This window comes from Mesorhizobium sp. M0659 (assembly GCF_040320605.1).
Classification (GTDB): domain Bacteria; phylum Pseudomonadota; class Alphaproteobacteria; order Rhizobiales; family Rhizobiaceae; genus Mesorhizobium.
This window is the reverse complement of the sequence record NZ_JAMYPY010000001.1, coordinates 1-56,048: the sequence shown is the minus strand read 5'-3', so window position 1 is coordinate 56,048 and position 56,048 is coordinate 1. Positions and strand designations below refer to the sequence as shown.

The 56,048-nt window shown below is 62.4% G+C and carries 57 protein-coding genes and 1 pseudogene; 42 read left to right on the top strand and 16 right to left on the bottom strand.

Annotated features, from left to right (window positions below; translation table 11 throughout):
* The first annotated feature begins 192 nt into the window (after nucleotides 1-192).
* Together cckA and NKI31_RS00285 are read left to right on the top strand one after the other, a co-directional pair.
* Complete coding sequence (gene cckA, locus NKI31_RS00290) at nucleotides 193-2,763, top strand: cell cycle histidine kinase CckA (protein WP_023670922.1); 2,571 nt, start codon at nucleotides 193-195, stop codon at nucleotides 2,761-2,763.
* Nucleotides 2,764-2,847: 84 nt separating this feature from the next.
* Entirely contained in the window at nucleotides 2,848-3,558 is a 711-nt protein-coding gene (locus NKI31_RS00285) for a purine-nucleoside phosphorylase (RefSeq protein ID WP_023712397.1), read from the top strand.
* A gap of 5 nt (nucleotides 3,559-3,563) precedes the next feature.
* On the opposite strand, the gene NKI31_RS00280 is transcribed toward NKI31_RS00285, so the two are convergent.
* Entirely contained in the window at nucleotides 3,564-3,866 is a 303-nt protein-coding gene (locus NKI31_RS00280; RefSeq protein ID WP_023670924.1) for a ribbon-helix-helix domain-containing protein, read from the bottom strand.
* A 220-nt stretch (nucleotides 3,867-4,086) separates the two neighbouring features.
* Between NKI31_RS00280 and NKI31_RS00275 the strand changes: the two genes are divergently transcribed.
* The 3 genes from NKI31_RS00275 to NKI31_RS00265 all read left to right on the top strand — a co-directional run bounded on the left by NKI31_RS00275 (nucleotide 4,087) and on the right by NKI31_RS00265 (nucleotide 6,710).
* Entirely contained in the window at nucleotides 4,087-4,482 is a 396-nt protein-coding gene (locus NKI31_RS00275; protein WP_352649974.1) for a VOC family protein, read from the top strand.
* Nucleotides 4,483-4,562: 80 nt separating this feature from the next.
* Nucleotides 4,563-5,087, top strand: a complete 525-nt coding sequence (locus NKI31_RS00270) for a twin-arginine translocation pathway signal (protein ID WP_023712396.1) — start codon at nucleotides 4,563-4,565, stop codon at nucleotides 5,085-5,087.
* 51 nt (nucleotides 5,088-5,138) lie between these two features.
* Nucleotides 5,139-6,710, top strand: a complete 1,572-nt coding sequence (locus NKI31_RS00265; RefSeq protein WP_352649972.1) for a GMC family oxidoreductase — start codon at nucleotides 5,139-5,141, stop codon at nucleotides 6,708-6,710.
* A 64-nt stretch (nucleotides 6,711-6,774) separates the two neighbouring features.
* Here NKI31_RS00265 and NKI31_RS00260 read toward each other — a convergent pair whose 3' ends face one another.
* Nucleotides 6,775-8,688: a PhoX family protein gene (locus NKI31_RS00260; protein ID WP_352649970.1), complete on the bottom strand. Its 1,914-nt coding sequence runs from the start codon at nucleotides 8,686-8,688 to the stop codon at nucleotides 6,775-6,777.
* A 117-nt stretch (nucleotides 8,689-8,805) separates the two neighbouring features.
* Nucleotides 8,806-9,201 (bottom strand): hypothetical protein, encoded by a 396-nt coding sequence (locus NKI31_RS00255; protein ID WP_023688644.1) that lies wholly within the window; start codon nucleotides 9,199-9,201, stop codon nucleotides 8,806-8,808.
* Nucleotides 9,202-9,512: 311 nt separating this feature from the next.
* Between NKI31_RS00255 and urtA the strand changes: the two genes are divergently transcribed.
* The 6 genes from urtA to NKI31_RS00225 all read left to right on the top strand — a co-directional run bounded on the left by urtA (nucleotide 9,513) and on the right by NKI31_RS00225 (nucleotide 16,004).
* Complete coding sequence (gene urtA, locus NKI31_RS00250) at nucleotides 9,513-10,823, top strand: urea ABC transporter substrate-binding protein (protein ID WP_023688643.1); 1,311 nt, start codon at nucleotides 9,513-9,515, stop codon at nucleotides 10,821-10,823.
* A gap of 112 nt (nucleotides 10,824-10,935) precedes the next feature.
* Nucleotides 10,936-12,552 carry an urea ABC transporter permease subunit UrtB gene (gene urtB, locus NKI31_RS00245; protein WP_352518880.1) on the top strand — a complete coding sequence of 539 codons (1,617 nt, stop codon included), beginning with the start codon at nucleotides 10,936-10,938 and terminating at the stop codon, nucleotides 12,550-12,552.
* Entirely contained in the window at nucleotides 12,549-13,781 is a 1,233-nt protein-coding gene (gene urtC, locus NKI31_RS00240; protein ID WP_023670933.1) for an urea ABC transporter permease subunit UrtC, read from the top strand. Before urtB ends, urtC begins: the two co-directional genes overlap by 4 nt.
* 4 nt (nucleotides 13,782-13,785) lie before the next feature.
* On the top strand, nucleotides 13,786-14,532 hold the full coding sequence (gene urtD / locus NKI31_RS00235) for an urea ABC transporter ATP-binding protein UrtD (protein ID WP_023696501.1): 747 nt from the start codon (nucleotides 13,786-13,788) through the stop codon (nucleotides 14,530-14,532).
* A 69-nt stretch (nucleotides 14,533-14,601) separates the two neighbouring features.
* Entirely contained in the window at nucleotides 14,602-15,297 is a 696-nt protein-coding gene (urtE, locus tag NKI31_RS00230) for an urea ABC transporter ATP-binding subunit UrtE (RefSeq protein ID WP_023700798.1), read from the top strand.
* A 530-nt stretch (nucleotides 15,298-15,827) separates the two neighbouring features.
* Complete coding sequence (locus NKI31_RS00225; protein WP_023670936.1) at nucleotides 15,828-16,004, top strand: hypothetical protein; 177 nt, start codon at nucleotides 15,828-15,830, stop codon at nucleotides 16,002-16,004.
* A 92-nt stretch (nucleotides 16,005-16,096) separates the two neighbouring features.
* On the opposite strand, the gene NKI31_RS00220 is transcribed toward NKI31_RS00225, so the two are convergent.
* The 8 genes from NKI31_RS00220 to NKI31_RS00185 all read right to left on the bottom strand — a co-directional run bounded on the left by NKI31_RS00220 (nucleotide 16,097) and on the right by NKI31_RS00185 (nucleotide 24,377).
* Nucleotides 16,097-17,242, bottom strand: coding sequence for a GGDEF domain-containing protein (locus tag NKI31_RS00220; RefSeq protein ID WP_023670937.1), 1,146 nt, complete (start codon nucleotides 17,240-17,242; stop codon nucleotides 16,097-16,099).
* A 315-nt stretch (nucleotides 17,243-17,557) separates the two neighbouring features.
* A complete protein-coding gene (locus NKI31_RS00215; RefSeq protein ID WP_023693383.1) occupies nucleotides 17,558-18,361 on the bottom strand; it encodes a DUF72 domain-containing protein in 804 nt (267 codons plus the stop codon).
* Between the two features lie 28 nt (nucleotides 18,362-18,389).
* Complete coding sequence (locus NKI31_RS00210) at nucleotides 18,390-18,854, bottom strand: GNAT family N-acetyltransferase (RefSeq protein WP_023688637.1); 465 nt, start codon at nucleotides 18,852-18,854, stop codon at nucleotides 18,390-18,392.
* A 34-nt stretch (nucleotides 18,855-18,888) separates the two neighbouring features.
* Entirely contained in the window at nucleotides 18,889-21,810 is a 2,922-nt protein-coding gene (gene uvrA, locus NKI31_RS00205; protein ID WP_023696504.1) for an excinuclease ABC subunit UvrA, read from the bottom strand.
* Between the two features lie 782 nt (nucleotides 21,811-22,592).
* Nucleotides 22,593-22,814, bottom strand: coding sequence for a hypothetical protein (locus NKI31_RS00200; RefSeq protein WP_155923853.1), 222 nt, complete (start codon nucleotides 22,812-22,814; stop codon nucleotides 22,593-22,595).
* A gap of 146 nt (nucleotides 22,815-22,960) precedes the next feature.
* Nucleotides 22,961-23,569, bottom strand: coding sequence for an ATP-dependent Clp protease proteolytic subunit (locus tag NKI31_RS00195; RefSeq protein WP_023684630.1), 609 nt, complete (start codon nucleotides 23,567-23,569; stop codon nucleotides 22,961-22,963).
* Between the two features lie 29 nt (nucleotides 23,570-23,598).
* Nucleotides 23,599-24,066, bottom strand: a complete 468-nt coding sequence (locus tag NKI31_RS00190; RefSeq protein ID WP_023819863.1) for an SRPBCC family protein — start codon at nucleotides 24,064-24,066, stop codon at nucleotides 23,599-23,601.
* The gene (locus NKI31_RS00185; protein WP_023670944.1) at nucleotides 24,063-24,377 is read right to left on the bottom strand and encodes an ArsR/SmtB family transcription factor; all 315 of its coding nucleotides are present in this window, start codon (nucleotides 24,375-24,377) and stop codon (nucleotides 24,063-24,065) included. The genes NKI31_RS00190 and NKI31_RS00185 overlap by 4 nt, the downstream gene beginning before the upstream one ends.
* 133 nt (nucleotides 24,378-24,510) lie before the next feature.
* On the opposite strand from NKI31_RS00185, the gene NKI31_RS00180 reads away from it, so the two are divergent.
* The 4 genes from NKI31_RS00180 to NKI31_RS00165 all read left to right on the top strand — a co-directional run bounded on the left by NKI31_RS00180 (nucleotide 24,511) and on the right by NKI31_RS00165 (nucleotide 26,541).
* A complete protein-coding gene (locus NKI31_RS00180) occupies nucleotides 24,511-24,912 on the top strand; it encodes a hypothetical protein (RefSeq protein ID WP_023730163.1) in 402 nt (133 codons plus the stop codon).
* Between the two features lie 210 nt (nucleotides 24,913-25,122).
* Nucleotides 25,123-25,656 (top strand): single-stranded DNA-binding protein, encoded by a 534-nt coding sequence (ssb, locus tag NKI31_RS00175; protein ID WP_023670946.1) that lies wholly within the window; start codon nucleotides 25,123-25,125, stop codon nucleotides 25,654-25,656.
* A gap of 37 nt (nucleotides 25,657-25,693) precedes the next feature.
* Nucleotides 25,694-26,092 carry a DUF2306 domain-containing protein gene (locus tag NKI31_RS00170; RefSeq protein WP_352649965.1) on the top strand — a complete coding sequence of 133 codons (399 nt, stop codon included), beginning with the start codon at nucleotides 25,694-25,696 and terminating at the stop codon, nucleotides 26,090-26,092.
* Between the two features lie 23 nt (nucleotides 26,093-26,115).
* The gene (locus tag NKI31_RS00165; protein WP_023829668.1) at nucleotides 26,116-26,541 is read left to right on the top strand and encodes an OsmC family protein; all 426 of its coding nucleotides are present in this window, start codon (nucleotides 26,116-26,118) and stop codon (nucleotides 26,539-26,541) included.
* A 9-nt stretch (nucleotides 26,542-26,550) separates the two neighbouring features.
* Here the strand turns inward: NKI31_RS00165 and NKI31_RS00160 are convergent, their stop codons facing one another.
* The 3 genes from NKI31_RS00160 to NKI31_RS00150 all read right to left on the bottom strand — a co-directional run bounded on the left by NKI31_RS00160 (nucleotide 26,551) and on the right by NKI31_RS00150 (nucleotide 28,235).
* Nucleotides 26,551-27,180 (bottom strand): MarC family protein, encoded by a 630-nt coding sequence (locus NKI31_RS00160; RefSeq protein ID WP_023670949.1) that lies wholly within the window; start codon nucleotides 27,178-27,180, stop codon nucleotides 26,551-26,553.
* Nucleotides 27,181-27,286: 106 nt separating this feature from the next.
* The gene (locus NKI31_RS00155; RefSeq protein ID WP_352649963.1) at nucleotides 27,287-27,664 is read right to left on the bottom strand and encodes a VOC family protein; all 378 of its coding nucleotides are present in this window, start codon (nucleotides 27,662-27,664) and stop codon (nucleotides 27,287-27,289) included.
* Nucleotides 27,665-27,698: 34 nt separating this feature from the next.
* A complete protein-coding gene (locus tag NKI31_RS00150) occupies nucleotides 27,699-28,235 on the bottom strand; it encodes a hypothetical protein (RefSeq protein ID WP_352649961.1) in 537 nt (178 codons plus the stop codon).
* An 87-nt stretch (nucleotides 28,236-28,322) separates the two neighbouring features.
* On the opposite strand from NKI31_RS00150, the gene NKI31_RS00145 reads away from it, so the two are divergent.
* Together NKI31_RS00145 and gyrA are read left to right on the top strand one after the other, a co-directional pair.
* The gene (locus NKI31_RS00145) at nucleotides 28,323-29,174 is read left to right on the top strand and encodes a helix-turn-helix transcriptional regulator (RefSeq protein ID WP_352649959.1); all 852 of its coding nucleotides are present in this window, start codon (nucleotides 28,323-28,325) and stop codon (nucleotides 29,172-29,174) included.
* Between the two features lie 223 nt (nucleotides 29,175-29,397).
* Nucleotides 29,398-32,187, top strand: a complete 2,790-nt coding sequence (gene gyrA / locus NKI31_RS00140) for a DNA gyrase subunit A (protein WP_023688627.1) — start codon at nucleotides 29,398-29,400, stop codon at nucleotides 32,185-32,187.
* Nucleotides 32,188-32,243: 56 nt separating this feature from the next.
* Here gyrA and NKI31_RS00135 read toward each other — a convergent pair whose 3' ends face one another.
* A complete protein-coding gene (locus NKI31_RS00135) occupies nucleotides 32,244-32,390 on the bottom strand; it encodes a hypothetical protein (RefSeq protein WP_023670953.1) in 147 nt (48 codons plus the stop codon).
* Nucleotides 32,391-32,584: 194 nt separating this feature from the next.
* Here NKI31_RS00135 and coaD point away from each other — a divergent pair, with 194 nt between their 5' ends.
* From coaD to tgt, 7 genes and pseudogenes are all read left to right on the top strand, one after another.
* Nucleotides 32,585-33,085: a pantetheine-phosphate adenylyltransferase gene (gene coaD / locus NKI31_RS00130; protein WP_023670954.1), complete on the top strand. Its 501-nt coding sequence runs from the start codon at nucleotides 32,585-32,587 to the stop codon at nucleotides 33,083-33,085.
* A gap of 168 nt (nucleotides 33,086-33,253) precedes the next feature.
* On the top strand, nucleotides 33,254-33,748 hold the full coding sequence (locus NKI31_RS00125; protein WP_352650346.1) for a peptidylprolyl isomerase: 495 nt from the start codon (nucleotides 33,254-33,256) through the stop codon (nucleotides 33,746-33,748).
* A gap of 43 nt (nucleotides 33,749-33,791) precedes the next feature.
* Complete coding sequence (locus tag NKI31_RS00120) at nucleotides 33,792-34,304, top strand: peptidylprolyl isomerase (protein WP_023730156.1); 513 nt, start codon at nucleotides 33,792-33,794, stop codon at nucleotides 34,302-34,304.
* Between the two features lie 12 nt (nucleotides 34,305-34,316).
* Entirely contained in the window at nucleotides 34,317-34,766 is a 450-nt protein-coding gene (locus NKI31_RS00115; protein ID WP_352649956.1) for a DMT family transporter, read from the top strand.
* A complete protein-coding gene (gene queA / locus NKI31_RS00110; protein ID WP_352649954.1) occupies nucleotides 34,766-35,854 on the top strand; it encodes a tRNA preQ1(34) S-adenosylmethionine ribosyltransferase-isomerase QueA in 1,089 nt (362 codons plus the stop codon). Before NKI31_RS00115 ends, queA begins: the two co-directional genes overlap by 1 nt.
* Nucleotides 35,844-36,112 (top strand): annotated as a pseudogene (locus NKI31_RS00105) (hypothetical protein). Before queA ends, NKI31_RS00105 begins: the two are co-directional and overlap by 11 nt.
* On the top strand, nucleotides 36,105-37,235 hold the full coding sequence (gene tgt, locus NKI31_RS00100) for a tRNA guanosine(34) transglycosylase Tgt (RefSeq protein ID WP_023826990.1): 1,131 nt from the start codon (nucleotides 36,105-36,107) through the stop codon (nucleotides 37,233-37,235). The pseudogene NKI31_RS00105 and the gene tgt overlap by 8 nt, the downstream one beginning before the upstream one ends.
* Before the next feature lie 7 nt (nucleotides 37,236-37,242).
* On the opposite strand, the gene NKI31_RS00095 is transcribed toward tgt, so the two are convergent.
* Complete coding sequence (locus NKI31_RS00095) at nucleotides 37,243-37,665, bottom strand: DUF4864 domain-containing protein (RefSeq protein WP_023730151.1); 423 nt, start codon at nucleotides 37,663-37,665, stop codon at nucleotides 37,243-37,245.
* A gap of 192 nt (nucleotides 37,666-37,857) precedes the next feature.
* On the opposite strand from NKI31_RS00095, the gene NKI31_RS00090 reads away from it, so the two are divergent.
* The 18 genes from NKI31_RS00090 (at nucleotide 37,858) to NKI31_RS00005 (ending at nucleotide 55,907) form a co-directional block, all read left to right on the top strand.
* Nucleotides 37,858-38,469: a DsbA family protein gene (locus tag NKI31_RS00090; RefSeq protein WP_023730150.1), complete on the top strand. Its 612-nt coding sequence runs from the start codon at nucleotides 37,858-37,860 to the stop codon at nucleotides 38,467-38,469.
* Between the two features lie 68 nt (nucleotides 38,470-38,537).
* The gene (locus NKI31_RS00085) at nucleotides 38,538-38,774 is read left to right on the top strand and encodes an Lrp/AsnC family transcriptional regulator (RefSeq protein WP_023670963.1); all 237 of its coding nucleotides are present in this window, start codon (nucleotides 38,538-38,540) and stop codon (nucleotides 38,772-38,774) included.
* Nucleotides 38,775-39,047: 273 nt separating this feature from the next.
* Nucleotides 39,048-40,460, top strand: coding sequence for a circularly permuted type 2 ATP-grasp protein (locus NKI31_RS00080; RefSeq protein ID WP_023670964.1), 1,413 nt, complete (start codon nucleotides 39,048-39,050; stop codon nucleotides 40,458-40,460).
* Nucleotides 40,461-40,591: 131 nt separating this feature from the next.
* Nucleotides 40,592-41,533 (top strand): alpha-E domain-containing protein, encoded by a 942-nt coding sequence (locus NKI31_RS00075; RefSeq protein WP_023670965.1) that lies wholly within the window; start codon nucleotides 40,592-40,594, stop codon nucleotides 41,531-41,533.
* Nucleotides 41,534-41,618: 85 nt separating this feature from the next.
* On the top strand, nucleotides 41,619-42,413 hold the full coding sequence (locus NKI31_RS00070; RefSeq protein ID WP_023670966.1) for a transglutaminase family protein: 795 nt from the start codon (nucleotides 41,619-41,621) through the stop codon (nucleotides 42,411-42,413).
* Between the two features lie 32 nt (nucleotides 42,414-42,445).
* A complete protein-coding gene (locus NKI31_RS00065) occupies nucleotides 42,446-43,177 on the top strand; it encodes a proteasome-type protease (RefSeq protein ID WP_023684646.1) in 732 nt (243 codons plus the stop codon).
* 88 nt (nucleotides 43,178-43,265) lie between these two features.
* A complete protein-coding gene (locus NKI31_RS00060) occupies nucleotides 43,266-44,681 on the top strand; it encodes a pyridoxal phosphate-dependent decarboxylase family protein (protein ID WP_352649945.1) in 1,416 nt (471 codons plus the stop codon).
* Nucleotides 44,682-44,695: 14 nt separating this feature from the next.
* Nucleotides 44,696-45,142 (top strand): hypothetical protein, encoded by a 447-nt coding sequence (locus NKI31_RS00055; protein ID WP_023693406.1) that lies wholly within the window; start codon nucleotides 44,696-44,698, stop codon nucleotides 45,140-45,142.
* A gap of 115 nt (nucleotides 45,143-45,257) precedes the next feature.
* Nucleotides 45,258-46,025: a DeoR/GlpR family DNA-binding transcription regulator gene (locus NKI31_RS00050; RefSeq protein WP_023734329.1), complete on the top strand. Its 768-nt coding sequence runs from the start codon at nucleotides 45,258-45,260 to the stop codon at nucleotides 46,023-46,025.
* A 117-nt stretch (nucleotides 46,026-46,142) separates the two neighbouring features.
* Nucleotides 46,143-47,663: a glycerol-3-phosphate dehydrogenase gene (gene glpD / locus NKI31_RS00045; protein WP_352649942.1), complete on the top strand. Its 1,521-nt coding sequence runs from the start codon at nucleotides 46,143-46,145 to the stop codon at nucleotides 47,661-47,663.
* A 38-nt stretch (nucleotides 47,664-47,701) separates the two neighbouring features.
* Entirely contained in the window at nucleotides 47,702-48,781 is a 1,080-nt protein-coding gene (locus NKI31_RS00040; RefSeq protein ID WP_023700778.1) for an ABC transporter ATP-binding protein, read from the top strand.
* Between the two features lie 10 nt (nucleotides 48,782-48,791).
* On the top strand, nucleotides 48,792-49,883 hold the full coding sequence (locus NKI31_RS00035; RefSeq protein ID WP_023700777.1) for an ABC transporter ATP-binding protein: 1,092 nt from the start codon (nucleotides 48,792-48,794) through the stop codon (nucleotides 49,881-49,883).
* Nucleotides 49,884-50,750 carry a carbohydrate ABC transporter permease gene (locus tag NKI31_RS00030; RefSeq protein ID WP_023670975.1) on the top strand — a complete coding sequence of 289 codons (867 nt, stop codon included), beginning with the start codon at nucleotides 49,884-49,886 and terminating at the stop codon, nucleotides 50,748-50,750. It begins immediately after the preceding gene.
* A 1-nt stretch (nucleotide 50,751) separates the two neighbouring features.
* Entirely contained in the window at nucleotides 50,752-51,666 is a 915-nt protein-coding gene (locus NKI31_RS00025) for a carbohydrate ABC transporter permease (RefSeq protein WP_023670976.1), read from the top strand.
* Between the two features lie 67 nt (nucleotides 51,667-51,733).
* A complete protein-coding gene (locus NKI31_RS00020; RefSeq protein WP_023670977.1) occupies nucleotides 51,734-52,021 on the top strand; it encodes a DUF2160 domain-containing protein in 288 nt (95 codons plus the stop codon).
* Nucleotides 52,022-52,098: 77 nt separating this feature from the next.
* Nucleotides 52,099-53,826: an ABC transporter substrate-binding protein gene (locus NKI31_RS00015; protein WP_023670978.1), complete on the top strand. Its 1,728-nt coding sequence runs from the start codon at nucleotides 52,099-52,101 to the stop codon at nucleotides 53,824-53,826.
* An 89-nt stretch (nucleotides 53,827-53,915) separates the two neighbouring features.
* Nucleotides 53,916-55,409 carry a glycerol kinase GlpK gene (gene glpK, locus NKI31_RS00010; protein WP_352649939.1) on the top strand — a complete coding sequence of 498 codons (1,494 nt, stop codon included), beginning with the start codon at nucleotides 53,916-53,918 and terminating at the stop codon, nucleotides 55,407-55,409.
* A gap of 195 nt (nucleotides 55,410-55,604) precedes the next feature.
* Complete coding sequence (locus NKI31_RS00005) at nucleotides 55,605-55,907, top strand: DUF6882 domain-containing protein (RefSeq protein ID WP_352650344.1); 303 nt, start codon at nucleotides 55,605-55,607, stop codon at nucleotides 55,905-55,907.
* Nucleotides 55,908-56,048 lie beyond the last annotated feature (141 nt).

Below are 56,048 nucleotides of genomic sequence, written 5' to 3'. Positions count from 1 at the left end.
CGGCTTTTGAAGTGGAGGGACACTAGACCGTTGCGGCCAGCCACCGCAAGTTGCCTTCACGCTTCGTGAACAGCTTGAAAACACCGACGCGTCATTTTTATCCGACATTTGCCGCCAAGGCCTTTTCCGGATTAGGAGAATGTGATTCAACCGGCCGGGGGCGGTGTCGGACAACTCACGAGCAGGGGGCATATGGCCAGGGAAACGCGCGGCGATTTCTATCCGGTACCGATCGTCGATCAGAACACGCGGCCAGGCGCGGTTACCCGGCTCATCGTGTTCATCATCGTCCTGACTGGGGCCGCGATCGTTTTCGGCATTTTCCGCGAGCGTCTTGGCGATCCGTTCCTGCTCGGCATGCTGGGCGTGCTTGCCATGATCGGCGTCGGCTTCCTGTTCGCCACGGCCATCGGCTTCGTGCAGATCGCGCCGCGTTCGACCGGGGACGAACTGTCGAAGGCCTTCGTCGATTCGATGTCGCAGGGCCTGATCGTCACCGACACCAAGGGCCGCGTCGTCTACGCCAACCGGGCCTACGCCGAGATGACCGGTGCTGCGTCGGCCGCCGATCTGAAGACGGTCGAAGGCCTGCTTTCCGATGTCCCCGAAGCTTCGGTGACCATATACCGGCTGGCCTCGGGCTTGCGCGATGGCCAGGCCGGCGACGGTGAGTTCCGGCTAGCACAGTCGATCCGGCCGGGCGCCGAACCCGGCGCGCGCTGGTACCGGGCGCGGGCCCGGACCTTCAGCGTTCCCGGTCAGCGCCTGCCGATGCTTGCCTGGCAGCTTGCCGATATCTCGCAGGAACGGGCCGAGCAGGAGCGTTTCTTCCTCGACTTGCAGAAGGCCATCGACCATCTCGACCATGCGCCGGCCGGTTTCTTCTCGGCCGACCAGGAAGGCCGTGTCACCTACATCAACGCCACGCTCGCCGAATGGCTGGGCATTGATCTGGCGAGCTTCACCCCTGGCGCCGTGACACTCCCGGAAATCGTCGCCGGCGACGGCATGGCGCTGGTGCGCTCGGTCAAGGCCGATCCCGGCACCACCCGCAACGCCGTCATCGATCTCGATCTGACGACGACAACCGGCGAGGCGCTGCCGGTGCGCTTCATGCATCGGGTCTCGGCCAGCCGCGAGGGGACCAACGGTCCCACCCGCACCATCGTGCTCAACCGCACCCAGGGCGAGGACGCATCGGCCGATCTTCGGGCTTCGGAGGTACGCTTCACTCGCTTCTTCAATTCGACGCCGATGGCCATTGCCGCCGTCGACAATGGCGGCCGCATCCTGCGCACCAATGCGCCGTTCCTGTCGCTGTTTTCCTCCGTCGTCGACGGCGACGCGGTCGACCGCCGCGTGCGGCTGGACACCGTGATCCACGAGCGCGACCGGCCGGCCTTTGCCGCCGCCTTCGAGAAGGCGCGGCTGAGGCAGGCCGACATCGAGCCGATCGACACGCTGCTGCCCGGCAATGAGGAGCGTCACATCCGCTTCTACGTCAACGCCGTCGCCGACGGCACCGGCGAGGGCGCCGAGGAATCGGCCATCGTCTATGCCGTCGAGACCACCGAGCAGAAGGCGCTCGAGGGCCAGATGGCGCAGAGCCAGAAGATGCAGGCGGTCGGACAGCTCGCCGGCGGCATCGCCCATGACTTCAACAATGTGCTGACCGCCATCATCATGGCGTCGGATCTTTTGCTGACCAATCACCGGCCGTCGGACCCGTCCTTCCCCGACATCATGAACATCAAGCAGAATGCCAACCGGGCGGCCTCGCTGGTGCGGCAGTTGCTCGCCTTCTCGCGCAAGCAGACATTGCGGCCGGAAGTGCTGAACCTGACCGACGTGCTTGCCGATCTCCGGATGCTGCTTGCCCGCCTGGTCGGCAACGAGATCAAGCTGAAGGTCGACCACGGCCGCGATTTGTGGCCGGTCAAGGTCGATATCGGCCAGTTCGAGCAGGTGGTGGTCAACCTGGCCGTCAACGCGCGCGACGCCATGCCGGCCGGCGGCGACCTCACCGTGCGCACCCGCAACGTCACTGCCGAACAATGCAAGAGCTTCTCCTACCGCGAGCTCACGCCTGCCGACTATGTCGTGGTCGAGGTCGAGGATAGCGGCTCGGGCATTGCCCCAGACGTGCTGAAGAAGATTTTTGAGCCGTTCTTCACCACCAAGGAAGTCGGCAAAGGCACCGGCCTTGGCCTGTCGATGGTCTATGGCATCATCAAGCAGACCGGCGGTTTCATCTTCTGCGATTCCGAAGTCGGCAAGGGCTCGACCTTCCGCATCTTCTTGCCGCGCCATATCGTGGAGGCGAAGAAGCCCGGCGACGTCAGCGAGGCGCCGGCTGCGCCGGTGAAAGCCGCCGACAGCGCCAAGGACCTGTCGGGCTCGGCCACTGTGCTCCTCGTCGAGGACGAAGACGCCGTGCGCATGGGCGGCTCGCGGGCGCTGACCTCGCGCGGCTATACCGTCCATGAGGCCTCCTCGGGCGTCGAGGCGCTGGAAGTCTTCGAAGCGCTCGGCGGCAAGGTCGATATCGTCGTGTCCGACGTGGTGATGCCGGAAATGGACGGACCGACGCTGCTCGGCGAACTGCGCAAGCGCCAGCCCGACATCAAGTTCGTCTTCGTGTCCGGCTATGCCGAAGACGCTTTCGCCAGAAACCTGCCGCCGGACGCGCAATTCGGCTTCCTGCCGAAGCCGTTCTCCCTCAAGCAGCTGGCCACCGTGGTCAAGGATGTGTTGGAGTCTTAGGGCGCCCTAATTCAAAGCTTGCGCAATGACGTGACGCTGCCATGATTGCAGGCGAAACGGGCGGCGGGTATTGGGGAGCATGTCGTGACGCCGCACAACGAGGCTGCCAGGGGCGACTATGCCGCAACGGTGCTGTTGCCGGGCGATCCGCAACGCGCCGAGTGGATGGCAAAGACATTTCTTGAGGCACCGCGCTGCGTCAACCGCCGCCGGGGCGCACTCGGCTTCACTGGTCTCTATCGCGGCCGTCCCATCAGCATCCAGGCCACCGGCATCGGTGTCCCGTCCTTCCTGGTCTATGTGCATGAACTCCTGGATGTTCACGGCGTCAAAACGCTGATCCGCACAGGTACCTGCGGCGGCCTGACACCCCGCGTGCCGCTGCGCTCCTTGGTGATCTCGCAGTCGGTGCGCGCCGAAAGCGACCAAAGCGGCCAGGTCTTCGGCCTCTACGATGCTGCCGCCGGGCCCGATCCCGGCCTGTTCGCCCACGCTTTGGCCTGCGCCGCCCAGCTCGGCATCGACCACCAGGCCGGGCTGACCATCTGCAGCGACGTCTTCTACCACCCTGTAGGGCGCGACCGCTTTGCCGAAGCGCAGGCGCTTGGCGCTCTCGCTGTCGATATGGAAACCAGCGCACTCTACCGAATCGCGGCGCATTTCGGCGCCCGCGCGCTGTCGCTGCTGACCGTCGTCGACAACATCGTGACCGGCGAACAGACTGCCTATTCCGAACGTCAGGCGCTGTTCACCGATATGGCGCGGCTCGGGCTCGACGTTGCGGCGGAAGGCTAGCTTCCTCAGGCCGCTTCGCGCTTCGGCGTCAGCTCATCCATGTCTGGCCGGTGACCGCGCAGATAGAGCGCGCAGGTGGTACGCAGCATCGACGCGAAGTTGGGAATGGCGCCGTTGATCTCGATCGCCTCGTCATAGAGTTTTGAGATGAACTTCGGCGTCGTCAGGCCCTGGCTGTCGGCAATTTCGTCAAGCAGCGCCCAGAACGTTCCTTCAAGCTGGATACTCGTAGAGTGACCGTCGATGCGGATCGACCGGTTGATCTGTCGATAGCCTTCCGGATCCTGCCCGGCAAAAACCCTGCACATCCTTACCTCCCGATATTGTTGGTTTTGGGCGCAGCGTGTCGCGCCTTCAAGTTGTGGTTGTCCCTGCATGTTCGGCCTTGTGGGCCGAATCGGCAATCGGACTTTCGTCTTTAGGCGCAGGCATAGCAGCGATTGCAAATTTAGCCGTGGTAACCGGCTGCCACCACCTTTCGCGCGTGCCGCCCATAATCGCCTCCAGCATGCAGCGGCGGAGACTGATTTGGCGAAGGCAATCCATTCCATGATCCGGGTTCTCCAAGAGGCCAGATCCGTCGGTTTCTACAGAAACGCTTTCGGGCTCGATGTCGCCGACAGGCTGGATTTCGAGACATTCACGCTGATTTACCTTGCCAACGCCGAAACGGGGTTCGAGCTCGAACTCACCGTGAACAAGGGCCGCACCGAGCCTTATGGGCTTGGCGACGGTTACGGCCATCTGGCGGTCTCGGTGTCCGATCTCGACAGCGAACACGACCGGATCGGCGCGCTCGGCCTCAACCCCAAGAAGATCGTCGAATTCAACCGCGACGGATCGCTGATCGCCCGCTTTTTCTTCATCGAGGACCCCGACGGCTACAAGATCGAGGTTCTGCAGCGTGGAGGGCGCTTCCAGTAGGGGATTATCAGCCGCATTCAGCCGCGCGGCGCCAGCAACGGCGCTGTTCAAGGGCGCAAACAGCAAGCAGGGAGGAACAAATGGTCACGATCTATGACGCGAGGCTCTCACGTCGTGAACTTCTCAAACGCGGCGGCATCGGCGCGTTGCTCGTCATTTCCGGCAGCGCCGTCATCAGCCCTGAAAATGCCTGGGGGCTCGAGACATCGGCGCTCAAGCCCGAAACCATGGCGACGCTGATCCAGATGGCGCGCGACATCTATCCGCACGATCAGGTGCCCGACAAATACTACGCCATCGCCGTAAAAGGGCATGACGAGCAGGCCGGCAAGGACGCTGCCTACAAGGCGATGATCGAAGACGGCATCGCCGACCTCGACAAGAAGTCGGGCGAGGGCGGCTATCGCGGCCTCGGCTGGGAGGAGCAGCGCGTTGCCGTGCTACAGCAGATCGAGGCGACGCCGTTCTTCCAGTCCATCCGCGGCGGCCTCGTCGTCAGCCTCTACAACCAGCAGGAGGTGTGGCCGATCTTCGGCTACGAGGGCGAATCCTACTCCAAGGGCGGCTACATCGCGCGCGGTTTCGACGACATAGAGTGGCTCTGAGCCCTTCCGTCGTTCTGAAACCCGGCAAACAGGAATTCATGGGAGGAAACCATGGCAGCTTCATTTGATCTCAACAACGACGGCGTGGTCGTGATCATCGGCTCCGGCGCCGGCGGCGGCACGCTCGGCAACGAACTCGCCCAGAAAGGCGTCGATGTCGTCATCCTCGAGGCCGGCGCGCGCCACGAATACGAGGATTTCATCAATGACGAGTGGGGTTCCTTCAGCCAACTCGCCTGGACGGACAAGCGCACAACCTCAGGCGACTGGCGGGTGTCGAAGGATTTCCCCAATTTGCCGGCCTGGATCGTCAAATCGGTCGGCGGCTCGACCACGCACTGGGCCGGCGCCTCGCTGCGCTTCCAGGAGCATGAGTTCAAGACGCTCTCGACCTACGGCAAGCTGGAAGGCGCCAACCTGCTGGACTGGCCGGTCACATTGGCCGAGATGGAGCCTTACTACGCCAAGGCGGAAGCCAAGATGGGCGTCACCGGCACCAATGGCTGGCCGCGGCTGCCCGGCAACAACAACTTCAAGGTGCTCAAGGCCGGCGCCGACAAGCTCGGCTATAAGGAATGTCATACCGGCAACATGGCAATCAATTCGGTCGAGCGGGACGACCGCAACTCCTGCCAACAGACCGGCTTCTGCTTCCAGGGCTGCAAATGGGGCGCCAAATGGTCGACGCTCTACACCGAGATTCCCAAGGGTGAGGCGACCGGCCATCTCGAGGTCCGGCCAAACGCCATGGCGATCAAGATCAACCATGACGCTAGCGGAAAAGTGACCGGCGTCGTCTATGCCGACAAGGACGGCAAGCTGCAGGAGCAGAAGGCCCGCATCGTTGCCGTCGCCGGCAACTCGATCGAAAGCCCGCGCCTGCTGCTGAACTCCGAGTCAGCGAAGTTTCCGCAAGGGCTTGCCAATTCGTCGGGGCAGGTCGGCAAGAACTACATGCGCCACACCACCGGTTCGGTCTACGCCATTTTCGACCAACCGGTGCGAATGTATCGCGGCACCACCATGGCCGGCATTATCCGCGACGAGGCGCGGCACGATCCCTCACGCGGCTTTGTCGGCGGCTATGAATTCGAGACGCTGTCGCTCGGCTTGCCCTTCATGGCCGCCTTCCTCAATCCCGGCGGCTGGGGCCGTTCCTTCACCACCGCGCTCGACCACTATGATCACATGGCTGGCCTGTGGATCGTCGGCGAGGACATGCCGCGCGCGGAAAACCGCGTCACGCTGCACAAGCACGAGAAGGACGCGCACGGCATGCCGATCGCCGACGTGCATTTCGATGATCATCCCAACGACACGGCGATGCGCAACCATGCCTACAAGCAGGCCACAGCGCTTTACGATGCGGTCGGCGCGACGCGCTCCTTCCCGACGCCGCCCTATCCCTCAACCCACAATCTCGGCACCAACCGGATGAGCGAAAAGGCGGAAGACGGCGTCGTCAACAAGCACGGCCAGGCGCACGACATCAAGAACCTGTTCGTGTCGGACGGCAGCCAGTTCACGACCGGTGCGGCTGAAAATCCGACGCTGACGATCGTGTCGCTGGCTATCCGCCAGGCCGAATACATCGCTTCGCAAATGTCGGCCAAGACGATCTGAGCCGTCCTCCCGGATCGCTACGCGGAACGCGCATGGCGCGTTCCGCCTTTTTCACTAGGACTCACTATGCGCCGACCGGCTGTCCGTCCCTGCGGCGGATGGCGACGACGGAAGGTCGCGGCAACTGGCCGTCTTTGAAATCGGGCCATAGCGTCTGCGCCTTGTCGAGCGTCTCGGCATCTTCCGCAGGGTGCTGCACCGACAGGAACAAAGTCGTGCCGTCCGGCGTGAAGCACGGGCCGGTCGCTTCGGCGCCGTGCGGGCAGGTGAACAGCAGCTTCGGCAGGCCGCGCGCCGCACCTTCGGTGTCGACGCCATAGACGCCGTCCGGCAGGTCGAAATCATTGGCGCCGTCCGTCGCCACCCACAGCCGCCCCGCCGGGTCGAAGGTGATGTTGTCGGGGCAGACGAACCAGCCATTGTCCGACGTGTCCGGATGAAAAGTGGCGCCGACCTTGGCATCTTTCGGGTTGCCGCAGAGCACGAACAGGTCCCAGGCATACTTTTCCGCCGTGTGGTCGGCATCCGCGCCGCGGCCGCCGGGCGGGATCAGTTCGACAATATGGCCCCAGAGATTTTCCGGCCGCGTGTTGGCCGGATTGACCTTTGACTGGTCGCGCTTCTTGTTCTTGGTCATCACCGCATAGACGCGGCCGGTCACCGGATTGGTCTCGATGTCCTCGGGCCGGTCCATCGGCGTGGCGCCGAGCGCATCTGCCGCAAACCGCGTCTTCAACAGCACCTCGGCCTGGTCGGCAAAACCGTTCTCGACGGTAAGCTTGCCCTGGCCGTGCACCAACGGCAGCCACGTCATCGAGCCATCGGCATCGAAGCGGGCGACCGACAGCACGCCATCGTCGAGCAGATCGGCGCCGGAGGCCGGGTTGGCCTTGTCATAGGCCTTGGCCGAGACGAAGCGGTACATATATTCGAAATAGTCGTCGTCACCCATATAGACGACAACGCGGCCGTCCTTGTTGAGGACCACGGTCGAGGCCTCATGCGACATGCGGCCAAGTGCCGTGCGCTTCACCGGCCTGGACTGAGGATCGTAAGGGTCGATCTCGACCACCCAGTCGAAGCGGTTGGCCTCGTTCGGTTCCTTGTCGAGGTTGAAGCGGTCATGGAAGCGGCCGCGGCCATAGATGTCGGAGCCGTCGAAGCCGTAACGGTCGAGCAGGTCGGCAGTCGGCGCCTTTTTCGGGTCGCCGCCGAAAATGTCGGACACGCCTTCCTCGCAGGTCAGCACCGTACCCCAGGGGGTGAAACCGCCGCTGCAATTATAGCTGGTGCCGAGCACTTTCGTGCCAGTCGGGTCGGCCGAAGTTTTCATCAGCGCATGGCCGGCAACCGGTCCGGAAACGGTCATTTCGGTGTTGGCGGTGATGCGGCGGTTGAGCGGGCTGTCCGCCACGCTTGCCCACTTGCCGTCCTTCAATTGCACCTCGACGATCGAATGGCCCATCGCGGCCATCCCGAGATCGACCTGTTCCTTGGTCATCGTCTTGCCGGCATCGCCCTCGGTCATCCCCGGAAACATCACATTGGGCGAGATGTATTCGTTGTTGACGCAGAGCAGGCCATGATCGGAATTCACCGTGCCCTTGGGCAGCGGCATGAAGGCGATGTAGTCGCAATTGTAGCCGAAGCGCTTTTCCTGTTCCTCCGCCGCGACCTTGTTGCCGTCGAATTCGGCGAGGCCGGCTGCAAGCGGGTCGCCCCAGCGCGCGACGATGGTCGTCTCATAGCCTTCGGCGGCGGCATGGGTCTTGCCGTAGACCCGTTTGAGCTCGGGAAAGCCGAGCGTCGACTGCGCTGCGGCGGCATGCGTTTCGCCGGCAAACAAGGAGCCGACAAAGCTGCCGCCGGCAATCAGCGCGCCGGAGGCGAGGCTGCCTTTCAAAAGAGACCGGCGCGAGACGCGCTCGGCAATGATTTCGCGGATGACGGGGGAGGATGAAGACGGTGTATTGGCCATGGTGTCTGCCTCTCAGGGTGGATGTTACGGCGCACCGTTGCCCTAGTCTGCTTAGGCAACATTCACATGACATAAGAGGAAGGTTTTGCCGCAACTGGGCGCGGCACTACGCATCGCTCAGCCCTTGGTGCAGGTCGAGGCGGTGAAGGCGCCGTCGGGCTGCTTCAGAATGATGTCGAATGACGGGGCGGTCTCGCCGTCCAGTGTTGCCTGTGTCATGGAGACGGAGTTGCCACCGGTGGTATAGCCGCCCAGCGGCCCGAGCCAGGTGATCTCGCCATTGGCATTCATCTGATAGTTGTAGCCTTGCGTCGCGGTGCCGAATGTCACCGGACCACTATAGACATTGCCCTTGATGGTGATGTCGCCGAGGTTGAGGAAGGCGCCGAGCAGGTAGACCTCGCAATGATAGGTGCCGTCCGGAAGCTTGCCCTCGCTGAAATCGGCGCGCGCGGCGCCGCTCGTTGCCATCAGCAGCAGGATGCCGGAAATGCATGAGGTGCGAGATGTCATGACGTCACTCTTTTGAGGGCGAGCTTGCCCTATTTTTGCGCGGTACCGCAACATTTTCAGCCCGGAACACACGGCCGGAGATCAAAAACTAGGCATTTGTCTCAATTGGGCAAAAATTAGGCAAAAGCCATGTGCGCTGCGCAAATTTGCCTCAATCAATTTTCGCCGGCTACCACTGTTTTCTCGAGGCTAATATACCAACCGGCTGATAACGCTCGGCTATTCCATCTTCGTGAGCGGCGCCTTTGCGTTTGGCACGGCAGTTGCATTGCATTATCGCGGTGCAATCAAACAGCTTGGGAGTCTTCGGTATGAGGGGTAATTTCTCCACAATAACAAAAATGTTTTCGGCCGGCGTGGTCGCCGCCGGCCTGTCGATGTCGTCTCCGGCCCAGGCCGCCGAAGACACGATCAAGGTCGGCATTCTGCATTCGCTGTCGGGGACCATGGCGATTTCGGAGACGACGCTGAAAGACGCCATGCTGATGCTCATCGAAGAGCAGAACGCCAAGGGCGGCCTGCTCGGCAAGAAGCTTGAGGCGGTCGTTGTCGATCCGGCCTCCAACTGGCCGCTCTTCGCCGAGAAGGCGCGTGAGCTGATCTCCAAGGACAAGGTCGCCGCCGTGTTCGGCTGCTGGACTTCGGTGTCGCGCAAATCGGTGCTGCCGGTGTTCTCGGAACTCGACAACATCCTGTTCTACCCCGTCCAGTATGAGGGCGAGGAAAGCGAGCGCAACGTGTTCTACACCGGCGCCGCCCCGAACCAGCAGGCGATTCCCGCTGTCGATTATCTCATGAGCGAAGACGGTGGCTCGGTGAAGCGCTGGGTGTTGGAAGGCACCGACTACGTCTATCCCCGCACCACCAACAAAATCCTCGAGGCCTATCTGAAGGCCAAGGGCGTCGCCGCCGAAGACATCATGGTCAACTACACGCCGTTCGGCTTCTCCGACTGGCAGACCGAAGTCTCCGCAATCAAGAAATTCGGCTCGGCCGGCAAGAAGACCGCCGTCGTCTCGACCGTCAATGGCGACGCCAACGTTCCGTTCTACAAGGAACTCGGCAACCAGGGCATCAAGGCCGAGGACATCCCGGTCATGGCCTTTTCGGTCGGTGAGGAAGAACTGGCCGGTCTCGATACCGCGCCGCTGGTCGGCCATCTCGCTGCCTGGAACTATTTCGAGAGCGTCGACACACCCGAAAACAAGAAGTTCATCGCCGACTGGCACAAGTTCATCAAGAATGACAAGCGCACCACCAACGACCCGATGGAAGCTCACTATATCGGCTTCAACATGTGGGTGAAGGCGGTCGAAAAGGCTGGCACCACCGATCCCGACAAGGTCATCGACGCCATGGTCGGCGTGTCCGTGCCGAACCTCACCGGCGGCTATTCGACCATGATGCCGAACCATCACATCACCAAGCCGGTGCTGATCGGCGAGATCCAGGCCGACGGCCAGTTCGAGACCGTGTCGCAGACGCCCGGCCTCGTGATGGGCGACGAATGGTCCGACTATCTGCCCGATTCCAAGGACCTGATTTCGGATTGGCGCGCGCCTCTGTCCTGCGGCAACTTCAACGTTGCCACCGGCAAATGCGGCGGCAAGGGCACGAACTGATCCCTCCCGGGACTGACCGATCGTGGACGCGTCCACGATCGGTACCGCCAAGCGTCCGGGCGCTTCAGCCCGCCCGGACGCGGAATTTCCCCACAGAAGAGTATCTGAACGGATGATCCTGTTGCGCACTCTCGGCCTCATGCTGGTGTTCCTGGTGGCAAGCCTATTGCCGTCGAACGCAGCCGAAGCCGATCTGCGCGCCATCGTCGCCAAATTCGCCACGGGCACGGGCTTTGCCGCCACTGAGGCTGTTGTGCGCGAACTTGCCGCCACCGGCGATCCGCTGGTTGAACGGCCGCTTGCAGCCCTCGCCGAAGGCAATCTCTACATTCGTAAAGCCGATTCAGCCGTCTTCGTCGGCAGTGAGGCCGCCGACAGCGTCACGCTGCTCGACCCGCTGAGCGGCGAGAAAGCCGGCGACGCCGCCAAGGCCGACATCACCAAGATCAAGGTCAACAACACGCTGCGTCGTGTCATCCGAGATGCGCTGGGAACGCTGACGTTGCGCGCGAAAGATCCTTCTGTCCGCATCGCCGCCGCCGACACCATGTTCAAGACCCCCGATGCCGCCAATATCGAGCCGCTCGATGCAGCCATCGCCGCCGAGACCGACGCCAAGGTCAAGGCATTGTTCGAACAGGCGCGCGCGGCATCGGTGCTGGTCTCCGACAAGCCGGAGGCCGACAAGCTTGCCGCCATTGCCCTGATCGGCGCGCGCGGCGACCGCGACGCGGTCTCGCTGCTCACCGCGGTCGAGGCCAATGCGCAAGGCGCGGTCAAGGATGCCGCGACGGCGGCAATCGCCAGCATCAATTCGAGCCTGGCGCTGTGGGATGCCGGCCAGAACATATGGTACGGCATCTCGCTTGGCTCGGTGCTGCTGCTGGCCGCCATCGGCCTCGCCATCACCTTCGGCGTCATGGGCGTCATCAACATGGCGCATGGCGAGATGGTGATGCTCGGCGCCTACACCACCTTCGTCGTCCAGCAGGTGATCCGAACCTCATTCCCCGGCCTGTTCGACTGGTCGCTGGTGATCGCGCTGCCGCTCGCCTTCCTGGTTGCCGCTTCCGTCGGCCTGATCATCGAGCGCGGCGTCATCCGTTTCCTCTACGGCCGGCCGCTGGAAACGCTGCTCGCAACCTGGGGCGTCTCGCTTGTCCTGCAGCAGGCGGTGCGCTCGATCTTCGGACCGACCAACCAGGAGGTCGGCAACCCCTCCTGGATGTCGGGATCGTTCGATGTCGGCCAACTCGCCGTCACCTGGAACCGCCTCTGGATCCTGGTCTTCGCGCTCACCGTCTTCGGCGTGCTGCTCTTTGTTATGAAGCGCACGCCCTGGGGCCTTCAGATGCGCGCCGTCACCGCCAACCGCCGCATGGCCGCCTCGATGGGCATCAGGACGCCTTGGGTCGATGCGCTGACCTTTGCGCTCGGCTCCGGCATTGCCGGCATTGCCGGCGTCGCGCTCAGCCAGATCGACAATGTCTCGCCCAATCTCGGCCGCGGCTACATCATCGACAGCTTCATGGTCGTGGTCTTCGGCGGCGTCGGCAATCTCTGGGGCACGCTGGTCGGCGCCTTCTCGCTCGGCATCGTCAACAAGGTTCTCGAACCCTATGCTGGCGCGGTGCTCGGCAAGATCGTCGTGCTGGTGCTGATCATCCTGTTCATCCAGAAGCGCCCGCGCGGCCTGTTCGCGCTCAAGGGCAGGGCGGTGGAAACATGATCACGGGACGCTTCTTCGCCGCGGGTGCCGACCGTCGCATCGCCATCACTATTTTCATCCTGCTGACGGCCGCCATTATCGTGCCGCTGCTCAACCTCGCAGTGTCGCCGCAAAGCGCGTTCTATATTCCGTCCTACATCGTCGCGTTGACGGGCAAGTACCTCTGCTATGCATTGCTTGCCTTGGCGCTCGATCTCGTCTGGGGCTATTGCGGCATCCTCTCGCTCGGCCATGGCGCCTTCTTCGCCCTCGGCGGCTATGCGATGGGCATGTACCTCATGCGCCAGATCGGCTCGCGCGGCGTTTACGGCAATCCGATCCTGCCCGATTTCATGGTGTTCCTGAACTACAAGGAATTGCCCTGGTTCTGGACCGGTTTCGACCACTTCTGGTTCGCCGCCATCATGGTGCTGGCGGTGCCCGGCCTGCTCGCCTTCGTCTTCGGCTGGTTCGCCTTCCGCAGCCGCGTCACCGGCGTCTATCTCTCCATCATCACCCAGGCGATGACCTACGCGCTGCTGCTCGCCTTCTTCCGCAACGACATGGGTTTCGGCGGCAACAACGGCTTGACCGATTTCAAGGATATTCTGGGCTTCAACGTGCAGGCCGACGCCACCCGCTCGGCCCTGTTTGCCGCCAGCGCCATCATACTCGCGCTCGCCGTCTTCATCACCTGGGCGATCGTCGGCTCCAAATACGGCAAGCTGCTAATGGCGGTGCGCGACGCCGAGAGCCGCACCCGCTTCCTCGGCTGGCGGGCGGAGAACGTGAAGCTGTTTGCCTTCACCGTCTCGGCTGTCATGGCCGGCATCGCCGGCGCGCTCTATGTGCCGCAGGTCGGTATCATCAATCCCGGCGAATTCGAGCCGTCCAATTCCATCGAAGTCGTGATCTGGGCAGCCGTCGGTGGGCGCGGCACCATTGTCGGCCCGATCGTCGGCGCGCTGCTGGTCAATGCCGGCAAATCCTGGTTCACCGGCCTGCTGCCGGAGTTCTGGCTGTTTGCGCTCGGCGGCCTGTTCGTCGCCGTAACCCTGTTCCTGCCCAAGGGCATCGTCGGCATGTGGGATTCCTGGCGCGGTAACGCTCGGGCGATGCGGGCTGCAGCGATTGCAGAGGAAGCGGGCACAGACCCTGATGCCCCGCCGCCATCGAAGATCGTGCGCAGCGCAGCAACAACGCCCGGTGCCTGGTCCGCGTCCGGGCCTGAACCGCAGCCGGCGGAATAGAGCGATGTCGAAGTCCAACACCATCCTCTATCTCGACGGCGTCTCGGTCTCCTTCGACGGTTTCCGCGCCATCAACAATCTGTCGCTGGTGCTCGACAAGGGCGAGATGCGCGCCATCATCGGTCCCAACGGCGCCGGCAAGACGACGATGATGGACATCGTCACCGGCAAGACCCGGCCCGACGAGGGCGAAGTGTTCTTCGACGGCCAGGTCGATCTGACCCGGCACGACGAGGCGGAGATCGCCATGATGGGCATCGGCCGCAAATTCCAGAAGCCGACCGTCTTCGAAAGCCACAGCGTCGAAGACAATCTGATGCTGGCGCTGAAGGGCCCGCGCTCGATCTTTCCGGCGCTGTTCCATCGCCGCTCGGCCGCCGAAGCCAGACAGATCGACGACATCCTCGGCATCATCCGGCTGGGCGACAAGCGCCACGATCTGGCAGCCAATCTCAGCCATGGCCAGAAACAGTGGCTGGAGATCGGCATGCTGCTGGCGCAGGACCCGAAGCTGCTTTTGGTTGACGAGCCGGTCGCAGGGATGACCGATGCCGAGACCGAGGAAACCGCGCGGCTGCTCAAGGACATAGCGCGCGACCATTCGGTCATCGTCGTCGAGCACGACATGCATTTCGTGCGCGAACTCGGCGTCAAGGTCACCTGCCTGCATGAGGGCTCGGTGCTGTCGGAAGGCTCGCTCGATTTCGTCTCGGCCGACGAGCGGGTCGTCGAAGTTTATCTCGGGAGATGAGCATGGTCTGGCGGGTGCAATTCCATCGCTTCGACTTTTCGTTCCTCCGCTTCTGGAGAAGGCGCTGACATGCTCGAAGTTTCCAACGCCACGCTCCATTACGGCGCTGCTCAGGCGTTGCGCGGTGTGTCGCTGACGGCGGGTGCCGGCAAGATCACCTGCGTGCTCGGCCGCAACGGCGTCGGCAAGACCAGTTTGATGAGATCGATCGTCGGCCACCACCGGCTGACGAGCGGAAGCGTTGCCTTCGAGGGGAAGGCGCTCGACCGGAGCGCGGCGTATGATCGCGCCCGGTCGGGCATCGCATTCATACCGCAGGGCAGGGAGATCTTTCCGCTGCTGACGGTGCGCGAAAACCTGGAGTCCGGCTTTGCGCCGTTGAAGCGCGCCGACCGCAACGTGCCGGCGCATGTCTTCGAACTGTTTCCGGTGCTGAAGCAGATGCTGGGGCGGCGCGGCGGCGATCTCTCAGGCGGCCAGCAGCAGCAGCTCGCCATCGGCCGGGCGCTCGTCATGCGGCCGAAACTGCTGGTGCTCGACGAGCCGACCGAAGGCATCCAGCCCTCGATCATCAAGGACATCGGCCGCGCCATCCGCTATTTGCGCGATCAGGCCGGCATTGCGGTGCTTCTGGTCGAGCAATATCTCGATTTCTGCCGCGAGCTCGCCGACGAGGTCAACATCATGGACCGCGGCCAGATCGTCCACACCGGCCCGGCCGAAGATCTCGACCGGGCGGACGTCAGGAAGTTTCTGACGGTTTAACGCAGGTCGACGGCTGCACGGATCGTACACGTCGAAGATTGGCTGAAATGCCCACAATCACTTCGTCATTCTAGGGCGGAGCAAGGAGCGGAGCGACGCGCGCAGACCCTAGAATCCATGCCGCGACATCAGCCAAAGAGTGCCGCGATGCAGAACAAGATCGCTTCTGCGGCACATTGGCCATTCCACATTCTGCACCGTTAATGACGCTTCTTCGTCCCGGCATGGATCCCTGGGTCTTCGCTCCGCTTCGCGTCGCTACGCCCAAGGATGATGAAGTCGCGAAGGTCCGCACCCGTTGCGTCGGACTTTCGTCCGAGGCCGCCACACTCTGGCACGCCGAATACTACATGCTAGTCTTTCCTAGGCCTCGGTGAGTCGGCCGCTTCCGTATCAGTCTGGTTCTGTAGCAGATCGAGGGAATATGCTGGCTCAGCCTGCAAGTTCCACGCAAGCAAGCCACCCTAGCTTCCCTCGCAGTTCTGATTGTCGGTCAATGCGTTCAGATAATCTTGCCAGGAGAATGGGCTATGGAACGGTTCGTCGAGGACCACCAGAAACGACGGCTGACAGAGCGTGTCGACATCATCACCGCCATCAACATTCTGCGCTCGCAAGGCTACCAGCAGGATGAGCTGATCGGCGAAATCACCAAGGTTTTCTACGTCGACCTCGACACTTACAACGAGATCGTCATAGCGGCCTAAAAGCGCGTCGCGCCTGAACGGCCTCATGCGACGCGCTTTGGGGTGTTGTTTTACGTGTGGTGAGGTTCAGGCCGGCTGAATATCAGCCCAGCCTACCCGGCGCGCCGGAAGGCGAGCACACGGTTGCGGCCGCCGCGCTTGGCGCCGTAAAGCGCCTTGTCGGCGGCGCTGAGCACCTTGTCGAATTTGGTGCCGCCCTCGCTGCCGAAGGCGTAGCCGGCGCTGACGGTGCAGGACAGCAGGCGGGTCTCGGTATCGATCCGGCGCATGGCAAAACTGGCCCGGATCCGCTCGGCTATGAATTCCACCTTTTCAGGCAAGGTGCGATCGAGCACCAATGCAAATTCCTCTCCGCCCATGCGCGCGGCGACATCGCCCGGCTGGAGATTGGCGGTCAAATCCTTGGCGAACAGTTTCAGCACCTCGTCGCCGGTGGCATGGCCGAACTCGTCATTTATCGCCTTGAAGCCGTCGAGATCGAACACGATCACGGCGGTGAAGGACCGGACCGGCGTTTTGCCATGCAGGTCGAACAAAGCGCGCCGATTGAGCAGTCCGGTCAGCGGATCGGTCAGCGCTTCGCGGCGATGATGCTGCGCCAGGCGTCCCTGGTTGAGCGCCAGCGAGAGCGCGCCGATGCCGGTCATGCACGCGATGACGACGATGAGGCTGAAATCCTCGGCCCAGTTGCTCGGCGCATGGCCAAGCACCAACCTGCCATCCCAGACAAGTGCACCGGAGCACAGCACGAAGGAAATTGCGGTGGCGGTGTAGAGCCCGGCAATGCCGAGGATCGGGGCAGGGAATTCCGTGCGGCCCTTCCAGTATTCATAGGCCGTCGCAAACAAAAGCAGCGCGGCGAAGGCATTCTCCAGCATGAAGCCCAGCCCGTCATAGCCAAGCGCCATCGGCGGCAAGGCGACTGCCAGCGAGACGCCGGCGCCGACAGCGATGCGCGGCAATGGCGAGCGGCCGGTCGTGAATTGATGGGCCGCGCCCAGCATGGTCGCGAAGCCGAGCAGCAGGAACGTGAAGCTGGCGAGGCCGAGCAGGCGCCCGGGCGCGTCGATATAGGCCTGGTAGGCGAAGACGTCGGCAACGATCAGAAGCACGCTGACGGCCCAGGTCAGCAGGAATTTTTCCGAGCGCGCGGTAAGCCAGATGCCGAACAGCGTCAGGCCGAGGCAAGCGGCGGAAAACCCGACAGCCAACAGAAGGGAACTGTAGTCGAGCGACATGCCCTCGTCCTTGCGCGCGGCGGCCGGCCTCTAGAAAGGACCCGCACCGGATTTATGCAGGAAGGAGGTATCGATAAGGTTACGATGCGCATAAGCTATCACGCTTCGGTTGATCGTAGCAATTCTGGGTTGAAACCCTTTTCAAGGGAAAGCGCTACCCGGATTTCCGGGAAAACCGTTCCACACTTTTCCTGGAATTGCTCCTAATGCATGTCGCCCAGAAGTGTGCCGCGGTTCTGGGACAACGGCATGCATCAAGACAAAGACTTAAATCGCGTCGTATGAATCCGTTTCAGCGCGACGCGCTTTAACCGATCAGCTCACCCGCTTCATCAGCGCCATGGCGCCGAACGGCGCGCGCACCTTGCCCTCGGTGATGAAGTAGACGAACACATCGCGCGGTTTCACCGGCGCGTCGAAAGTCGGATCGGCGCGCCGCAGATCGGCCGGCTGCTTGCCTTGCGCCCAGGTCTTCACCCGCGCTGCCCATTCGTCCAGGCCATTCGGCGTATAGCAATCCGGATTGTCGTCGCTGCCGGTCTGCAGCCGCGCATAGATAAAATCGCCGGTGATGTCGGCGATACCAGGATATTTGGCATGGTCGGCATAGACGATTGCCGCCTTGTATTTGCGCGCCAGGCCCACAAATTCCGGCACGCTGAAACTGTCGTTGCGCACTTCCAGCGCATGGCGCAGCGCCACGCCATCCTGCTTTTCCGGCAGCAGCTTCAGGAAGGCCTCGAAATCGTCGGCGTCGAACTTTTTCGTCGGCGCGAACTGCCACAGGATCGGACCCAGCTTGTCGCCCAGCGCGGCAATGCCGGAGCCGAGGAAGCGCGTCATGGACTCGCCGGCTTCGCCAAGCACGCGGCGGTTGGTGACGAAGCGATTGCCCTTCAGCGAATAGACGAAACCGTCCGGCGCCTCGCCCGCCCATTTGACGAAGGTCGGCTCCTTGAAGCTGGAATAGTAGGTGCCATTGACCTCGATGCTCGGTACCTGGCGGGTGGCGTAACTTAGCTGTTTGGCCTTGGAAAGCTTGTCCGGGTAGAAAGACGTATCCCAGGGTTCGAAAGTCCAGCCGCCCATCCCGGCGCGGATTGTTCCTTGGCTGATCATCGTCTTCCTCCCAGTTCTAAAAATGCGGTCAGGCTATTTTTCCAATCGGTTTGATCATGTCGACCACGGTCCATCCGGGACGGTGGGGATTGGCTCGGCGGCCCGTTTCGTGGAAGCCATAGGCCGTATAGATCTCGATGTTCCGCTCCATGCGCGAATTGGTGTAGAGCCGCACCTCCGGCACACCCCATAGCCGCGCCTGTTCCTGGGCGAAGTCGAGCAGCGCGGTGCCGAGTTTCCTGCCCTGGAAAGCGGGGGAGACCGCGACGCTGAAGATCATCGCATGATCGGGATGGCGCTCAATAACGATCAGCCCGGCGAGTTCCGCGCCGCTCTCCAAGAGCCAGACCTCGCCACGCTCGATGCGTGGCGCATAGTCCTCGGTGACTGGGAGCGGCGGCGCGCCTAACAGGGGCGTGTAGTGCTCATAGGCGGTCTGCGTCAGCGAGACGACTGCGTCGAGATCACCGGCAAGCGCCTGTCGGACTGTCATTCAAAGCTCTCCAGGCGCCCGACCGGTCTGTCAGTTACTCCGCCGCTTCGCGCTTGCCTCCGGGCCGCCGCTCCAAAAGCTCCTTCAGGAACTGGCCGGTGTAGCTGCGCTTTTCGCGCACGATCGCTTCCGGTGTGCCTTGTGCCACCAGTTCGCCACCGCCATCGCCGCCTTCGGGGCCGAGGTCGAGCACCCAGTCGGCGGTCTTGATGACTTCGAGATTGTGCTCGATGACCACCACGGTGTTGCCCTGGTCGACCAGTTCGTGAAGCACTTCCAGCAACTTGGCGACGTCATGGAAGTGCAGGCCGGTGGTCGGCTCGTCGAGGATGTAGAGCGTCTTGCCGGTCGCCTTGCGCGACAATTCCTTGGCGAGCTTGATGCGCTGCGCCTCGCCGCCCGACAGCGTCGTCGCCTGCTGGCCGATATGGATGTAGCCGAGGCCGACCTGCTTCAGCGTCTCCAGCTTGTCGCGCACCCCGGGCACGGCGGCAAAGAAATCGACGCCTTCCTCGACCGTCATGTCCAGGACGTCGGCGATCGACTTGCCCTTGAACAGGACGTCGAGCGTCTCGCGGTTGTAGCGCTTGCCGTGGCAGACGTCGCACGTGACGTAGACGTCGGGCAGGAAGTGCATCTCGATCTTGATGACGCCGTCGCCCTGGCAGGCCTCGCAGCGGCCGCCCTTCACGTTGAAGGAGAAGCGGCCCGGCTGATAGCCGCGGGCCTTGGCCTCGGGCAACCCGGCAAACCAGTCGCGGATCGGTGTGAAGGCGCCGGTGTAGGTGGCCGGGTTCGAACGCGGTGTGCGGCCGATCGGCGACTGGTCGATGTCGATGACCTTGTCGAGGAATTCGAGGCCCTCGATGCGGTCGTGATCGGCCGGATGCTCGCGCGAGCCCATGATGCGGCGCGACGCCGCCTTGAACAGCGTCTCGATCAGGAAGGTCGATTTGCCGCCGCCAGACACGCCGGTGACGGCGGTAAAAGTGCCGAGCGGGATTTCGGCAGTGACGTTCTTGAGATTGTTGCCGCGCGCGCCGACGATCTTCAGCCGGCGGTTTTTCTTGGCCTCGCGCCTGACACCGGGCGTGGCGACTTCGAGCGCGCCCGACAGATATTTACCGGTGATCGAGTTGGGATTGGCCATCACCTGCTGCGGCGTGCCCTGGGCGATGATCTCGCCGCCATGAATGCCGGCGGCCGGACCCATGTCTACGACATAATCGGCATGCAGGATGGCGTCCTCGTCATGCTCGACGACGATCACCGTGTTGCCGATGTCGCGCAGATGCTTGAGCGTGTCGAGCAGGCGGGCATTGTCGCGCTGGTGCAGGCCGATCGACGGCTCGTCCAGCACATAGAGCACGCCGGTGAGGCCGGAGCCGATCTGCGACGCCAGCCTTATGCGCTGGCTCTCGCCGCCCGACAGCGTGCCGGAATTGCGCGACAGCGTCAGATAGTCGAGGCCGACATCGTTGAGGAAGCGCAGGCGGTCACGGATTTCCTTGAGAACGCGCACCGCGATCTCGTTCTGCTGGTCGTTGAGATGTGGCGGCAGTTCGGTGAACCACTGGTCGGCCTTGCGGATCGACAGCTCTGTGACTTCGCCGATATGCTTGCCGGCGATCTTCACCGCCAGCGCTTCCGGCTTCAGCCGGTATCCCTTGCAGACCGGGCAGGGCGTCGCCGACATGAAGCGCTCGATCTCCTCGCGCATCCAGGCGGATTCGGTTTCCTTCCACCGCCGTTCGAGATTGGGAATGACGCCCTCGAACGTCTTGGTGGTCTTGTAGGAGCGCAGGCCGTCATCATATTGGAAGGTGACCTCGCGCTCGCCGGTGCCGCGCAGGACGGCTTCCTTGGCCTCTTCGGTCAGGTCTTTGAACTTGTCGCCGAGCTTGAAGCCGTATGCCTTGCCCAGCGCTTCCAGCGTCTGCGCATAATAGGGCGAGGTCGATTTCGCCCACGGGCTGACGGCGCCGTCGCGCAGCGAGACGTTTTCGTCCGGCACGATCAGGCTGGCGTCGATGGCGCGCTGATTGCCGAGGCCGTCGCAGGTCGGGCAGGCGCCGAACGGGTTGTTGAACGAGAACAGCCTGGGCTCGATCTCCGGAATGGTGAAGCCGGAAACCGGGCAGGCGAATTTTTCCGAGAACAGGATGCGCTCATGCGTCTCGTTCTTCGATTTGTTGACCGAGTCCTCGCCGGTCTGGCTGGCGTCGAGCGGCCGGTCGGCGAACTCGGCCACCGCCAGCCCTTCGGCGAGCTTCAGCGCCGTTTCGATGGAATCGGCAAGCCGTGTCGCCAGGTCGCCGCGCACGACGATGCGGTCGACGACGACGTCGATGTCGTGCTTGTACTTCTTGTCCAACGCCGGCACATCGGCGATCTCATAGAAGACGCCGTCGACCTTGACGCGCTGAAAGCCCTTCTTCTGCAGCTCCAGCAGTTCCTTGCGATACTCGCCCTTGCGGCCGCGCACGATCGGCGCCAGCAGGAAAAGGCGCGTGCCTTCCTCGACCGCCAGCACCCGGTCGACCATCTGTGAAACCGTCTGGCTCTCGATCGGCAGGCCGGTCGCCGGCGAATAGGGGATGCCGACGCGCGCGAACAGCAAGCGCATGTAGTCGTAGATCTCGGTGACGGTGCCGACCGTCGAACGCGGGTTCTTCGACGTGGTCTTCTGCTCGATCGAGATGGCCGGCGACAGGCCGTCGATCTGGTCGACATCCGGCTTCTGCATCATTTCGAGGAACTGGCGCGCATAAGCCGACAGGCTCTCGACGTAACGGCGCTGGCCCTCGGCATAGATGGTGTCGAAAGCAAGCGACGATTTGCCGGAGCCCGACAGGCCGGTCATGACGATCAGGCTGTCACGCGGCAGGTCGAGATCGACATTCTTTAGGTTGTGTTCGCGTGCCCCGCGAATGGAAAGGTATTTATGGTCGGCCATCGCCGGTCGCCGCCTCAGGTCTGGTGTCAGTGGGATCGGCGGGTTTTCCCGGCCATTCCCTATGTAGGTATTTTTGCCGCCACGTCGAGAGACGCCACACTTCTCGACCAAAGCCGTTTAACCGTCTTTCGCGCGAACGGGCAAGCGGAAAGAACAAAGACCGAACACGCTCCTGACAAAGCTGTGCAGAAACTGACAAGGGTGTTTCAGAAACTGACCCTGACGTAAGCTCCCGGCGATCACATTTTCCGTAACCGGCTATTCAAGGTTGACGCCGTCGAATCAGGGGCGCACTCTGCCGGAGTCAACGGAGCCGGCCGTCTTTGATGGCCTCGCCGCCCATAGCGGCCTGCGAGACGCCGCAGGTTTTTGCGATTTGTGCTTCGGATTGACACCAGTCGCAACGGACATAGGAGCGGAGCATGACGCCACCGGATAGTCCCTTGAGGCTCCACCTGCTAGTGGAGCCGCGGCGGGCATAAGTGCCAGGTAGTTTCAAGGCATTGGAGTGTATGCGTCCAAACGAACGCATCGCGTCAGTCCAACAAACCACCAGACAAACCGTGACCTGCCGAATCCCACAAAAATCAGAGACGGCTAGTCGGATCGTCGGCTGAATGCCGCGAGCATCCGAAATCAAAGTCGGTATAACACTACCGGCAGTTTGGATTTGGAATCCAAAAAAAGCCCCGACCGTTAGCGGAAGCAACGGCGGGGCTGTTCTTTTGCGAGGAAGTCGTCGGCGTAGGCTTTCTCTCCCGTATAGTAGCTGGGAGAAGGGGCTACCGGCGCGGCGGCTTGATCCCACCCGTGCCGACATCGACAGTGATGCTGCCGGAAATCCTGACATCGGTGTCGCCGATCTTGAACGTGCCGTTCTCGCCGGCAGACAGCGCGTCGTCCGGCTCCGGCTGCGGCGCGGGCTTGGCGATGCGGTAGTCGCCGGTCACGCCGGGCAGGGCGCCTTTCCGCGACGTGCTGGTGCTGCCCCCGGCAAAGGCCATGCTCGATGTCGCCGCCGTGATGGCAATGGCTATGGTCAGTCTGTTCAGGTGGTAGCGCATGGCAAGACTATAGTGCCGCGCTCAAGGCGAGGCCAGACCAGCGGCGTTGAAATTGAGGGAACACCGGCCTGCATTCAATCCGCCGATCAGGCCGCTGCCTGCTTGCGGGTGTCGAAGACGTGGTCGACGAGGCCCCAGTCCTTGGCCTCCTTCGCGGTCATGAAGAAATCGCGGTCGAGCGTGCGTTCGACCTCTTCGTGGGTGCGGCCGCAATGGTGAGCGTAGAGGTCGGCCATGTGCCGCTTGGTGCGCAAAATGCCTTCGGCGTGACGCTGGATGTCGGAGGCCTGGCCCTGGAAGCCACCCAAAGGCTGATGCAGCACGATGCTGGCATTGGGCAGCGCGATGCGCCGCCCCGGCGTTCCCGCCATCAGCAGGAAGGAGGCCATCGACGCGGCAAAGCCCATGCACACGGTCGACACCGGGCAGCTGACATATTGCATCGTGTCGTAGATGGCGAAACCGCTGGTCACCACGCCGCCCGGCGAGTTGATGTAGAGCGAGATCTCCTTGTCGGGATTGTCCGATTCCAGCGACAGGAGCTGGGCGCAGACCAGCGCCGACATGCCGTCATTGATCTCGCCATTGACGAAGATGATGCGCTCGCGCAGCAGCCGCGAGAAAATGTCGAAGGCGCGTTCGCCGCGGCTCGATTGCTCGATCACCATCGGCACCAGATTGGCAAAGCCGCTCATCTCATTGTCTCCGTTTTGATTTTTCCGGTTCAGGCGGCGCGCAGCAACAGGCGTGGCGCGTTGGCGGCGACAGGCCGCTTGGGCTTGTATGCGCGCAGCCAGAGCCGGCAGCCGGCGCCGGCCATCGCGACCGCAGGCGTCAGGACAAACCCGTCATGGACGATGCGCAGATGCGTGCCGCCGGAAACGGTGCGGGCGAGTGTGAAGGTGACGATGCTCCCCAGCTCCTCGCGGTCGGCGTCGCCGGAACGCTCGCGCCAGGAATAGCGCAGCAGGCGCCCCGGTTCGGCATCGAGCACTTCGCACTCGATCGGCTTCTCAGGCCCGGCAAAGGCAAAGCGGCTGCCGGTTTCCGGATTGATGTCGTTCGGCATCATCCATTCCGCCAAGAGGTCCGGCACGGTCAGTGCCCGCCACACTTTTTCCGGTGCGTCCGGCAGATCGCATTCGAAGGCGAGGGCATCTTTGGCGGTCTGCGTCTGCTTTTCGTCGGTCATTGGTCCATGTCCTTCAAAACGGCCTTCAGTCTTTCGATGCGCTCCGGCCAGAATGCGCGGTAGCGTTCGATCCAGCCGAGCAGCGGCTCGAGCCCTTGCGGATCGGCGCGATAGTAGGCGTTGCGGCCGGCGCGTCTTTCGCTGACCAGGCCTGCGCCGCGCAGCACGGCAAGGTGCTGCGACACCGCCGGCTGCGACACGCTCATGCCGGTGCGCAACTCCGACACGCTCATCTCGCCGGAAGTCAGCCGCTCGTAGACGGCGCGTCGCGTCGGGTCGGCCAGGGCGCGAAAAATCTCTGCTTCGATCATGGCAAAAGCATAAGTCGATACTTATCGATTTGGCAAGGGGTGTTTTGAATGCCGCGTATTGATTGGATCCTGCCGGGCCTCTAAGCCGTGGGGAACAAGATGGGCCGATCATCGCGAGGCAGGAGTAGTATTTATGAATTCCAACGTCGATCTTTCGTCCGCCGAGAACCTCAACGAGGCTCTGAGGCTCTATCGCCGCCTCGTACTCGGTATAGGAGCGATCGCCGTCATCGGTTTCGTGGCCGTGATCTTGTTGGCCAAGCTGGGTACGGCGCTATCGCCGCCATACGGGATTTACATCTTCGGCGAAGGATTGGGGACCTGGGGCCTGATCGCGGTGGTAGCGGCGCTCGTCGCTCAGGTGTGGTGGCACGGGCGCGCGATCGGGAAATTGCTGAATGACCCGGCTCTGAAATCTGAACCTGCAGTCGGGCTGATGTCGGCGCCAACCGTGATCGCACAGCGCGCCCATGGCATGGGCATGGAGTGGAGCGGCTTTTTCGGTCCGTTGCGGCCAGCTAAAAAACGGCGCTGACGACACCGCTTCTCGCCCCTGCGTGTCAGCTAAATCCACGCGCCCGCGTCGGCGATTGCTGCCATTCCTTGACAATCCGTGGTTAACAGTATAGGAACGAAAAGGGAACAAAAACCTTGTGGGAAAAGCCAGCCGCGGCAAGCCAGGATTGTGCGCGGCCTGTAAGGTGAACGACTTGAAATTTGTTTCGGATGAGCACGGAGAAGTGTCATGGCGGGTAGCGTCAACAAGGTCATTCTGGTCGGTAACCTCGGCGCGGACCCTGAAATCCGCCGCCTGAATTCCGGTGACCCGGTCGTCAACATCCGCATCGCCACGTCGGAAAGCTGGCGCGACAAGAATTCCGGCGAGCGCAAGGAAAAGACCGAATGGCACAACGTCGTCATTTTCAATGACCAGATCGCCAAGGTCGCCGAGCAGTACCTTAAGAAGGGCATGAAGGTTTACGTCGAAGGCCAGCTGCAGACACGCAAATGGCAGGACCAGACCGGCGCCGACAAGTACACGACCGAAGTCGTGCTGCAGAAATTCCGCGGCGAGCTGCAGATGCTCGATTCTCGCGGCGAGGGCGGCGGTCAGGTCGGCAACTATGCCGGCGGCGGCGGCGCGAGCCGTGGCTCGGATTTCGGCCAGTCTGGCCCCAATGAGAGCTTCAACCGCGGCGGCAACAGCGGTGGCGGCGGTTCCAAGGGCGGCGGTGGCGGCGGCTCGTCGCGCGAACTGGACGACGAAATCCCGTTCTGAGCTGACGATAGTCAGCGATATCTGAGGAGAGGGCGCGATGTCGCTCGGACCGCTTCTATCGGCGCGCCCTCCCATTCCATGGCACGCCTTCGCGGCCCTTGCCGCGCTTGCCATTGGCGCTACGCAACTGGCGCTGCCGAAAGGCACGACGCGTCATCGTGTCGTCGGCTATACCTGGGCGGCGCTGATGCTGGTCGTCGCCATCTCCAGTTTCTGGATCCAGCAGATACGCCTCGTCGGTCCGTTCAGCCCGATCCATCTCTTGTCGATGTTAGTGTTGATCGCCGTGCCGCTGGCGGTCTGGCACGCGCATATGCATCGGGTCGCCACACATCGCAGGGTCACGATATCGCTGTATGTTTTCGCCCTGATCGGCGCCGGCGTGTTCACGCTGCTGCCGGGGCGGATCATGCACACGGTCGTCTTCGGCCAGTGACGCTTTCTGAAAGGAAGATTGCCGTGAAAGCCCGGATCAAATGGGTCGAGGAGCGCACCTTCGTCGGCGAGTCCGGGAGCGGCCACAAGGTTGTGCTGGGAACCGCCTCCGGGCCGGAAGGCAAGACGCCGGGTCCGAGCCCGATGGAGATGGTGCTGATCGGCACCGGCGGCTGCTCGGCCTATGATGTCGTCCACATCCTCGAAAAAGGCCGCGAGGCGATCGAGGACTGTGTTGTCGAACTCGACGCCGACCGGGCCGAAACCGACCCGAAAGTCTTCACCCGCATCCACATGCATTTCATCGTCACGGGCCACGCGCTGTCGCGCGACAAGGTCCAGCGCGCCATCAACCTGTCGATCGAGAAATACTGCTCGGCCTCGGCCATGCTGGCCAAGACGGCTGTCATCACCCACGATTTCAAGGTCGTCGATACGGCGGTGGAGTAGGGGCTGCCGTTACCCCGCCATCAGCGCCTTGATGCCATCCGCGACGAACTGAACCGCAAGCGCGGCCAGGATGACGCCGAGCAGGCGGGTGAGGATCGAGCGGCCGGTCTGGCCGAGGATGCGGTCGATGCGCTCCGACAGCACGAACACCAGATAGGTGATGGCAAGGCAGACGAAGATGATGCCGACCAGCGCCGCTTGTGCTGCAAAACCCTGAAACGAGCCCGACAGTAGCACGGTCGCCGAAATCGCACCGGGGCCGGCGATCAGCGGGATCGCCAGCGGGAAGGCCGCGATATTGTGGATCATGTCCTTGGTGATGGCGACGTCGCCGATCTTCTCCTTGCGGTCCTGGCGGCGCTCGAACACCATTTCGAACGCGATGAAGAACAGCAAAAACCCGCCGGCGACGCGGAAAGCCGGCAGCGTGATGCCGAACACCGACAGGATGGAGGCCCCGGCCACCGCAAACAGCGCCATCACCAGGAAGCCGATGATCGAGGCGCGCACCGAGACCTGCTGACGTTCCTCGCGGTTCATGCCGCGTGTCACCGCGAGGAAGAGCGGCGCGAGACCTGGCGGGTCGATGGTCACCAGAATGGTGACGAAGGCGTTGAACAGGCTGTCGAAACTCGGCATCGCTGACCCCTCCCGCCGGGCCGGACCCCTGCGCCACGATAGTGGTAGAGCAAAGCCTGGCCGGTGGGAACCGTCTGAGATGGCGGTACCGGAGACGCCGGCAGTGTTAGGCGGCAGCGTTGCAACAGGCCTCCAGGCGATAGCCGTCGGGATCGACGATGAAGGCAGCGTAATAGTTCTCGCCATAGTCGGCGCGCAGCCCCGGCGCGCCATTGTCGCTGCCGCCTGCACGCAAGGCGTCGGCGTGAAAGGCGTCGACGCTCCGCCTGGTCGGCGCGGTAAAGCAGAAATGCAGACCGGACTTCTCGTCCGATGGCACTGGCCGCTCCGCGTCGTTCACCCACAGCGCGACGGCTTGCGCACCATAACCCAGTGAGCCTGGCGACTGGCTGAGGCAGGAATAACCGAGCGGCTTTAGCGCGGCATCGTAGAAGGGCTTCGAAACGTTGGTGTCGCGGACGCCGATCGAGACATGGTCAAGCATGCTTTTGGTCACCTTTTTGCAATATGTTGCGTCATCAGTCGTGGGCGACGCGGCGCGCCAGGAACTCGACTTCGAGACGCCATGTCTTGCCATCGTCGTGCGAACGCTCGCCGAGCCAGCGGAAGCTGTCTTTGGTGATGCGCGAAAAGCTCCAGCGGACCGAGGAACCAGTGCCGTCGGCGCCGACCTGCACAATCGTGTCGCCTTCGGCGCGACCAAGCTGGCGGCTGTAGTATTGGTTGCGCGGGTCGCTCCAGAAGATGTGCCAGGCATCCGAGCCGGGATCATAGGCCCGAAGCGTTGTGCCATAGAAAGTCCATTTGCGGAGCGAGGGCGAGGGGCCGGCATCGCGTGCGGGCAGGATCCATACGTCCTGGATCGCCCTGCCTTCCAGGACCCAGCCGAAATGCACCTCGCCGCGTCCGGTGAGAACCGTGCCGTCCTCGAGATGGCGCGTGGCATCGAATGTCCAGGCGCCGACGAAGCGGCCGTAGAGATCCAGCTTTTCAGCCAGGCCGGAATTGGGGCCGTCGCTGTGGAGCGCTTCGGCAAAGGAGGATGTACCGATCATACTTGCTGCCTTCGTAGTGTCAGGAGGCTGCAAGCGATAGGCCCCGACCGGGTGTCGCGCTTGGGAAAAATTGCTATCTTTCAAGCCATGACGACGAGCGAACAAAACCTGGCATCGGGGCAGGGTTGGTATGTCTGTGACGTGCTGTGCACGGCCGGCGCCGGCGACCGCCCGTTCGAGGAGGCGCACGACACCTTCTGCGTTGCCGCTGTCACCAGCGGCACCTTCCGCTACCGCACCAGGCAAGGCGCCGCCATGCTGGCGCCGGGCGCGATCCTGCTCGGCAATGTCGGCGCCTGCTATGAATGCGGGCATGAGCATGGCGCCGGCGACCGTTGCCTGTCCTTCCACTTCGCTCCGGCCTATCTCGACCGCATCGCCAGCGACGTGCCCGGCGCGAGCAAGCTCGCCTTCGGCGTGCCGCATATGCCGCCCTTGCCGGCGCTGGCATCGCTGCTGGCCGAGGCGGAAGCGGCGCGCGAGATGGTCGACATCGACGCCTTTGAAGAGCTTGGCCTGCGAATTGCCGGCGCAGCACTGGCAGTTGCCGGCGCAGCACTGCCCGTCGCCAGCGATGCGGTGCCTGGCGTTCGACCGCCGAGCCGCCGCGACCAGAAACGGGTTGCCGAGGCGGTGCGGCAGATCGAGCTCAATGCCGACAGGCCGGTCTCGCTTTCCGAGCTTGCCTGCGCGACGGCGACCAGCCCGTATCATTTCCTGCGCACCTTCCGGCAGGTCGCCGGCATGACGCCCTATCAGTTTCTGCTGAGAACCCGGCTGCACCGCGCGGCGGTGCGGCTGCGCATGTCAGGCGATGCCATCTCGGAAATCGCCTTCGAGGCCGGTTTCAACGATTTGTCGACGTTCAATCGCCGTTTCCGGCGCGTCATGGGTGAGACGCCTGGCCACTATCGCTCCCGGCGGGTGGCTACCCGCTGACGCGTCTGTCTGCCTCCAGATACGCTCTTGACTTGGAAAACTGTCCTTCGCAGGCTTTTGCCCCTGGCGGCGGCGAATGCGTTATGGCCAAATCGTCGCAATCAGAGGTATCCATTTGAATTTACCGCTGAAATTGTCGTTGGAAAAGCACCACGAATATTGGAGTTTCGGCCGTGCTTCCTATATAAGCGGTCAATGATTCCTGATTAGATTGTGATCCGATTTGACCGACCAAAAACCCCCGCGCGGCGCCGACGGCGGCCCCACCGGCATCGAGCCCATCTCCATCATCGAGGAGATGCAGAGCTCCTACCTCTCTTATGCCATGAGCGTGATCGTCAGCCGTGCGCTGCCCGATGTGCGCGACGGCCTGAAGCCGGTGCACCGCCGCATTCTCTATGCGGCGCATGAGAGCGGTTACCACTGGAACCGCAAATATGTGAAGTCGGCCCGCCCGGTCGCCGACGTGATGGGTAAATACCATCCGCATGGCGACGCCTCGATCTACGACGCCTTGGTGCGCATGGCGCAGGACTGGTCGCTGCGCGTTCCGCTGATCGACGGGCAGGGTAATTTCGGCTCCATCGACGGCGATCCGCCGGCGGCGATGCGCTACACCGAATCGCGGCTGACCAAGGTCGCGCATGAACTCCTGGAGGACATCGACAAGGAAACCGTCGATTTCCAGGAGACTTATGACGCATCCGACACCGAACCGAAGGTGCTGCCGGCCCGCTTCCCCAATCTTCTGGTCAACGGTTCCGGCGGCATCGCCGTCGGCATGGCCACCAACATCCCGCCGCACAATCTGGCCGAGATCTGCAACGGCGCCATCGCCATCATCGACAATCCGGCGATCGATTTGCCGGCGCTGATGGAGATCATTCCGGGTCCCGATTTCCCGACCGGCGGCATCGTGCTCGGCCGTTCCGGCATCTACAGCGCCTATGCGACTGGCCGTGGCTCCATCGTCATGCGCGGCAAGGTCAATGTCGAACAGCGCGGAAACGACCGTGAATCGATCATCATCACGGAAGTCCCGTACCAGGTGAACAAGGCCTCGATGATCGAGAAAATGGCCGAGCTGGTGCGCGACAAGCGCATCGAAGGCATTTCCGACATTCGCGACGAAAGCGACCGCCAGGGCTACCGCGTCGTCATCGAGCTGAAGCGCGACGCTGTCGCCGATGTCATCCTGAACCAACTTTATCGCTTCACGCCGCTGCAGACCTCCTTCGGCGCCAATATGGTGGCGCTGAACGGCGGCAAGCCGGAAGTGATGAACCTGACCGACATGCTGAAGGCATTTGTCGGCTTCCGCGAAGAGGTGATTAGCCGGCGCACGAAGTTCCTGCTGCGCAAGGCGCGTGACCGTGCCCATGTATTGGTCGGTCTCGCCATAGCCGTCGCCAACATCGACGAAGTGATCAAGCTGATCCGCACCGCGCCCGATCCGCAGACGGCGCGCGAGCAGCTGATGGAGCGGCGCTGGCCCTCCGGCGACGTCGAGTCATTGATTCTGCTTATCGACGATCCGCGCCATCGCATCAACGAGGACGGCACCTACAACCTGTCCGAGGAACAGGCGCGCGCAATCCTCGAACTGCGCCTGCAGCGCCTGACCGCGCTCGGCCGTGACGAAATCGCCGACGAGCTGAACACGATCGGCGACGAGATCAAGGATTACCTTGACATTCTGTCGTCCCGCGCCCGCATCCAGCAGATCGTCAAGGACGAGCTTGCCGCCGTGCGCGACGAGTTCGGCACGCCGCGCCGCACCGAGCTCACCGACGGCGGCGCCGACATGGAAGACGAGGACCTGATCCAGCGCGAGGACATGGTCGTCACCGTCAGCCATTCCGGCTACATCAAGCGCGTGCCGCTGTCGCTCTACCGGGCGCAACGCCGCGGCGGCAAGGGCCGCTCCGGTATGTCGACCAAGGAAGAGGATTTCGTCACCCGGCTGTTTGTGGCCAACACGCATACGCCGGTGCTGTTCTTCTCCTCGCGCGGCATCGTCTACAAGGAAAAGGTCTGGCGGCTGCCAATCGGCAATCCGCAGTCGCGCGGCAAGGCGCTGATCAACATGCTGCCGCTGGAGCAGGGCGAGCGCATCACCACCATCATGCCGCTGCCGGAGGACGAGACCAGCTGGGGCGAACTCGACGTCATGTTCGCCACCACGCGCGGCACCGTGCGCCGCAACAAGCTGTCCGAATTCGTCCAGGTCAACCGCAATGGCAAGATCGCCATGAAGCTGGAGGAGGAGGGCGACGAGATTCTCGGCGTCGAGACCTGCACAGACAATGACGATGTGCTTTTGACCGCCAGCTCCGGCCAGTGCATCCGCTTCCGCGTTGGCGATGTGCGCGTCTTCCAGAGCCGCAATTCGGTCGGCGTGCGCGGCATAAGCATGGCCGAGACCGACCGCATCATCTCCATGTCGGTGATCGAGCATGTCGATGCTTCACCGGCGGAACGCTCCGCCTACCTCAAGCGGGCAGCACTGGAGCGGCGGCTTGCCGCCGAGGTGACCGGCGAGGAAGAAGAGATTGCACTCACCAATGAGGAGATTGGCGAGGAGACCGAGCTTTCCGACAGCCGTTACGAAGAGCTCAAGGCGCATGAGCAGTATGTGCTGACGGTGACCGAATATGGCTACGGCAAGCGCTCGTCATCCTACGATTTCCGCCTGACCGGACGCGGCGGCAAAGGCATCCGCGCCACCGACGTGTCGAAGGTGGCCGAGATCGGCCAGCTGGTGGCGACTTTCCCGGTCGGCAATGACGACCAGATCATGCTGGTTTCGGATGGCGGCACGGTCATCCGGGTGCCGGTCAACGGTATCCGTTTCGCCAGCCGCGCCACCAAGGGCGTGACCATCTTCAACACCGCCGAAGGCGAGAAGGTGGTTTCGGTCGAACGGATTTCGGAGCCGCAGGCCGACGAGGATGTCGAAGAGGGTGTCATTGAGGCCGGCGCCGGAGATGCCGTACCGGACAGCACCGAATAGGTTTGAGCAACAACGCCGGCCCGATGGGCCGGCGCAAACAAGAAACTAGCAATAAATCAGGGGCGACGATGGGGCCAGCGAGCGCCGAAACCTTCGAACCGCTTTGTGCGGACACGGACGCGCTCTGCCTCGCTATGCAATCCGAATGCGGTGGCGATCAGCATGGCGACGGTCATTGCGGTGGCGAGCATGTAGATCAGCATGTGCGTGTTCTCCTGCGCCTATCCAACGGTTAGATCGGGTTTTGGTTTCATCTTCCGAAGTGCAAACTAGCGAACGCGGCGTGAAGTCTTCGTGATCAAGGCATTCATCTGTCGTTCATGTCTGCGAAAAGGTTCACGCAGATGTTCCCAATCGCATTTGCCTTCCGCCCAATGCCCCGCTAGAAGCACCTCCCATGACCGATCGCATCGCCCTTTATGCCGGCTCCTTCGACCCGCTGACCAACGGCCATCTCGATGTCCTGAAGGCATCGCTGGCTGTCGCCGACACGGTTTATGCGGCGATCGGCACCCACCCCGGCAAGACGCCGCTGTTTTCCTTCGACGAACGGGTGAAGCTGATCGAGGCCGCGACCAAGGCCGAATTTGGCCGCGACGGCGACCGTATCAAGGTCGTCGCCTTTGACGGGCTGGTCATCGACGCGGCCCGCAAGCATGGCGCCTCGATCATGATCCGCGGCCTGCGTGACGGCACCGATCTCGACTATGAGATGCAGATGGCTGGAATGAACGAGACGATGGCGCCGGAACTGCAGACGGTTTTTCTGCCCGCCAGCCCGTCGGTACGCACCATTACCGCCACACTTGTGCGCCAGATAGCCTCGATGGGCGGCGACATCCGTCCGTTCGTGCCGGCCGCCGTTGCCGGCGCGCTCACCGCCAAATTCGCGAAATAGTGCATGTCGCCCAAAAGTGGATGCCGGTTTTGGGGCAACGACATGCACCCTAACAAAGACCTTCGGAGATCCCTTATGCAGCTGAAAAAGCTCGCCTCGTTCCTCGTCGTGCTTGCCGGTCTCGTGACCGCATCCGTTTCGGCCTTCGCCGCCGAGCCGGAAAACACCATGATCATCACCTTGAAGAACGGCGACGTCACCATCGCGCTGCGCCCTGATCTGGCGCCCAAACATGTCGCGCAGATCAAGAAGCTGGTGCGCGAAGGCGTTTACGACGATGTCGCCTTCCACCGCGTCATCAACGGCTTCATGGCGCAGACCGGCGACGTCAAGTTCGGCAACATGAAGAAGGGGTTCAGCCCCGAAGCCGTCGGCACCGGCGGTTCCGAGCTGCCTGATCTTCCGGCCGAATTCTCGCAGAGCGAACATTTCAAGCGCGGCACGCTCGGCATGGCCCGCTCGCAGGATCCGAACTCCGCCAATTCACAGTTCTTCATCATGTTCGCGCCGGCGCCAAACCTCGATGGCCAGTACACCATCGTCGGCAATGTCGTCAGCGGCATGGAGCTGGTGGACAAGATCAAGAAGGGCGACGAGGCCGACAACGGCACGGTCAGCGACCCCGACCGCATGATCAAGGTACGCATCGCCGCCGACAAGTAAACCTATCAAATCATTCTGTTTTCTGAGATAAAGGAGATCCGACATGGCTGAGATCAAGGACCGCGAAAACGCGCTCATCCTGGAAACGACCAAGGGCAAGGTCGTCATCGAACTGTTTCCCGACCTGGCCCCCGGCCACGTCGCCCGCATCAAGGAACTGGCCCGCGAAGGCGCCTATGACGGCGTGGTTTTCCACCGCGTCATCGAAGGCTTCATGGCGCAGACCGGTGACGTCAAGTTCGGCAATTCGACCAAGCCCACTTTTGCCCCCTCCCGCGCGGGCATGGGCGGTTCCGAGAAGCCTGACCTGAAGGCTGAATTCTCCAACGCCAACCATGGCCGCGGCACCTGCTCGATGGCCCGTTCGCAGAACCCGAACTCCGCCAATTCGCAGTTCTTCATCTGCTTCGACGATGCCGCTTTCCTCAACCGCCAGTACACGGTCTGGGGCCAGGTCATCGAAGGCATGGACAATGTCGACAAGATCAAGCGCGGCGAGCCGGTGGTCGATCCCGACAAGATCGTGTCGCTGAAGGTCGCGGCCGACGTCAAGTAAGGACAAACGACGATGATGGGCGTGGTCTGGTCGCTGCTCGGCATCCTGTCAGGCGCCTTCATCGCCGTCCAGGCGCCGATCAACTCGCAGCTGGCGCGCGGCCTGGGGCTCCCGGTCGCGGCTGCTGCGTTTTCGTTCCTGTCGGGCGCGATCGTGCTTGGTATTATCTCCATTGCCGTTGTGCGGCTGCAGGACATCTCGCTCGACTGGAAGGCGCCGGCGCCTTGGCTGTTCATCGCCGGCGGCATGCTCGGCGGTTTCTATGTTACCCTGTCAACCATTCTTACGCCGCGCATTGGTGCAGCCGCGTTGATGGCGTTCCTGGTTGCCGGCCAGTTGCTGGCCGGCATGCTGATCGATCGCGTCGGCATTCTCGGCGTGGCGGTGCGCGAGATTTCGCTCGGCCGCATCGCCGGCGCGGTGCTGCTGTTGGCCGGAGCGCTGCTCGTCCGGCTCTACTGATGCGCGTCGATCTCTTCGACTTCGACCTGCCGGAGGAGCGCATCGCGCTGCGCCCGGCCGAGCCGCGCGACAGCGCCAGAATGCTGGTGGTCAGGCCAGGCGAAGACTTTGCGGACCGCGCGGTGCGCGACCTTCCGTCCTTGCTCAGAACGGGCGACGTGCTGGTCTTCAACGACACCAAGGTCATTCCTGCCCAGTTAAGAGGCATCAGGCGGCGCGGCGAAGCGCAGGCGCAGGTCGACGCCACGCTGCATATGCGCATGGCGCCGGACCGCTGGCTGGCCTTCATGCGGCCTGGCAAGCGCATCGCCGCCGGCGACCGCATCCATTTCGGCCATGACGGCAATTCCTGTTTTCTCGGCCAACTCGACGCCACGGTGATCGAGAAGGGCGAGGCCGGCGAGGCGTTGCTCGGTTTCGACCTCTCCGGCCCGTTTCTCGACGAAGCGCTGCGCGCCGTCGGCCACATCCCGCTGCCGCCCTATATCGCGTCGAAGCGCGACGACGACGCGCGCGACCTGACCGACTACCAGACCATCTATGCCAAAGAGGAAGGTGCTGTGGCAGCGCCCACCGCCGGCCTGCATTTCACGCCGGAACTGTTTGCAGCACTCGACGCAAAAGGCATCGAGCGCCGCTTCGTCACGCTGCATGTCGGCGCCGGCACCTTCCTGCCGGTCAAGGCCGATGACACCGCCGACCACAAGATGCATGCCGAGACCGGCTCGGTCAGCGAAGCGACAGCCGACGCTCTGAATGGCGCCAAGGCGCGGGGCGGGCGCATCATCGCTGTCGGGACGACCTCGCTGCGCCTGCTGGAGAGCGCGGCACGGCCTGATGGCTCGCTGACCGCCTGGTCCGGCCCGACCGACATCTTCATCACGCCGGGCTATCGGTTCAAGACCGCCGACCTGCTAATGACCAATTTCCATCTGCCGCGTTCGACGCTGTTCATGCTGGTTTCGGCCTTCAGCGGCCTAGATACGATGCGTGCGGCCTATGCTCATGCCATCGGGAACGATTACAGGTTCTATTCCTACGGAGATGCAAGCCTGCTTTATCGAGCGGAGATGAGCGATGGACGATGACCTGCAGGCCTTTGATCGCGAAAGCCTGATCGCCGAAGTGAAGAAATTGCGTGCCGGCATTCGCCAGCATCGCGATGCCACCGGCCACGATTTGTGCTGGCATCACCCCGATCTGTGGGATCTGTTGCCGGAAAAGACCGATCCATCGATGCCGTGCCGCCCTGGCCGAGATTCATGCGCGGCTGCATCCACTACCGGCAGTCGCTCGACAGACAGGCGCCGGGCGCGCCTGTCCATGACAGGGAATTCAATGGCTGAGACATTCACCTTCAAGATCCTCGCCACCGACGGCAAGGCGCGGCGCGGTTCCATCACCATGCCGCGCGGCGAAATCCGCACGCCGGCCTTCATGCCGGTCGGCACCGGCGGCACGGTCAAGGCCATGTATATGGACCAGGTGCGCGGCGTCGGCGCCGACATCATCCTGGGCAATACCTATCATCTGATGCTGCGCCCCGGCGCCGAGCGCGTGGCGCGGCTTGGTGGGTTGCATGAATTCGCCCGCTGGCCGCAGCCGATCCTGACCGACAGTGGCGGTTTTCAGGTCATGTCGCTGTCGAAGCTCAGAAAATTGACCGAGAAGGGCGTCACCTTTCGCTCGCACATTGACGGCGCTGCCTACGAGATGTCGCCGGAGCGCTCGATCGAGATCCAGGGCCTGCTCGATTCCGACATCCAGATGCAGCTCGACGAATGCACAGCGCTGCCGGCCGACCTCAAGCAGATCGAGCGCGCGATGGAGCTGTCGCTGCGCTGGGCCGAGCGCTGCAAGACAGCGTTCGGCGATCAGCCCGGCAAGGCGATGTTCGGCATCGTCCAGGGTGGCGACAACGCAGCTCTCAGGGTGCGTTCGGCGCAGGCGCTGAGCGCGATGGAACTGAAGGGCTATGCGGTCGGCGGCCTGGCCGTCGGCGAACCGCAAGCGGTGATGCTGGATATGCTGGAGATCACCTGTCCGGAATTGCCTGACAACAAGCCTCGATATCTCATGGGCGTCGGCACGCCGGACGACATCGTGAAATCGGTGGCGCGCGGCATCGACATGTTCGACTGCGTGATGCCGACCCGCGCCGGCCGCCATGGCCTGGCCTATACCAGGCGCGGCAAGGTCAATCTCAGGAATGCCCGCCATGCGGACGATCCGCGGCCGCTGGACGAGGAGAGTGACTGCCCGGCGGCACGCGACTATTCACGCGCCTATCTGCATCATCTCGTGCGCTCGCAGGAGGCGCTGGGGGCGATGCTTCTGACCTGGAACAACCTGTCCTACTATCAGAAGCTGATGCAGGACATTCGCGCCGCGATCGAGGCCCGGGCCTTTGAGGCGCGCACGGCTGAGATTTCCGAGGCATGGGCGAGGGGTGATATTCCGGTGCTGTAGCCGGGCCTCAGGTACTGAGCGAATTCGCTGCGCGCAAGCTGCAGCCGGTGATCTGAAAGCTGCCGTCGGGCTGCTGTTCCAGCGTGTAGACCGCCTCATAGTCCTTGCCGTCGGGTCCGACGATCAGCACTTGCTGGATTATCGAAGTTGGCCCCATCTGCTCGACCTTGCCGAAGGAATAGCTCTGCGGCTGGCGCACCGGCGGATAGCCGTTGGTCACCATGTTCATGAAGGTGTCGACGGTCGGAAAGATGCGCTTCACATTTGGAGCGGCGAAACTGTACGCCTTGGCGCCATCATTGGCGATGAGCGCCTTCAACTGACCATCGATGACGGCCTGGCCGGCCTTGACTTCGGCGTCGCCGGCAAGGGCTGCCGAGACGAACAACGCGAACAGCAATGAAACGACTGCGAATGCGATGCGGCGCATGGCCTGTCTCCATTGTCCTCAACAAAACCTGTCCCAGGACGCATCATACCATACGCTTGGCGGAGCCTCACGGTTTCAGCAACCGCAATATTTGCCACGCAAGTGCCACAAGATCATGCTTAAGCCTCCTTTAACGCGGGGCGCGCATCGTAGGGACGGGTGGGGACCCGTTCGCGCAACCAGGGGACGACCATGTTCAAGCAGCCGATCGACCGGCGCCTTTTGCTGAAGGGCGCGGCAAGCCTCGCAGTTTTGGCTCCCTTGCCCGCCTGGGCAAGCACTGGGCCGACCGTCACGGAAGTCGCCTTCGACCCCGCCATTCCAGCGCTCGGCAACCCCGATGGCGATGTCACCATCGCCGAATTCGTCGACTATCAGTGCCCGATCTGCAAACTCGTTTTCGTCGAGCTGAAGAAGTTGATGGAAGAGGACAGCGGCATTCGGCTTGTGATGAAGGACTGGCCGATCTTCGGCGACGTGTCGCGCGACGCGGCGCGGGTGACGCTGCTGAGCGGCGAACAATATGCCGCGGCGGTCGATGCGCTGATGACCAACCAGCGCGGCCTTTCGGAACGCCGCACCAACGACATCCTTTCTTCCGTCGGTGTCGATGTGGCGATGGTGCGTGCCGACCTCGCCATCCGTGAACCCGACATCGACGCTGCCCTTGTCCGCACCGAAGCCCAGGCGACGGCTTTCAAGCTGCGCGGCACGCCAGCCCTGGTCATCGGCGGCAACTTGTATCGGCGCGGCATGCCGGTGTCCGAACTGAGACAAGCCGTCGCCAAGGCGCGCTCGGCCTGATGCTTGAAAGCCGGGCGGCAGTCTGCCACAAGGGCCGCTTGTGTGCTGAAGCTTGATCGGGACCGGCAATGAAGACGTTTTTCATGCAGATAAAGTGCGATCTGGGCAAGTCCTATGAGGTCGCCAGCGCGCTCGCCGATGCCGAAATCGCCTCGGAAATCTACTCGACCGCCGGCAATTACGACCTGCTTGCCAAATTCTACGTCGACGACGAGGAAGATGTCGGCCACTTCGTCAACGAGAAGGTGCAGATTATTCCCGGAATCAAGGACACCTTCACGGTCGTCACTTTCCGCGCATTCTAAAGCAATTCCAGGAAAAGTGTGAAGCGGTTTTCCGTCCGGAATTGCGGCAAAGCAAAAAGCCATGGCAGGTCGCCGTTTCCATGAAACGGTGAACTGCTATGGCCGCATCAGGCACTTGCCCGGCGACAAGGCAGAGCCTGATTAAGGTCCTGTTCCGACTGCCCGAATTTTGGGCAGTCGGAACATACTGATCGCCGATATCCTCCAAATCACCGATTGCGCTTGATTTTCTCCCGCGACGCCAGTGAAATGGCGTCACAGGGGAGTATGCGATTGGCAGCGTTCGATGAAATGCTTCCGGAAGTTTCCGGGCTTAGACAACCGTATACGGCTTACGACCGCTGGCTGAAGGAGCAGGACCCGGCCAGGCTTACCGAAAAGATGCAGGACGCCGAGCGCGTCTTCCGCAAGACCGGCATTACCTTCGCCGTCTATGGCGAGCAGGAAGCCTCCGAGCGGCTGATCCCCTTCGACATCGTGCCGCGCATCATCTCCGGCAATGAATGGCGAAGGCTGACGCAAGGCATCGAGCAGCGCGTGCAGGCGCTGAACGCTTTCCTCGACGACATTTACCACCGCCAGGAAATCCTGCGCGCCGGCCGCGTGCCGAGGGAGCTGATCGCCAGGAACGAGGCGTTCCTGCCGGAAATGATCGGAGTGCGGCCACCGGCCGGCGTCTACACCCACATTATCGGCGTCGATATCGTCCGCATCTCGGAGAACGAGTTCTACGTGCTGGAGGACAATGCGCGCACGCCGTCGGGGGTCTCCTACATGCTGGAGAACCGCGAGACGATGATGCAGCTCTTTCCCGAGCTGTTCCAGCAGATCAAGGTGCGGCCGGTGGAGAATTATCCGCAATTGCTGCGCCAGTCGCTGGCGGCAGTGCGGCCGCAAAGCACCAAGGGCGCACCGACCATTGCCGTGCTGACGCCGGGCAGCTTCAACTCCGCCTATTTCGAACATGCCTTCCTCGCCGACCAGATGGGCGTGCAACTGGTCGAAGGCCAGGATCTGCGCGTTGTAGACGGCCACGTCGCCATGCGCACGACCGAAGGCTACAAGCAGATCGACGTGCTTTACCGGCGCGTCGACGATTCCTTCCTCGATCCGCTGACCTTCCGGCCGGACTCGGCCCTTGGCGTGCCCGGCATTATGGACGTCTACCGCGCCGGCAACATCACCATCGCCAACGCGCCGGGAACCGGCATCGCCGACGACAAGGCGATTTATTCCTACATGCCCGACATCGTCGAGTTCTACACCGGCCGCAAGGCCATCCTCGGCAACATCCCGACCTGGCGCTGCTCGGAGCCCGACAGCCTGAAATACGTGCTCGAACACATCCATGAGCTGGTCATCAAGGAAGTGCACGGCTCCGGCGGCTACGGCATGCTGGTCGGCCCGGCTGCGACCAAGAAGGAATGCCAGGATTTCGCCAAGAAGCTGCAGGCGAAGCCCTCCAACTACATCGCCCAGCCGACGCTGGCGCTGTCGACTTGCCCGATCCTGACCGAAAAAGGCCTGTCGCCGCGCCATGTCGATCTCAGGCCCTATGTTCTGGTCTCCGACCGAATCCAGATCGTTCCCGGCGGCTTGACGCGGGTGGCGCTGAAGGAGGGGTCGTTGGTCGTGAATTCCTCGCAAGGCGGCGGCACGAAGGATACGTGGGTGTTGGACGATTAGGTAGGGAATAGGGCAGTAGGCAGTAGGCAGTAGGCAGTAGAGGGACAAGAAATGCCATATTCCACAGAGATTCAAATGCTTACTAATCCCTACTCACTATTCCCTACTCACTAGCCCGAAGGCCACTTCACATGCTTCTCGGCCGCACCGCCAACGGGCTCTACTGGATGAACCGCTATATCGAGCGGGCGGAAAACATGGCGCGTCTGGTCGATGCCGGCCTTCGCATGGCTCTGACCCGCACCCAGAGCGCGTCGGAAGAGTGGAATTCGGTGCTGCTCAGCGCCGGCTCCGACGTCACCTTCACGCAGAAATACAAGGACTATACCGCCGCCAACGTCGCCGACTTCCTGCTGCGCGACACCTCGAACCCGTCGAGCACGATGTCGGCGATCGAGACCGCTCGCAACAATGCCCGCATGGTGCGCACCGCGCTGACGCGCGAGACGTGGGAGAGCATCAACGAAGCCTGGATGGCCCTGAAGCGCATGCTGGCAAAGCCGATCGACGAGCGCGACCTGCCGAGTGTGCTCGACGCCATCAAGCGCGAGACGGCGCTGATCCGCGGCTCGTTCTACGGCACGATGCTGCGCAACGAGATCTTCGACTTCTCGCAGCTCGGCACCTATGTCGAGCGGGCCGACAACACGGCACGCATCCTCGACGTGAAATACTACGTGCTGCTGCCGTCGATCTCCTGGGTCGGCTCGAGCCTCGACAACTACCAGTGGGAATCGATCCTGCGCTCGGTGTCGGCGCACCGTTCCTATCGCTGGGTCTATGAGGCCGACTACAAACCGACCAACATTGCCGACTATCTGATCCTCAATGTGCGCATGCCGCGCTCGCTGACCTTCTGTTATCGTTTTCTCGCCGAGCATCTGAAGTTCCTCGGCGACGATTATGGCGACCGTCATGCCTGCCACGCCACCGTCGACAGGACACAGGCGATGCTGCAGGCAGGGTCGATCAAGGACATATTCGACACCGGCCTGCACGAATTCCTGGCCAGGTTCATTCAAGACAACACCAAGCTTGGCGAAGAGATCGCACAAGATTACCGGTTCAATTGAGCATGATCGCGAACCGGAGGACCGCGCTAGCGACAAGTGAGACCCGGTTTTCGGATAAGATCATGCTTACAAACGGAAAATAGGCATGCGGCTCAAGATCACCCACCGTACCGAATACCGCTACGACGCGCCGGTGCACTATCTGTTGCAGCGGCTACGCCTGTTACCGGTCAGTGGCCCGACGCAGACCGTGCTGTCCTGGGCGCTGAAGATCGAGGGCGCGCGCGAGGAAGTCCGCTTTAACGACCATTTCGGCAACGATAACAGGCTGTTGAGCGTCGAGGGCGAGCGCGACTTCATCACCGTCGAGGCCTCCGGCGAGGTTGTCACCCGCGACACAGCGGGCGTCTCGGGTCCGCATCACGGCTTTGCGCCACTGTGGCTGTTCAGCCAGGAGACAGCTTTGACCATCCCCGGCGAGGGCATAAGCGAGCTTGCCGCGGCGGTCGGCAAAGGTACCGACATCGAAAGGCTGCATCGGCTGATGGCGCTGATCGTCGAGCGCGTCGCCTACACGCCGGGCACCACCAGCGTGACGACCCCGGCGGAAGAGGCATTGGCGCTGAAGACCGGCGTTTGCCAGGATCACAGCCACATCTTTGTCACCGCAGCCCGCGTCATGGGTTTTCCGGCCCGCTATGTCAGTGGCTATCTGATGATGGATGCGGCCATCGAGCAGGCGGCAAGCCATGCCTGGGCCGAAGCCCATGTTCAGGGTCTCGGCTGGGTCGCCTTCGACGCCGCCAACGGCATTTCCCCCGATGAACGCTATGTCAGGGTAGCCACCGGCCGTGATTATCGCGACGCCTCGCCGGTGTCGGGAATTCGACTGGGACAGGCGGAGGAACAGCTTGCAGTCACCGTCACGGTAGAGCAGTAGTCTCCGGCAAGATTGCTGCCTGAAGAGATTCCATGACTTATTGCGTCGGCCTCAAGATCGATCGTGGGCTCGTGTTCATGTCGGACACGCGCACCAATGCAGGGATGGATTCGATCTCCACTTTCAAGAAGATGCATGTCTGGGAAGAGCCAGGCGAGCGCGTCATCGTACTGATGTCGGCCGGCAATCTGGCTACGACGCAGGCCGTGGTCAGCCTGCTCGACGAGCGCACCAAGGCGGTGGCGGAACGCCACGCGACGCTGCTCGAGACCCCATCCATGTACCAGACGGTGCGGCTGGTCGGCGACACCGTCAAGGAAGTCATCGCCAGCTCGTCGCCTGCCGGCGAAAAGGCGGATTCCTATTTCAACGCCTCCTTCATCCTCGGCGGCCAGATCAAGGGCAGCCCGCCACGGCTGTTCATGATCTATCCCGAGGGCAATTTCATTGAATCGACCGACGACACGCCGTTCTTCCAGATCGGCGAGACCAAATACGGCAAGCCGATCATCATCCGTGCCTATGAAAGGACGATGAGCCTGGCTGAAACGGTCAAGCTCTTGCTGGTATCGTTCGATTCGACGCTGAAATCGAACCTGTCCGTCGGCCTGCCTCTCGACCTGCTGTTCCTGGAGGAGGACACGTTCACGGTGGGTTTGAAAAAGCGCATCGGCCAGGACGATCGATATTATCGTGCTATTTCCGAAGGCTGGTCGAACGCGTTGAAGACGGCCTTTGCCAGCCTGCCGGATTTTCCGGGGTAGCGCGGGACCTTCGTCGCGGTTGCCTGTCTCTATTTAACATGTTAATCAAAATTCAAACGGCTGGCTGATCGGCGTGTCGGGAGGATCCATGGACAACGAGCAATTCCGCGACTGGTCGAGGCGCGCCGCCGACTGGGGCGCTGATTACCGCGCCGGCCTTCGCGATCGGCCCGTGCGACCTGCCATAGCGCCGGGCGAGATCTTCAGGAGCATCGAAGCTTCTCCGCCGGAGGCCGCGGAATCGATGGAGACGATCTTCGCCGATTTCGAAGCCAAGATCGTGCCCGGCATGACGCATTGGCAGCATCCGCGTTTCTTTGCTTATTTCCCGGCCAATGCAGCACCCGTCTCGGTGGTGGCCGAATATCTGGTCTCTGCGATGGCCGCGCAGTGCATGCTGTGGCAGACTTCGCCGGCGGCGACAGAGCTTGAGACGCGCATCGTCGACTGGATGCGCCAGGCGCTCGGCCTGCCCGAAGGCTTTTCCGGCGTCGTCCAGGACTCCGCATCATCGGCGACGCTGGCCGCCGTACTGACCATGCGCGAGCGCACGCTCGACTGGCAGGGCAACAAGAAGGGTCTTTCCGGGCAGGGCAGGCTGCGCGTCTATTCCTCCGACCAGGTGCACACCTCGATCGACCGCGCCATCTGGGTCGCCGGCATTGGCGAGGAAAACCTCGTCCGCATTCCCGTCGCTGGCACCTACCGCGCCATGGATACCGCGGCTTTGGAAGCGGCGATTGTTGCCGACCGCGCCGCCGGCCTATTGCCGGCCGGCATCATCGCGTGCGTCGGCGGCACCAGCACCGGCGGCACCGACGACATCGCTGAAGTGGCCGCGGTGGCCAAACGCCAGGGGCTCTATCTGCATATCGACGCCGCCTGGGCCGGATCGGCGATGATCTGTCCGGAATACCGGCATTTCTGGACCGGTGTCGAGGGCGCGGACTCGATCGTCTTCAACCCGCACAAATGGCTGGGCGCGCAATTCGACTGCTCGATCCAGTTCGTCCGCCAGCCGGAGGATCTCGTGCGCACACTGGCGATCAAGCCGGACTATCTGAAAACTCGCGGCCATGACGGCATCATCAACTACTCCGAATGGTCGGTGCCTCTCGGCCGTCGCTTCCGGGCGCTGAAGCTGTGGTTCCTGCTGCGCGCCCATGGCCTCGAGGCGCTGCGCACCATGATCCGCAATCACGTCGCCTGGAGCGAAGGCATAGCAGCGCGCCTGGCCGAGGAGGAGGATTTCGAGCTCGCCAGCCAGCCGATGCTGTCGCTGTTCTCGTTCCGGCATCGCGCCGCATCCGGCGTTGACTCCGACGAGCACAATTTGCGTCTGGTCGACGCCATCAACAATGACGGCCGTATCTACCTGACGCAGACGCGTGTCGATGGCCGGGTCGCCATCCGCTTCCAGGCAGGCCAGTTCGAGACAACCGCGGCCGATGTCGATACCGCCTTCACTGTCATCTGCGAGTGTGCAAGATCCCCGAAGGACTGACAGGGATTGCCCGGGTGGTTGCCGCCGCCGGGGCAAGCCAGCAAGGACTTGCGAGCAAGCATATGGCCGGAAGGGCCGAAGGGGTTAGCCAGAATCTGACGGGCGTCTGGAGCGGGCGCTATTTCTATCCGCGCGAACTGCCGCCGGTTTCCTTCGTTGCAACGCTGATCGAGACGGCAACCAGCTTGACGGGGATGACCCACGAACCGGCGGCGACCAGCACGGCAAGATACGCAAGCCTGCAGGGGCAGCGAGAGGGCAACGCCGTCTCCTTTACCAAGACATACGACAAGGCCGAATTGAAGGCGCACCCGATTCACTACAGCGGCATCATCAACGGTGATGCAACCGAGATCAAAGGCACTTGGCGAATCCCGGGATACTGGTCCGGCAATTTCCTGATGATCCGCTCGCCAGGTAAAGTCGCGGCTGTCACCCGCAAGGTGGCGGAGCGGGTCTGAGCCGTATCTGCCCGGTTCGCCTTTGCAATCATCGATATTTCATTAGCCGGCGTCTCCCTTTTCATTGCTTTCGTTTTCAGCTACAAACAAGAAAAACGAAAACGGGAGGTTCTCAGTGTATTTGTCGCCGCGCCATGCCGAGATCATCCAGATGGCGAAGGACCATGGCCGTGTGCTGGTCGATGGCCTCGCCACGCATTTCAACGTGACGCCACAGACCATCCGCAAGGACCTCAACGATCTCTGCGACCAGCGGCTGCTGACGCGCATCCATGGCGGGGCCCTGTTCCCGTCCGGCATCGAGAACATGGAGTATGAGGCGCGCCGCAAGATTGCCGCCGACGAGAAGGAGGCCATCGGCCGCGCGGCGGCCAGGCTGATACCCGACAACGCCTCCCTGTTCATCAACATCGGCACCACGACCGAGTCGGTCAGCAAGGCGCTGCTCGACCATACCGGGCTGATGGTCATCACCAATAATATCAATGTTGCCAACAGGATGCGCATCTATCCTTCGATCGAGGTGGTAATCGCCGGCGGCGTCGTGCGTGGCTCCGACGGCGGCGTTGTCGGCGAGGCCGCGGTCGATTTCATCAGGCAGTTCAAGGTCGACTATGCAGTGATCGGCGCCTCGGCCATCGACCATGACGGCGCGTTGCTCGATTTCGACTTTCGCGAAGTGAAAGTGGCGCAAGCCATTATCGCCAATGCCAGGCATGTCATCCTGGTCTCCGACCAGACCAAGTTCGAACGCACCGCGCCGGTTCGCATCGGCCATCTCTCGCAAGTCAACACCTTCATCACCGACCGTTGCGACATCCCGTCGGTGCGTAAGATCTGCGAGGAAGCGGAGGTTCAATTGATCGAAACGTCGCTCGGCTAGGCTATCGATCACGGTCCCGTTACATTTCGTTTGACATTCGTTCTTATTTCGAAATAATCCCGATACGGTTTCGTAACAACTCAAAAATGCTGCAATGCGAAATCGCGGGAGGGATTTGTGGACGCAGTCCGTGACATCTTCGTCATCGGTGGCGGCATCAATGGCTGCGGCATCGCCCGCGACGCCGTTGGGCGGGGCTTTTCGGTATTTCTCGCCGAGATGAACGACCTCGCCAGCGGAACCTCCTCCGGTTCGACCAAGCTGATCCATGGTGGCCTGCGCTACCTCGAATTCTACGAGTTCCGGCTTGTGCGCGAGGCGCTGATGGAGCGCGAGGTTCTGTGGAAGAACGCGCCGCACATCATCTGGCCGATGCGCTTCGTGCTGCCCTATGCCAAGGGCCTGCGCCCGGCCTGGCTGATCCGGCTCGGCCTGTTCCTCTACGATCATATTGGTGGCCGCAAATTGCTGCCGGCGACCCGGACACTGGACATGTCCAAGGATCCGGCGGGCAAGCCGCTGAAGCCGCTGTTTCACAAGGCCTTCGAGTACTCGGACGGCTGGGTCAACGATGCCCGGCTGGTGGTGTTGAACGCGCGTGACGCCGCCGACCGCGGCGCCACCATCCGCACCCGCACGAAAGTCGTCGGGGCGCGGCGCGAAGGCGATCTATGGGCGATCCGCGTGGAAGACGTGCGGACGGGAGATGCCGACGAGGTCAAGGCCCGGCTGCTGGTCAATGCCGCCGGTCCATGGGTCGACCACGTCCTGTCGACCACCGTGGGCCAGAACGACGTGCACAATGTGCGCCTGGTGCAGGGCAGTCATATCGTCATCAAAAAGAAATTCGATGATCCGCGCGCCTACTTCTTCCAGAACAAGGACGGGCGCATCATCTTCGCCATCCCTTACGAGGAAGAATTTACGCTGATCGGCACCACCGATCGCGACTATCCCGGCGATCCGCATGACGTGAAGATCAGCGACACCGAGATCGACTATCTCTGCGCGGCGGCGAGCGAATATTTTGCTGAAGCCGTGACGCGCCCCGACATCGTCTGGACCTATTCGGCCGTGCGCCCGCTCTACGACGACGGCGCTTCGAAGGCGCAGGAAGCGACCCGCGACTATGTGTTGAAAGCCGATGGCGGCGGGGGCAAGGCGCCGATCGTCAACGCTTTCGGCGGCAAGATCACCACCTACCGCCGGCTGTCGGAATCGATGCTGGAAAAGATCGAAGGTTTTCTCGGCAAGCGCGGCAAGCCGTGGACGGCGAACGCGCCCTTGCCGGGCGGCGATTTCCCGGCCACCGGTTTCGACGTCCAGGTGGCGAAGCTGAAGAGCGCCTATCCTTTCCTCGACCAGCGCCTGGCGCGTCGGTTGACCAGGCTTTACGGCACGCGCGCGCAAGTGCTGCTCGGCCTTGCCAAGTCGAACGCCGATCTCGGCCGCAATTTCGGCGCCGATCTCTATGAGGCCGAGGTACGCTACCTCAGCGAAAATGAATGGGCGCTGACCGCCGAAGATGTATTGTGGCGTCGCACCAAGCGCGGTCTGCATCTCAGCCGCGAACAGGCCTCGGCGCTTGACGAATTCATGCGCGGCATCAGCCGGCGCCATGTCGCGGCAGCGGAATAGGGAAGGCGATTGATGCACAAAGCCTGGGAGGAGGCATCATGCTGGAACTGAGAAACGTGACGAAGATGGTCGGCGCGGTGGAGCATATCCGCGACGTGTCGCTGACGCTTCAGCACGGCTCGCTCAACGTTTTGCTCGGGCCGACACTGTCGGGCAAGACAAGTCTGATGCGGCTGATGGCCGGGCTCGACGTGCCGACCACCGGTTCAGTCTGGTTCGACGGCCAGAATGTCACCGGCATGCCGGTGCAGCAGCGCAAGATCGCCATGGTCTATCAGCAGTTCATCAACTACCCCGCGATGACCGTCTACGAGAACATCGCCTCGCCGTTGCGCGTCGCCGGCACCGACCAGGCCAAGATCGACAAGGAAGTCCGCAACGCGGCAGGGCTTCTGAAGCTCACACCCTATCTCGACCGCACGCCGCTCAGCCTGTCCGGCGGACAGCAGCAGCGTACGGCGCTGGCCCGCGCCATCGTCAAGAATGCCAGCCTGGTGCTGCTCGACGAGCCGCTCGCCAATCTCGACTACAAATTGCGCGAGGAGCTGCGCGCCGAACTGCCCAAGATATTTGCCGCCGCCGGCACCATTTTCGTCTACGCCACGACTGAGCCGCATGAAGCCTTGCTGCTCGGCGGCAATACGGCGACGCTGTCCGAGGGGCGGATCACCCAATTCGGGCCGACCATCGACGTCTTCCGCAAGCCGATCGACCTGGTGACGGCGAAAACCTTTGCCGATCCGCCGCTCAACACCATCGTGCTGGCCAAGAAGGGCCCGGATTTCCTGCTCGAGGGCGGCGTCAAGCTGCCGGTGCCGGCCGAACTCGCCGGCATTGCCGACGCCAATTACACGATCGGCTTTCAGCCGCATCATCTGTCGCTGGAGCGGCCCAACGCTGCCGCGGTGCCGGTGCGCGCCAAGGTGACGATCACCGAGATCACCGGCTCGGAAAGCTTCATCCACCTCGATTTTGCCGATGCGCGCTGGGTCATGCTGGCCCACGGCATCCGCGATTTCGAGCCGGACGCCGAGATCGAGGTGTTTATCGATCCGCGCCACATCATGGTCTTCGACAGCAACGGCAGCGCCGTCGCCGCGCCGAAGCTTGCGGCCTGAGGGGGAAGAGATGGCGCGCATCGACGTCAACCATGTCAGGCACTCCTACCTGCCCAATCCGCAGAAGGATGCCGATTTTGCGCTGCGGGAAGTGCACCACACATTCGAGGATGGCGGCGCCTATGCGCTGCTTGGGCCCTCGGGTTGCGGCAAGACCACGCTGCTCAACATCATTTCGGGACTTCTGCACCCCTCGCACGGTGAGTTGTTGTTCAACGGCAAGGACGTCACCAATCTGTCGACGCAGGAGCGCAACATCGCGCAGGTGTTCCAGTTCCCGGTCATCTACGACACCATGACCGTTTACGACAATCTTGCCTTCCCGCTGCGCAATCGCGGCGTGCCGGAGGCCGATGTCGACCGCAAGGTGCGCGAGACGCTGGAGATGATCGACCTGGCGTCGTGGGCGAAGAAGAAGGCGAGGGGCCTGACCGCCGACCAGAAGCAGAAGATCTCGCTCGGCCGCGGCCTGGTGCGCTCGGATGTCAATGCCATCCTGTTCGACGAACCGCTGACGGTTATCGATCCGCACATGAAATGGGTGCTGCGATCGCAGTTGAAGCAACTGCACCGCCGCTTCGGCTACACCATGGTCTATGTCACCCATGACCAGACCGAGGCGCTGACCTTCGCCGACCAGGTCGTCGTCATGTATGATGGCGGCATCGTCCAGATCGGCACGCCGGCTGAATTGTTTGAGCGCCCGCGCCACACATTCGTCGGTTACTTCATCGGCTCGCCCGGCATGAACGTCATGCCGGTGGCGATCGACGGCAAGACTGCGACCATTGGCAGTCAGCGCATCGAGTTGCCCGGCGCGCCAAAGACCGCCGCTGGGAGCTCCGGCGCCATCGAACTCGGCATCCGCCCCGAGTATGTCAGGCTCGGCCGCGAGGGCATGGCGGTTAAAATAAGCAAGGTCGAGGATCTCGGCCGCCACAAGGTGGTGCGCGCCAGCCTCGAAGGCCGCGAGATCGCTGCCGTCATCGGCGAGGACGAGAGCGTGCCGGCCGACCCAAAGGTTCGCTTCGATCCGGCCGGCATCAACATCTATGCCGATTCCTGGCTGGTTGAGATGGGGCGTGTCGAGATGGGGGCATAGATGGAAAAGACCTGGAACAACAAGGCCTGGTTCCTGGTGCTGCCGGTGCTGGTGCTGGTGGCGTTCTCGGCCGTCATTCCGCTGATGACGGTCGTCAACTATTCGGTGCAGGACACCTTCGGCAACAACGTCTTCTTCTGGGCAGGCACCCAGTGGTTCGAGGAACTGCTGTCGTCCAGCCGCTTCTGGGAAGCCATGGTGCGCAACCTGATCTTCTCCTTCATCATCCTGGCCATCGAAGTGCCGCTCGGCATCTTCATCGCGCTCAACATGCCGAAGAAGGGTTGGGGCGTGCCGGTCTGCCTGGTGCTTATGTCGTTGCCGCTGCTCATTCCGTGGAACGTCGTCGGCACCATCTGGCAGGTCTTCGGCCGCAACGACATCGGCCTGCTCGGCTACTACGTCAACGCGCTCGGCATCGACTACAATTACGTGCAGGATCCGTTCGACGCCTGGGTCACCATCATCATCATGGACGTCTGGCACTGGACCAGCCTTGTCGTGCTGCTCTGCTATGCCGGCCTGGTTTCGATCCCGGATGCCTTCTACCAGGCGGCCAAGATCGACGGCGCCTCGCGCTGGGCGGTGTTCCGTTATATCCAGCTGCCGAAGATGCAGCGTGTGCTTTTGATCGCCGTGCTGTTGCGCTTCATGGATAGCTTCATGATCTACACCGAGCCCTTCGTCGTCACCGGCGGCGGCCCCGGCAACTCGACCACCTTCCTGTCGATCGACCTCGTCAAGACCGCGCTCGGCCAGTTCGACCTCGGTCCGGCGGCCGCCATGTCGCTGGTCTACTTCCTGATCATCCTGTTGTTGTCGTGGGTGTTCTACACCGTGATGACCAACTACGACGCGGAGCGCTGAGATGAGCGGCGCCAACGAAAGAGCCGACAGAGTGAGCGAAACCACCGCTTCGGGAAAATTGGCGAGCACGCTTTCGCAGGATCAGGTCGCCCGGCTGATGCGCAAGCGCGGCGAGGAATCGCGCTGGTGGTGGATCGTGCCGACGATCTACATCATCGTGCTTCTGCTGCCGATCTACTGGCTCATCAACATGAGCTTCAAGACCAATGCCGAGATCGTCTCCTCGCTGACGCTCTATCCGCATCAGCCTACGATCGCCAACTACGTCACCATCTTTACCGACGCCTCCTGGTACTCGGGCTACATCAACTCGATCACCTATGTGGTGATGAACATGGTGATCTCGGTGGCCGCCGCGCTGCCGGCGGCCTACGCCTTTTCGCGTTACCGCTTCCTCGGCGACAAGCATCTGTTCTTCTGGCTGTTGACCAACCGCATGGCGCCGCCGGCAGTGTTCGCGCTGCCGTTCTTCCAGCTCTATTCGGCTTTCGGCCTGATCGACACCCACATCGCCGTGGCGCTGGCGCACTGCCTGTTCAATGTGCCGCTGGCGGTGTGGATCCTCGAAGGCTTCATGTCGGGCGTGCCCAAAGAGATCGACGAAACAGCCTATATCGACGGCTACTCCTTCCCGCGCTTCTTCGTCAGGATTTTCATGCCGCTGATCGCCAGCGGCATCGGTGTCGCGTGCTTCTTCTGCTTCATGTTCTCATGGGTCGAGCTTTTGATCGCTCGCACGCTGACGACCACCGATGCCAAGCCCATCGCCGCCACCATGACCCGCACCGTCTCGGCCGCCGGCATGGACTGGGGCCTGCTTGCCGCCGCCGGCGTGCTGACGCTGATCCCCGGCGCGCTCGTCATCTGGTTTGTCCGCAACTACATCGCCAAGGGCTTCGCCCTGGGGAGGGTGTGATGAAACAAACGCACGGGTTCATCCTCACCACCACCGCCAAGGGCTTTGCCCTGGGGAGGGTGTCACCATGAATCTCGACCTCACCTGGATGGCGTGGACGTGGCCGACGGCGGCGTTCTTCGGCACCATTCTTCTGCTGCTGTGCGGCATGGCGTTTTGGGAATTTGCCTCGCCGGGCGGCAATCCGCGCGTCGGCATCCTGCGCTTCGAGACGACGCGCGGCGACCGTCTTTTTCTGTCGCTGCTTGGCAGCGCCTTTATCCATCTCGCTTGGCTGGGTCTTGTCGGATCCAACCTGTGGTGGGCTCTCGCTCTCTCCGTGGTCTACGCCGTCGGCGTGTTCCGCTACGTATAGAGGGGGAAACTGTTGGAGCGACCGCGTGCCGGCGGCCGTTCCAGATCACACTTGAAACCTAAATGTGGAGGAAACCTATGCGACGGCAATTCTTAACATCAACAACTGCCCTTGTCCTGTTGCTCGGGGTAGGCAACGCCTACGCCGGAATGGATGAGGCCAAGGCGTTTCTGGACAAGGAAATCGGCCCGCTGTCGACGCTCGACCGCGCCGGCCAGGAAGCAGAAATGCAGTGGTTCATCGATGCCGCGAAGCCTTTCGCCGGCATGGACATCAAGGTCGTGTCCGAAACCATCGCCACCCACCAGTATGAATCGCAGGTGCTGGCGCCCGCCTTTACCGCCATCACCGGCATCAAGATCACGCATGACGTCATCCAGGAAGGCGACGTCGTCGAGAAGATCCAGACCCAGATGCAGACCGGCCAGAACCTTTATGACGGCTGGGTCAACGATTCCGACCTGATCGGCACCCACTGGCGCTACCAGCAGGTCCGCAACCTGACCGACTGGATGGCGGGCGAGGGCAAGGACGTTACCAATCCCAACCTCGACCTGAAGGATTTTATCGGCACCTCCTTCACCACCGCGCCGGACAAGAAGCTCTATCAACTGCCCGACCAGCAGTTCGCCAACCTCTACTGGTTCCGTTACGACTGGTTCAACGACGAGAAGAACAAGGCCGACTTCAAGGCGAAATACGGCTACGACCTCGGCGTTCCCGTCAACTGGTCGGCCTATGAGGACATCGCCGAGTTCTTCACCGGCCGCGAGATCGACGGCAAGAAGGTCTATGGCCACATGGACTACGGCAAGAAGGACCCGTCGCTCGGCTGGCGGTTCACCGATGCCTGGCTGTCGATGGCCGGCAACGGCGACAAGGGCCTGCCGAACGGCCTGCCGGTCGACGAATGGGGCATCAAGGTCAACGAGAAATCACAGCCGGTCGGCTCCTGCACGGCGCGCGGCGGCGACACCAACGGCCCGGCTGCCGTCTACTCGATCCAGAAATACCTCGACTGGCTGAAGGCCTACGCTCCGGCCGAAGCCCAAGGCATGACCTTCTCCGAATCCGGCCCGGTGCCGGCACAGGGTGCGGTCGCGCAGCAGATATTCTGGTACACCGCCTTCACCGCTTCGATGGTCGACGCCGGCGCCAAGGCGGTGCTGAACGACGACGGAACGCCGAAGTGGCGCATGGCCCCGTCGCCGCATGGCGTCTACTGGAAGGACGGCATGAAGCTCGGCTATCAGGACGTGGGTTCCTGGACGCTGATGAAGTCGACGCCGACCGACCGCGCCAAGGCCGCCTGGCTCTACGCGCAGTTCGTGACCTCGAAGACGGTCGACGTGAAGAAGAGCCATGTCGGCTTGACCTTCATCCGCGAAAGCACGATCCACGACAAGAGCTTCACCGAACGTGCGCCGAAGCTCGGTGGTCTGATCGAGTTCTACCGCTCGCCGGCCCGCGTTCAGTGGTCGCCGACCGGCACCAACGTGCCCGATTATCCGAAGCTGGCACAGCTCTGGTGGCAGGCGATCGGCGATGCCTCGTCCGGCGCCAAGACGGCGCAGGAAGCCATGGACTCGCTCTGCGCCGAGCAGGAAAAAGTCATGACCCGCATCGAGAAGTCGGGCGTCCAGGGCGATATCGGCCCGAAGATGGCCGAAGAGCATGACCTCGCCTACTGGAACGCCGACGCGGTCAAGAACGGCAATCTCGCGCCTCAGCTGAAGATCGAGAACGAGAAGGAAAAGCCGATCACCATCAACTACGACGAACTGGTGAAGAGCTGGCAGAAGTAATCTTGGCGTACGCGCCAGGATCATAGTGAACGGGGAGGCGGCATCTTGCCGTCTCCCCTGTTTGTATAGGCGAGCTACCGGGAGGACTAATGACCGGATACATCCTTGCAATCGACCAGGGTACGACATCGACCAGGGCGATCCTGTTCGACGGCGCGATGAAGGTCGCCGGCAGCAAGCAGCAGGAATTCACGCAGCATTATCCTGCCTCCGGCTGGGTCGAGCATGATCCGGAAGAGATCTGGGCAAGCGTCGTCGCGACGGTCAAAGGCGCGCTGAAGGCCGCCGGCCGCGAGGCCTCGGATGTGGCGGCGATCGGCATCACCAACCAGCGCGAAACCGTCGTCATCTGGGACAAGGCGACTGGCAAGCCGATCCACAATGCCATCGTCTGGCAGGACCGCCGCACCGCGCCGCTCTGCCAGAAGCTGAAAAAACAGGGCCTGGAGAAAAAGTTCACCAAGAAGACCGGCCTGCTGCTCGATCCCTATTTCTCCGGCACCAAGATCGCCTGGATGCTGGACAAGGTGAACGGTGCGAGAAAGCGAGCCGAAAAGGGCGAACTGCTCGCCGGCACCATCGACAGTTTTTTGATCTGGCGGCTGACCGGCGGCAAGGTGCATGCGACGGATGCCACCAACGCCTCGCGCACGCTGGTCTACAACATCGAGAAAAATGTCTGGGACGACGAGCTGCTCTCCATCCTGCGCATCCCGGTGGCGATGCTGCCTGAGGTCAAGGATTGCGCCGACGACTACGGCGTGACGGAAAAAAGCCTGTTTGGCGCCGAAATCAAAATCCTTGGCGTGGCCGGCGATCAGCACGCAGCGACCATCGGCCAGGCCTGTTTCGAGCCAGGCATGATGAAATCGACCTATGGCACCGGCTGCTTTGCGCTGCTCAACACCGGCGCCGATCTGGTGCGCTCGAGGAACCGGCTGTTGACCACCATCGCCTATCGGCTGAACGGCAAGACTACCTATGCCTTGGAAGGCTCGATCTTCATCGCGGGTGCCGCCGTGCAATGGCTGCGCGACGGCATCAAGGTGATTGGCAAGGCCGAGCATAGCGGCGTTTTGGCGGCAACCGCCGACCCCACGCAGAACGTCTATCTGGTGCCGGCTTTCGTCGGTCTCGGCGCGCCGCATTGGGACGCCGAGGCGCGTGGCGCGATCTTCGGGCTGACCCGCAACTCAGGCCCGGCGGAGTTCGCCCGCGCGGCGCTGGAATCCGTCGCCTACCAGACGCGCGATCTCCTCGACGCAATGCGCAAGGACTGGAAGGGGGCGTCGGCCAAAACCGTGCTTCGCGTCGACGGCGGCATGGTGGCCTCCGACTGGACCATGCAGCGGCTGGCCGATATCCTCGATGCGCCGGTCGATCGCCCGACCATTTTGGAGACCACGGCGCTGGGCGCAGCGTGGCTTGCCGGCTCGAAGGCGGGTGTGTTGCCGAAGGCGAAGGATTTTGCCAGGAGTTGGGCGCTCGAGCGCCGCTTCAAGCCGGACATGGATGCCACGGTGCGTTCGGCAAAACTGGCCGGCTGGCGCGATGCGGTGCGCCGGACGCTGAGCGTACGGTAGTAAATCGTGGCGGGGGAAGGGGATGAATCCACACTGGTATGTCGCCTGGCGCGACGAGGCTGTCGAACAATTGGATGCAAAGAATGCACGCTTGCAGCAGGCATTCCGACTCGGCAGTTGGCCTCGCTATGACTATGATCTGACGGAAGGAAAGCTTCTGTTCTCGGACAACGGCATCACCAAGGTCGTCGCCGAATCCAAATCGCCGGATCGACGAGTGCCAAGGCCAGCAACTGGCTCTGGGCTTGGGCAAATTCAAACCTGCCTGGCGAACTGCTTGCCGACGCAAAGCTGGTTCGGTCATTCGGACAGGAGCATTCCATTGATGAGCTGGCTCAATCCTATGCGATAGATTTGAACAACGACCTGGAAGTGCTCGGCTGGAAGATGACCGCAGTTGCGGTTCGAATCTGCAACGGCCTCGGTGCATACCGTTCTCCGCGTGGTGAAGGCGGAGCCCTGTATCTGATCTTCAAGAGCGTCAATTGGGCCAGCTAATCCGCCGCGCCCGTACCCAAGCAACCTACGGAAAGGCCCGCGCCGGTGGCGGCGGGGGGGGGGGGTAACAACACCTTGTTACAACTCACCGGAAAATGGGGGATTTGCCTGGCGCCCCGGGGCGGGATTTGGGGGGGATTT

Coding starts and splice junctions, on each gene's coding strand:
- NKI31_RS00135 (WP_023670953.1), bottom strand. CDS start 32,390: ATGCTGATCTACATGCTCGCCACCGCAATGACCGTCGCCATGCTGATC.
- NKI31_RS00090 (WP_023730150.1), top strand. CDS start 37,858: ATGTTCAAGCAGCCGATCGACCGGCGCCTTTTGCTGAAGGGCGCGGCA.
- NKI31_RS00280 (WP_023670924.1), bottom strand. CDS start 3,866: ATGTGCAGGGTTTTTGCCGGGCAGGATCCGGAAGGCTATCGACAGATC.
- NKI31_RS00145 (WP_352649959.1), top strand. CDS start 28,323: ATGACGACGAGCGAACAAAACCTGGCATCGGGGCAGGGTTGGTATGTC.
- NKI31_RS00030 (WP_023670975.1), top strand. CDS start 49,884: ATGGAAAAGACCTGGAACAACAAGGCCTGGTTCCTGGTGCTGCCGGTG.
- urtE (WP_023700798.1), top strand. CDS start 14,602: ATGCTCGAAGTTTCCAACGCCACGCTCCATTACGGCGCTGCTCAGGCG.
- NKI31_RS00035 (WP_023700777.1), top strand. CDS start 48,792: ATGGCGCGCATCGACGTCAACCATGTCAGGCACTCCTACCTGCCCAAT.
- urtC (WP_023670933.1), top strand. CDS start 12,549: ATGATCACGGGACGCTTCTTCGCCGCGGGTGCCGACCGTCGCATCGCC.
- NKI31_RS00015 (WP_023670978.1), top strand. CDS start 52,099: ATGCGACGGCAATTCTTAACATCAACAACTGCCCTTGTCCTGTTGCTC.
- NKI31_RS00060 (WP_352649945.1), top strand. CDS start 43,266: ATGGACAACGAGCAATTCCGCGACTGGTCGAGGCGCGCCGCCGACTGG.
- queA (WP_352649954.1), top strand. CDS start 34,766: ATGCGCGTCGATCTCTTCGACTTCGACCTGCCGGAGGAGCGCATCGCG.
- ssb (WP_023670946.1), top strand. CDS start 25,123: ATGGCGGGTAGCGTCAACAAGGTCATTCTGGTCGGTAACCTCGGCGCG.
- tgt (WP_023826990.1), top strand. CDS start 36,105: ATGGCTGAGACATTCACCTTCAAGATCCTCGCCACCGACGGCAAGGCG.
- urtA (WP_023688643.1), top strand. CDS start 9,513: ATGAGGGGTAATTTCTCCACAATAACAAAAATGTTTTCGGCCGGCGTG.
- cckA (WP_023670922.1), top strand. CDS start 193: ATGGCCAGGGAAACGCGCGGCGATTTCTATCCGGTACCGATCGTCGAT.
- NKI31_RS00095 (WP_023730151.1), bottom strand. CDS start 37,665: ATGCGCCGCATCGCATTCGCAGTCGTTTCATTGCTGTTCGCGTTGTTC.
- coaD (WP_023670954.1), top strand. CDS start 32,585: ATGACCGATCGCATCGCCCTTTATGCCGGCTCCTTCGACCCGCTGACC.
- NKI31_RS00115 (WP_352649956.1), top strand. CDS start 34,317: ATGATGGGCGTGGTCTGGTCGCTGCTCGGCATCCTGTCAGGCGCCTTC.
- NKI31_RS00265 (WP_352649972.1), top strand. CDS start 5,139: ATGGCAGCTTCATTTGATCTCAACAACGACGGCGTGGTCGTGATCATC.
- NKI31_RS00160 (WP_023670949.1), bottom strand. CDS start 27,180: ATGCCGAGTTTCGACAGCCTGTTCAACGCCTTCGTCACCATTCTGGTG.
- NKI31_RS00210 (WP_023688637.1), bottom strand. CDS start 18,854: ATGACAGTCCGACAGGCGCTTGCCGGTGATCTCGACGCAGTCGTCTCG.
- NKI31_RS00150 (WP_352649961.1), bottom strand. CDS start 28,235: ATGATCGGTACATCCTCCTTTGCCGAAGCGCTCCACAGCGACGGCCCC.
- uvrA (WP_023696504.1), bottom strand. CDS start 21,810: ATGGCCGACCATAAATACCTTTCCATTCGCGGGGCACGCGAACACAAC.
- NKI31_RS00190 (WP_023819863.1), bottom strand. CDS start 24,066: ATGACCGACGAAAAGCAGACGCAGACCGCCAAAGATGCCCTCGCCTTC.
- NKI31_RS00255 (WP_023688644.1), bottom strand. CDS start 9,201: ATGACATCTCGCACCTCATGCATTTCCGGCATCCTGCTGCTGATGGCA.
- NKI31_RS00215 (WP_023693383.1), bottom strand. CDS start 18,361: ATGATCAGCCAAGGAACAATCCGCGCCGGGATGGGCGGCTGGACTTTC.
- NKI31_RS00120 (WP_023730156.1), top strand. CDS start 33,792: ATGGCTGAGATCAAGGACCGCGAAAACGCGCTCATCCTGGAAACGACC.
- NKI31_RS00040 (WP_023700778.1), top strand. CDS start 47,702: ATGCTGGAACTGAGAAACGTGACGAAGATGGTCGGCGCGGTGGAGCAT.
- NKI31_RS00070 (WP_023670966.1), top strand. CDS start 41,619: ATGCGGCTCAAGATCACCCACCGTACCGAATACCGCTACGACGCGCCG.
- NKI31_RS00270 (WP_023712396.1), top strand. CDS start 4,563: ATGGTCACGATCTATGACGCGAGGCTCTCACGTCGTGAACTTCTCAAA.
- NKI31_RS00065 (WP_023684646.1), top strand. CDS start 42,446: ATGACTTATTGCGTCGGCCTCAAGATCGATCGTGGGCTCGTGTTCATG.
- NKI31_RS00200 (WP_155923853.1), bottom strand. CDS start 22,814: ATGGCCTTTGCCGGGGGCAGCACCAGCACGTCGCGGAAAGGCGCCCTG.
- NKI31_RS00125 (WP_352650346.1), top strand. CDS start 33,254: ATGATCATCACCTTGAAGAACGGCGACGTCACCATCGCGCTGCGCCCT.
- NKI31_RS00085 (WP_023670963.1), top strand. CDS start 38,538: ATGAAGACGTTTTTCATGCAGATAAAGTGCGATCTGGGCAAGTCCTAT.
- NKI31_RS00185 (WP_023670944.1), bottom strand. CDS start 24,377: ATGATCGAAGCAGAGATTTTTCGCGCCCTGGCCGACCCGACGCGACGC.
- NKI31_RS00155 (WP_352649963.1), bottom strand. CDS start 27,664: ATGCTTGACCATGTCTCGATCGGCGTCCGCGACACCAACGTTTCGAAG.
- NKI31_RS00180 (WP_023730163.1), top strand. CDS start 24,511: ATGAATTCCAACGTCGATCTTTCGTCCGCCGAGAACCTCAACGAGGCT.
- NKI31_RS00020 (WP_023670977.1), top strand. CDS start 51,734: ATGAATCTCGACCTCACCTGGATGGCGTGGACGTGGCCGACGGCGGCG.
- glpK (WP_352649939.1), top strand. CDS start 53,916: ATGACCGGATACATCCTTGCAATCGACCAGGGTACGACATCGACCAGG.
- urtB (WP_352518880.1), top strand. CDS start 10,936: ATGATCCTGTTGCGCACTCTCGGCCTCATGCTGGTGTTCCTGGTGGCA.
- NKI31_RS00260 (WP_352649970.1), bottom strand. CDS start 8,688: ATGGCCAATACACCGTCTTCATCCTCCCCCGTCATCCGCGAAATCATT.
- urtD (WP_023696501.1), top strand. CDS start 13,786: ATGTCGAAGTCCAACACCATCCTCTATCTCGACGGCGTCTCGGTCTCC.
- NKI31_RS00075 (WP_023670965.1), top strand. CDS start 40,592: ATGCTTCTCGGCCGCACCGCCAACGGGCTCTACTGGATGAACCGCTAT.
- NKI31_RS00225 (WP_023670936.1), top strand. CDS start 15,828: ATGGAACGGTTCGTCGAGGACCACCAGAAACGACGGCTGACAGAGCGT.
- NKI31_RS00025 (WP_023670976.1), top strand. CDS start 50,752: ATGAGCGGCGCCAACGAAAGAGCCGACAGAGTGAGCGAAACCACCGCT.
- NKI31_RS00195 (WP_023684630.1), bottom strand. CDS start 23,569: ATGAGCGGCTTTGCCAATCTGGTGCCGATGGTGATCGAGCAATCGAGC.
- NKI31_RS00170 (WP_352649965.1), top strand. CDS start 25,694: ATGTCGCTCGGACCGCTTCTATCGGCGCGCCCTCCCATTCCATGGCAC.
- NKI31_RS00220 (WP_023670937.1), bottom strand. CDS start 17,242: ATGTCGCTCGACTACAGTTCCCTTCTGTTGGCTGTCGGGTTTTCCGCC.